General features: G+C 48.7%; 47 protein-coding genes. 20 read left to right on the plus strand and 27 right to left on the minus strand.

All coding sequences use genetic code 11. The annotated features are described in order from the left end of the window. Positions 1 to 366 precede the first annotated feature (366 nt). Positions 367 to 1,551 carry an MFS transporter gene (locus FD07_RS02875; RefSeq protein ID WP_020088890.1) on the minus strand — a complete coding sequence of 395 codons (1,185 nt, stop codon included), beginning with the start codon at positions 1,549 to 1,551 and terminating at the stop codon, positions 367 to 369. Between the two features lie 257 nt (positions 1,552 to 1,808). Between FD07_RS02875 and lysS the strand changes: the two genes are divergently transcribed. Further along, entirely contained in the window at positions 1,809 to 3,320 is a 1,512-nt protein-coding gene (gene lysS / locus FD07_RS02880) for a lysine--tRNA ligase (protein WP_020088889.1), read from the plus strand. Between the two features lie 19 nt (positions 3,321 to 3,339). Beyond that, positions 3,340 to 4,851, plus strand: coding sequence for a UDP-N-acetylmuramoyl-L-alanyl-D-glutamate--2,6-diaminopimelate ligase (locus tag FD07_RS02885; protein ID WP_020088888.1), 1,512 nt, complete (start codon positions 3,340 to 3,342; stop codon positions 4,849 to 4,851). A gap of 69 nt (positions 4,852 to 4,920) precedes the next feature. On the opposite strand, the gene FD07_RS02890 is transcribed toward FD07_RS02885, so the two are convergent. Further along, complete coding sequence (locus tag FD07_RS02890) at positions 4,921 to 5,886, minus strand: hypothetical protein (protein ID WP_020088887.1); 966 nt, start codon at positions 5,884 to 5,886, stop codon at positions 4,921 to 4,923. Between the two features lie 314 nt (positions 5,887 to 6,200). On the opposite strand from FD07_RS02890, the gene FD07_RS02895 reads away from it, so the two are divergent. Together FD07_RS02895 and FD07_RS02900 are read left to right on the plus strand one after the other, a co-directional pair. Beyond that, on the plus strand, positions 6,201 to 7,370 hold the full coding sequence (locus FD07_RS02895; protein ID WP_020088886.1) for a thiolase family protein: 1,170 nt from the start codon (positions 6,201 to 6,203) through the stop codon (positions 7,368 to 7,370). 51 nt (positions 7,371 to 7,421) lie between these two features. Continuing rightward, on the plus strand, positions 7,422 to 7,613 hold the full coding sequence (locus FD07_RS02900) for a hypothetical protein (protein ID WP_020088885.1): 192 nt from the start codon (positions 7,422 to 7,424) through the stop codon (positions 7,611 to 7,613). A 54-nt stretch (positions 7,614 to 7,667) separates the two neighbouring features. Here FD07_RS02900 and addA read toward each other — a convergent pair whose 3' ends face one another. Next, positions 7,668 to 11,471 (minus strand): helicase-exonuclease AddAB subunit AddA, encoded by a 3,804-nt coding sequence (gene addA, locus FD07_RS02905; protein WP_020088884.1) that lies wholly within the window; start codon positions 11,469 to 11,471, stop codon positions 7,668 to 7,670. Next, positions 11,458 to 15,069, minus strand: coding sequence for a PD-(D/E)XK nuclease family protein (locus FD07_RS02910; protein WP_020088883.1), 3,612 nt, complete (start codon positions 15,067 to 15,069; stop codon positions 11,458 to 11,460). The genes addA and FD07_RS02910 overlap by 14 nt, the downstream gene beginning before the upstream one ends. 289 nt (positions 15,070 to 15,358) lie before the next feature. On the opposite strand from FD07_RS02910, the gene FD07_RS02915 reads away from it, so the two are divergent. Next, positions 15,359 to 16,501: an ArgE/DapE family deacylase gene (locus FD07_RS02915; RefSeq protein ID WP_020088882.1), complete on the plus strand. Its 1,143-nt coding sequence runs from the start codon at positions 15,359 to 15,361 to the stop codon at positions 16,499 to 16,501. A 48-nt stretch (positions 16,502 to 16,549) separates the two neighbouring features. Here the strand turns inward: FD07_RS02915 and FD07_RS02920 are convergent, their stop codons facing one another. The 3 genes from FD07_RS02920 to FD07_RS02930 form a co-directional block, all read right to left on the minus strand. Further along, the gene (locus FD07_RS02920; RefSeq protein WP_020088881.1) at positions 16,550 to 17,572 is read right to left on the minus strand and encodes a polysaccharide deacetylase family protein; all 1,023 of its coding nucleotides are present in this window, start codon (positions 17,570 to 17,572) and stop codon (positions 16,550 to 16,552) included. Positions 17,573 to 17,700: 128 nt separating this feature from the next. Continuing rightward, on the minus strand, positions 17,701 to 18,075 hold the full coding sequence (locus FD07_RS02925) for a hypothetical protein (RefSeq protein ID WP_027825923.1): 375 nt from the start codon (positions 18,073 to 18,075) through the stop codon (positions 17,701 to 17,703). A gap of 78 nt (positions 18,076 to 18,153) precedes the next feature. Next, a complete protein-coding gene (locus FD07_RS02930; protein ID WP_020088879.1) occupies positions 18,154 to 18,756 on the minus strand; it encodes an NAD(P)-binding oxidoreductase in 603 nt (200 codons plus the stop codon). Positions 18,757 to 18,915: 159 nt separating this feature from the next. Between FD07_RS02930 and FD07_RS02935 the strand changes: the two genes are divergently transcribed. Continuing rightward, positions 18,916 to 19,899 (plus strand): aldo/keto reductase, encoded by a 984-nt coding sequence (locus FD07_RS02935; protein ID WP_020088878.1) that lies wholly within the window; start codon positions 18,916 to 18,918, stop codon positions 19,897 to 19,899. A gap of 202 nt (positions 19,900 to 20,101) precedes the next feature. Further along, positions 20,102 to 21,412: an NCS2 family permease gene (locus tag FD07_RS02940; RefSeq protein WP_020088877.1), complete on the plus strand. Its 1,311-nt coding sequence runs from the start codon at positions 20,102 to 20,104 to the stop codon at positions 21,410 to 21,412. Between the two features lie 166 nt (positions 21,413 to 21,578). Here the strand turns inward: FD07_RS02940 and FD07_RS02945 are convergent, their stop codons facing one another. The 6 genes from FD07_RS02945 to cls all read right to left on the minus strand — a co-directional run bounded on the left by FD07_RS02945 (position 21,579) and on the right by cls (position 33,405). Continuing rightward, positions 21,579 to 24,674 carry a YfhO family protein gene (locus FD07_RS02945; RefSeq protein WP_020088876.1) on the minus strand — a complete coding sequence of 1,032 codons (3,096 nt, stop codon included), beginning with the start codon at positions 24,672 to 24,674 and terminating at the stop codon, positions 21,579 to 21,581. A gap of 236 nt (positions 24,675 to 24,910) precedes the next feature. Beyond that, positions 24,911 to 26,743, minus strand: a complete 1,833-nt coding sequence (locus FD07_RS02950; protein ID WP_020088875.1) for a DUF2207 domain-containing protein — start codon at positions 26,741 to 26,743, stop codon at positions 24,911 to 24,913. 413 nt (positions 26,744 to 27,156) lie between these two features. After that, positions 27,157 to 28,812, minus strand: coding sequence for a glycoside hydrolase family 43 protein (locus FD07_RS02955; RefSeq protein ID WP_020088874.1), 1,656 nt, complete (start codon positions 28,810 to 28,812; stop codon positions 27,157 to 27,159). 49 nt (positions 28,813 to 28,861) lie between these two features. Next, positions 28,862 to 30,346: an MFS transporter gene (locus FD07_RS02960; protein ID WP_020088873.1), complete on the minus strand. Its 1,485-nt coding sequence runs from the start codon at positions 30,344 to 30,346 to the stop codon at positions 28,862 to 28,864. A gap of 432 nt (positions 30,347 to 30,778) precedes the next feature. Further along, complete coding sequence (locus FD07_RS02965) at positions 30,779 to 31,684, minus strand: helix-turn-helix domain-containing protein (protein ID WP_020088872.1); 906 nt, start codon at positions 31,682 to 31,684, stop codon at positions 30,779 to 30,781. Positions 31,685 to 31,911: 227 nt separating this feature from the next. Continuing rightward, on the minus strand, positions 31,912 to 33,405 hold the full coding sequence (gene cls / locus FD07_RS02970; protein WP_155823038.1) for a cardiolipin synthase: 1,494 nt from the start codon (positions 33,403 to 33,405) through the stop codon (positions 31,912 to 31,914). A gap of 77 nt (positions 33,406 to 33,482) precedes the next feature. On the opposite strand from cls, the gene FD07_RS12475 reads away from it, so the two are divergent. After that, entirely contained in the window at positions 33,483 to 33,638 is a 156-nt protein-coding gene (locus tag FD07_RS12475) for a hypothetical protein (protein WP_020088870.1), read from the plus strand. A gap of 67 nt (positions 33,639 to 33,705) precedes the next feature. Here FD07_RS12475 and FD07_RS02975 read toward each other — a convergent pair whose 3' ends face one another. Continuing rightward, positions 33,706 to 34,533, minus strand: a complete 828-nt coding sequence (locus tag FD07_RS02975; RefSeq protein WP_020088869.1) for a DNA/RNA non-specific endonuclease — start codon at positions 34,531 to 34,533, stop codon at positions 33,706 to 33,708. A gap of 236 nt (positions 34,534 to 34,769) precedes the next feature. Here FD07_RS02975 and FD07_RS02980 point away from each other — a divergent pair, with 236 nt between their 5' ends. The 3 genes from FD07_RS02980 (at position 34,770) to FD07_RS02985 (ending at position 35,927) form a co-directional block, all read left to right on the plus strand. Continuing rightward, positions 34,770 to 35,312 (plus strand): hypothetical protein, encoded by a 543-nt coding sequence (locus tag FD07_RS02980; protein WP_020088868.1) that lies wholly within the window; start codon positions 34,770 to 34,772, stop codon positions 35,310 to 35,312. Positions 35,313 to 35,384: 72 nt separating this feature from the next. Further along, positions 35,385 to 35,552, plus strand: coding sequence for a hypothetical protein (locus FD07_RS12310; RefSeq protein WP_020088867.1), 168 nt, complete (start codon positions 35,385 to 35,387; stop codon positions 35,550 to 35,552). A 78-nt stretch (positions 35,553 to 35,630) separates the two neighbouring features. Next, positions 35,631 to 35,927 carry a hypothetical protein gene (locus FD07_RS02985; protein ID WP_020088866.1) on the plus strand — a complete coding sequence of 99 codons (297 nt, stop codon included), beginning with the start codon at positions 35,631 to 35,633 and terminating at the stop codon, positions 35,925 to 35,927. A 468-nt stretch (positions 35,928 to 36,395) separates the two neighbouring features. Here the strand turns inward: FD07_RS02985 and FD07_RS02990 are convergent, their stop codons facing one another. Together FD07_RS02990 and FD07_RS02995 are read right to left on the minus strand one after the other, a co-directional pair. Beyond that, entirely contained in the window at positions 36,396 to 37,727 is a 1,332-nt protein-coding gene (locus FD07_RS02990; RefSeq protein WP_020088865.1) for a C1 family peptidase, read from the minus strand. Between the two features lie 175 nt (positions 37,728 to 37,902). Then, the gene (locus tag FD07_RS02995) at positions 37,903 to 39,084 is read right to left on the minus strand and encodes an NADH-dependent flavin oxidoreductase (protein ID WP_020088864.1); all 1,182 of its coding nucleotides are present in this window, start codon (positions 39,082 to 39,084) and stop codon (positions 37,903 to 37,905) included. A gap of 136 nt (positions 39,085 to 39,220) precedes the next feature. Between FD07_RS02995 and FD07_RS03000 the strand changes: the two genes are divergently transcribed. Next, entirely contained in the window at positions 39,221 to 40,147 is a 927-nt protein-coding gene (locus tag FD07_RS03000) for a LysR family transcriptional regulator (RefSeq protein ID WP_020088863.1), read from the plus strand. Between the two features lie 33 nt (positions 40,148 to 40,180). Here FD07_RS03000 and FD07_RS03005 read toward each other — a convergent pair whose 3' ends face one another. The 7 genes from FD07_RS03005 to lepB all read right to left on the minus strand — a co-directional run bounded on the left by FD07_RS03005 (position 40,181) and on the right by lepB (position 45,533). Continuing rightward, entirely contained in the window at positions 40,181 to 40,825 is a 645-nt protein-coding gene (locus FD07_RS03005) for a TetR/AcrR family transcriptional regulator (protein ID WP_020088862.1), read from the minus strand. 1 nt (position 40,826) lies between these two features. Then, positions 40,827 to 42,014, minus strand: coding sequence for an ABC transporter permease (locus FD07_RS03010; protein WP_020088861.1), 1,188 nt, complete (start codon positions 42,012 to 42,014; stop codon positions 40,827 to 40,829). Further along, on the minus strand, positions 41,992 to 42,735 hold the full coding sequence (locus FD07_RS03015; RefSeq protein ID WP_020088860.1) for an ABC transporter ATP-binding protein: 744 nt from the start codon (positions 42,733 to 42,735) through the stop codon (positions 41,992 to 41,994). The genes FD07_RS03010 and FD07_RS03015 overlap by 23 nt, the downstream gene beginning before the upstream one ends. 170 nt (positions 42,736 to 42,905) lie before the next feature. After that, on the minus strand, positions 42,906 to 43,364 hold the full coding sequence (locus tag FD07_RS03020) for a MarR family winged helix-turn-helix transcriptional regulator (RefSeq protein ID WP_020088859.1): 459 nt from the start codon (positions 43,362 to 43,364) through the stop codon (positions 42,906 to 42,908). A 65-nt stretch (positions 43,365 to 43,429) separates the two neighbouring features. Then, positions 43,430 to 44,080: a hypothetical protein gene (locus FD07_RS03025; protein WP_020088858.1), complete on the minus strand. Its 651-nt coding sequence runs from the start codon at positions 44,078 to 44,080 to the stop codon at positions 43,430 to 43,432. Between the two features lie 7 nt (positions 44,081 to 44,087). Further along, positions 44,088 to 44,792, minus strand: coding sequence for a hypothetical protein (locus tag FD07_RS03030; protein WP_235804780.1), 705 nt, complete (start codon positions 44,790 to 44,792; stop codon positions 44,088 to 44,090). A gap of 141 nt (positions 44,793 to 44,933) precedes the next feature. Then, positions 44,934 to 45,533, minus strand: a complete 600-nt coding sequence (lepB, locus tag FD07_RS03035; RefSeq protein WP_020088856.1) for a signal peptidase I — start codon at positions 45,531 to 45,533, stop codon at positions 44,934 to 44,936. Between the two features lie 342 nt (positions 45,534 to 45,875). On the opposite strand from lepB, the gene FD07_RS03040 reads away from it, so the two are divergent. Beyond that, positions 45,876 to 47,069 carry a multidrug effflux MFS transporter gene (locus FD07_RS03040; RefSeq protein WP_027825921.1) on the plus strand — a complete coding sequence of 398 codons (1,194 nt, stop codon included), beginning with the start codon at positions 45,876 to 45,878 and terminating at the stop codon, positions 47,067 to 47,069. 942 nt (positions 47,070 to 48,011) lie between these two features. Then, positions 48,012 to 49,157 carry a DUF5776 domain-containing protein gene (locus tag FD07_RS12765; RefSeq protein ID WP_235804781.1) on the plus strand — a complete coding sequence of 382 codons (1,146 nt, stop codon included), beginning with the start codon at positions 48,012 to 48,014 and terminating at the stop codon, positions 49,155 to 49,157. A 51-nt stretch (positions 49,158 to 49,208) separates the two neighbouring features. On the opposite strand, the gene FD07_RS03050 is transcribed toward FD07_RS12765, so the two are convergent. Further along, the gene (locus tag FD07_RS03050) at positions 49,209 to 50,420 is read right to left on the minus strand and encodes a condensation domain-containing protein (protein WP_020088853.1); all 1,212 of its coding nucleotides are present in this window, start codon (positions 50,418 to 50,420) and stop codon (positions 49,209 to 49,211) included. A 156-nt stretch (positions 50,421 to 50,576) separates the two neighbouring features. On the opposite strand from FD07_RS03050, the gene FD07_RS03055 reads away from it, so the two are divergent. Then, the gene (locus FD07_RS03055; protein ID WP_020088852.1) at positions 50,577 to 51,104 is read left to right on the plus strand and encodes an acyl-CoA thioesterase; all 528 of its coding nucleotides are present in this window, start codon (positions 50,577 to 50,579) and stop codon (positions 51,102 to 51,104) included. A 28-nt stretch (positions 51,105 to 51,132) separates the two neighbouring features. Here the strand turns inward: FD07_RS03055 and FD07_RS03060 are convergent, their stop codons facing one another. Continuing rightward, positions 51,133 to 51,714, minus strand: a complete 582-nt coding sequence (locus tag FD07_RS03060; RefSeq protein ID WP_020088851.1) for a GNAT family N-acetyltransferase — start codon at positions 51,712 to 51,714, stop codon at positions 51,133 to 51,135. A gap of 121 nt (positions 51,715 to 51,835) precedes the next feature. On the opposite strand from FD07_RS03060, the gene FD07_RS03065 reads away from it, so the two are divergent. The 5 genes from FD07_RS03065 (at position 51,836) to FD07_RS03085 (ending at position 56,674) form a co-directional block, all read left to right on the plus strand. Next, the gene (locus FD07_RS03065) at positions 51,836 to 52,483 is read left to right on the plus strand and encodes an NAD(P)-dependent oxidoreductase (RefSeq protein ID WP_020088850.1); all 648 of its coding nucleotides are present in this window, start codon (positions 51,836 to 51,838) and stop codon (positions 52,481 to 52,483) included. 99 nt (positions 52,484 to 52,582) lie between these two features. After that, entirely contained in the window at positions 52,583 to 53,926 is a 1,344-nt protein-coding gene (gene brnQ / locus FD07_RS03070; RefSeq protein ID WP_027825920.1) for a branched-chain amino acid transport system II carrier protein, read from the plus strand. A gap of 294 nt (positions 53,927 to 54,220) precedes the next feature. Further along, positions 54,221 to 55,459, plus strand: coding sequence for a Fic family protein (locus tag FD07_RS03075; RefSeq protein ID WP_020088848.1), 1,239 nt, complete (start codon positions 54,221 to 54,223; stop codon positions 55,457 to 55,459). 91 nt (positions 55,460 to 55,550) lie between these two features. Beyond that, complete coding sequence (locus FD07_RS03080) at positions 55,551 to 56,234, plus strand: YjjG family noncanonical pyrimidine nucleotidase (protein WP_020088847.1); 684 nt, start codon at positions 55,551 to 55,553, stop codon at positions 56,232 to 56,234. Between the two features lie 176 nt (positions 56,235 to 56,410). After that, positions 56,411 to 56,674 carry a hypothetical protein gene (locus tag FD07_RS03085; protein ID WP_020088846.1) on the plus strand — a complete coding sequence of 88 codons (264 nt, stop codon included), beginning with the start codon at positions 56,411 to 56,413 and terminating at the stop codon, positions 56,672 to 56,674. A gap of 39 nt (positions 56,675 to 56,713) precedes the next feature. On the opposite strand, the gene FD07_RS03090 is transcribed toward FD07_RS03085, so the two are convergent. Together FD07_RS03090 and FD07_RS03095 are read right to left on the minus strand one after the other, a co-directional pair. Beyond that, entirely contained in the window at positions 56,714 to 56,944 is a 231-nt protein-coding gene (locus FD07_RS03090; protein WP_020088845.1) for a hypothetical protein, read from the minus strand. 83 nt (positions 56,945 to 57,027) lie between these two features. Then, positions 57,028 to 57,408, minus strand: coding sequence for a hypothetical protein (locus FD07_RS03095; RefSeq protein ID WP_020088844.1), 381 nt, complete (start codon positions 57,406 to 57,408; stop codon positions 57,028 to 57,030). Between the last annotated feature and the right edge of the window lie 263 nt (positions 57,409 to 57,671).

The following is a 57,671-nucleotide window of genomic DNA, read 5'->3' on the forward strand; positions in this document are numbered from 1 at the left end:
CAATGTTCAGTTTTCAAAGGTCTACTTAGTTAATTGACGTATCAATCAACTTAATAATCATATCATGTTGCTGATGTGATGTCAACAAGAAGTTTGATTTAACAACGTTTCTCGCTGATTGGCTATCGCAAACGCGACGACTTAGTTATCATACCATGATATCAATTCGTCTGTCAACAAGCAATTTCAATGTTTTAAATTGGTCTAGCTTGTCGTCGTGAATTGGCAACGGATATAACTATACCAAGCAGAGGGACAATCGTCAACAAAAATCGCAAAATAATTGCATCTTTTTCAAAAGCCGAATGACTAACCTTACTGGCATTTTTTTGATAAGCGTAGACCGTGTGTTTCCTAATTTAAAGATCATAATGGTTCGTCCGCTTTTTTCAGTCTTGGCAGGACCCCCACGGCCACGACTAACATAATTAAGCCGTTGACCACAGCACAGATTAAAAATAACTGCGAAAAGCCTTGCGATGAACCGACAATCAGGCCACCCATTACGGGACCGATTGCTTTTCCTAATGAAGAAAATGCATTGACTAATCCTTGGTACTTACCTTCGTTACCAATCGTGTACGCGTTAATTAATGCCGGCACCCCTGGCACGTAGATTGCTTCCCCCAAAGTTAGCAAGGTCATCGCTACAAATAGGACGACCGTACCCGTTGCACTACTTAATAGAAGAAACGAGCTTCCAATTGCCCCCAAACCGATGATGATTTGGGCCGGTAAAGCCTTGACCCGACTGACTTTGGTCATCAAAGACTGCACGACAATCAAGAGGACGCCATTGTACACCCACAGATGGCTGTACAGACGAATCCCCAACCCCTGATTCTGAATATAAACGGAAACGTTACTCATCCACTGCGCATAGGTTAGCCACATCAACGTCAAACTCACGAGAACCAGTCCGATTCGCATAATGCCTAACTGTGCCCGCTTAACCGGCGCTTGTGAGGCAATCGCTGTCTTTCGAATCCCCCGGACGGGTTGCGACAGTCGCCCGGCATATTTAGCCCACAAGCCGGTCGCTAACAAATAACACAGAATTAATAGAAAGAAGATCGGTTTCAGACTGTGGTGAAATAGAATCCCAATGCTTGCTGTCCCCACGACTAAACCTAAGTTAATGAAGATATAGAGAACATTGAAGACGCGGCCACTCCCCCGACTAAGATGTGCTGCCACCGCCGTAATCAGCGTCAGCATGCCTCCCGTCAGCAGGCCAAAGATGATCAGCACAACGGGATACGCCAATCGGCCATTCCAAAAGAAGCCAATCACCGCATCAAGAACTAGCCCACCCAGTAGACCAAGCCCCACTCGTTTGGCATCAAAGCGATCCGTCAAGACCCCACCAAGGTAACCACCTAACACGTTGAATCCCGAATAGGCCGCGAGAATCACCCCGCTGACAACCAGGCTCAGATTAAGATTATTATGTAGATAAATCGTCGTTAACGGCCACATCACACTATAAGCCGTATTGACCAGTAATCCCAGCAGTAACAGTGGCCATAGTGAGCGAATCACCTTGTACATGTCGAACGCCTCCTTACAATAACCATCAGTCTATCACGTTTCCCTGGGGTATCGAAACCACCTAGCCAGAGAAAATATATCGATTAATTTAGTAAAGCGTTTCCATTCCCGAAACTTCCCGAATGCCATTTTCAATTTTCACTTTTTTCCTTATTTAACGGGCGATTAGGCTTGCTTATTAACCTAAAATCAACTAAATTTAAGGGAGGTCTGGATTCACAGAACTTTTGAATCAATACTTAATAGGAGGACACAACATGGGTAACAGCAAAAATAATAATGCCGCACCGACCGATCTGAATGATCAGATGCAGGTTCGTCGGGATAAAATGAACAATTTACAAGAACAGGGCATCGCGCCTTTCGGTCACCGCTTCGATAGAACTGACGACAGTAAGTCGCTCACTGAAAAATACGACAAGTATGACAAAGAAGAGCTGATGGAAGACAAACATTATGTTGCTGTTGCGGGTCGGATTACCGGTAAGCGTGGCAGCGGCAAGGCCGGGTTTATCGATTTGCTCGACAGAACTGGTGTCGTCCAAGGTTACGCCCGTCAAGACGAACTTGGCGAGGACAAATACGCCCTCTACAAGACGTTAGACTTAGGGGACTTTATCGGGGCCAAGGGTTACGTCATCAAGACGAATACTGGCGCCTTAACCTTACGTTTCACTGACTTTGAATTCTTATCCAAGGCTTTACGGCCATTGCCAGACAAGTATCACGGTCTGACGAACCCTGAAACCATCTACCGTCAACGGTACTTGGACCTGATTGCGAACCATGATAGCTTTGATCGGTTTATCAAGGTCACCCAAATCAAGAAGGCTATCCGGGAATACCTCGACAACGAAGGCTACCTGGAAGTTGACACCCCTGTCCTTCAAACTGAAGCCGGTGGTGCTGAAGCGCGGCCATTCGTGACCCACTCCAATGCCTTTGATATTCCATTGTACTTGCGGATTGCAACCGAACTCTACCTCAAGCGTTTGATCGTTGGTGGGATGGAAAAGGTTTACGAACTCGGCAAGGACTTCCGGAACGAAGGAACCGACTTACGGCACAACCCTGAATTCAACATGGTTGAAGTTTATACGGCTTATGCTGACTACACCGACGTTATGGACTTAACGGAAAACATCTTCCGTTACGTGGCCAACAAGGTCAATGGTTCTGGGAAATTGACTTACCAAGGTAAGGATATTGACCTCGATTCCAATTTCAAGCGCGTTCACATGGTTGACGCCGTTAAGGACGCTACCGGTATCGACTTCTGGCAACCAATGTCTGATGAAGACGCCCGGAAGTTAGCCGAAGAAAACGGCATTCACTGCGAACCATACTGGAAGGTTGGCCACATCATCAACGCCATCTTCGAAGAAAAGGTTCAAGACAACTTGATCAACCCTACCTTCATCTACGGTCACCCCGTTGAAATCTCACCACTGGCTAAGAAGAACCCTAAGGACCCTCGGTTTACCGACCGGTTCGAGCTCTACATTAACGGTGATGAATTTGGGAACGCCTTTACGGAATTAAACGACCCAATTGACCAACGTCAACGTTTCGAAGCCCAGGATACTGAACGGGCTGCCGGAAACGAAGAAGCCCATGGGATCGATTCTGACTACATCGAAGCTATGGAATACGGTATGCCGCCTACTGGTGGTCTGGGAATCGGTATCGATCGGATGACGATGTTACTGACCGACTCCGCATCAATTCGCGATGTCATGCTCTTCCCAACCATGCGGCCAAACGACTAATTCGAAAAGAGGCAATCGAATGAGAGTAAACCAGCTGATAGCGCTCCTCCAGGAACACAATCTGTATCGGGGAACAACACTATCCGACGACGTTGCCTTTGACGGGTTAGCTTATGACTCGCGCAAAGTTAGCGCCAATAGCCTCTTTGTTTGCAAAGGATTCAACTTCTCCGTGGACTACCTTCACCAAGCCGTAGCTAACGGTGCCAGTTGCTATTTGGCTGAAAAGGACTACGACATTGCCACCCCTGGAATTTTTGTGACCGACGTGCGCAAGGCCTTATCCTTAGCCGCCCAGCTATACTTCGGTTTCCCACAGAATGACCTCTTCGTGATCGGCTATACCGGGACCAAGGGCAAGACGACTTCTACGTATTTCACCAGAAATATCCTGGAACAGGCTTTCCCGAAACAAGTTGCGATGTTCTCTACGATCAATCACATTTTGGGTCCAAAACCAGAGGACCAATTCAAGGCCCACCTGACCACAGCGGAATCATTCGATATCTTTCGGGAAATGCGCCAGGCCGTGACTAACGGGCAGAAGGTGCTGGTCATGGAAGTTGCCTCGCAGGCCTACCTGTTAGACCGTGTATACGGATTGAAATTCAACGTGGGATTGTTCTTGAACATTTCCCCCGATCACATTGGGGTCAACGAGCACCCGAACTTTGCCAACTATCTTTTCTGCAAAATGCAGCTAATGTTGAACTCGGATAACTGTATCATTGATGCGGATACCGATCACTTCGACGAGGTTTTGGCAGCAGCGACGGTCTCGACGGCGCCCGACCACATCTTCACTTATGGCGTCAACCAGCCCACCGCGACGGTTTCCCTCACCAGTGAGGAAGCCACGTTGACCGCTAGTAAATTCCGGTTGTCCGTCAATCAGGACACTGAACAACTTGCCGACTTGGCAACGACTTACAGTGTTTCGGTTCCCGGCGACTTCAATCAGAGTAACGCCACGGCGGCAATTCTAGCCAGTGCCTTGGCTGGTGCTCACGTGACCGATATGCAAACGGGATTGGCAAACACCACCATTCCGGGACGGATGGAAGTGTTGACCACCAAGCAACACGGAACGGTCTATATTGACTACGCCCACGACTGGGGAAGCATGAACGCCCTCCTGCACTTCTTACACGCCCAATTCCCAGATCACCGAATCACGGCGGTCTTGGGAAGTACTGGCGATAAGGGTGAGGACCGGCGCGAGGGTTTTGCCAAAGCGTTGAACGATTACGCTAACGTCGCCTTCTTAACAACGGATGACCCGGGTCACGAAGACCCCATTGCCATTGCCAAGGAAATCGATAGTCATATCGACCACACCAAGGTTCAGACAACGATTATTCCGCAGCGAGAAGACGCTATCCACCACGCCATTGCGACAGCAACGAATGACGACCTCGTGATTCTTGCCGGCAAAGGCCAGGATGCTTATCAAAAAATCAACGGTGTCGATACCCCCTACGCCACAGATCCAGTTGTGGCCCAGGAAGTCATCGATGAACTTGAAGCTTAACTGCTTATGCGACTAAAAAACGTCTAGGACGAGTTGTCCTGGACGTTTTTTAATCTCATTACTTCGTTACTACCGCTTTTTACGACGGTTACGCCGTTGCTTACGGCTGTATTTTAAATGTTTAGCCGGACGCTTCTTGGTTAGCTGACGGTCCGTGGTGAATAGTTCTCGTCCAGTCACGGGATGCGCATTCAAATAGTCTCGTGTGAAGGCATCCACAGCATCATGATCATTGGCATCGATACCTGCTCGCCGCATAGCCGAAGCCAGTTCTTCATAGAAGCTTTCGAGTTTGGGATTGTACATGGTAACTAGGGCTGTATGATTCTTCGCAACCCACGCCAACAATTCTTGGGACTGCTTCAACTGCTGTTGATCAGCTAAGTAGGTGAACAACGTCGTTAAAGCGAAAGGTACCAGGTTGAACAGTTCTGGTACACGATCCTTTTCATCCAACAAGTGGGTGAAGGGGCCAAACATAATGGATGAAACGGCCTCAGCATCCCAATCGACCGGCTGAAGCTTTTTGCCCGTAATCATCAATTCCGCCGTAGTATGCACGATGGTGACGAACCGTTGCCGATCCGCAGCACTTAAATTGTGAACTTCCGGTTGCGTCCCCATCGCCGCTAACCAGTCCTCAACCAGCGTCACAACCCCTTCGTAAGCTTGTTGTTCCTCGGCAACTTCCGCGTGCTTTTCCACTAAGGCTGGCCGTGCCTGCTTCAATGCTGCCAGTAATTCTGACAGGTTGGTAGCAGCCTGAGCCTTAAAGTAAGCCATCAGCACTGGAATAACTGCGACATAGTAGACGTGTGGTCGATCGACCAACGTTGGCAAAGCTGCCAGCGTGCCGCTGACCTGCTGTGCGGTCCAGGCGCCAGTTCCTAAGTTAACGGTTGCACGGGCTTGCGTGACATCCTGTAGAATATCGGTCGCATACTTTTGCTGATTTGCGGATAACCGCGTTAAGTGCTCCGGGGTCAAGAACTCCGTGGGCGTCATTAGTTCGGCTGTTGCATCTGTCTCTTCCATAACTACAATTCCCCTATCTGTCTTGAATTCCACCCTCTATTATAAGCGATGACTGGCAGAATGGAAAATAACGGCTGTCTTCTATGAAAGAACGACCACCCTATTCCGTACAGAAACTAATTATTAATAATTGTCGAGGACTATTAATAACAGTTTAGCGAGCCTTATCGTCACACTGTCCATTACACCAAGACCCAAAATATTTAAGAAATGGCCAAATCTCACTGTTTCCCCGTCTAAATTCAAGACAAATTGGCCAAAGTCGGTTATATTTAAGGTTCGAAGACTTATCGGAAAAAGGAGCGCTCATTTACATGGCAGAAGAAGTTGTTATTGTTAGTGCGGCACGGACCCCCATCGGCAAATTTGGCCGTGGTCTGCGGTCAGTTTCAGCCGTCACGTTAGGTACCATTGCCGCCCAGGCCGCCGTCACCCGTAGCGGTCTCGACCCCGCCATGATTCAGCAAACCATCTTTGGCACCGTCCTGCAGGCTGGCCTAGGTCAAAATGTGGCCCGTCAGATTGAACTTAGCGTTGGCCTTCCCGTCACAAGCACGGCGATGACCATCAATCAGGTCTGCGGATCAAGTCTAAAGGCTATTCGCCTAGGCCAAACGGCAATCCTCATGGGAGACGCCGATGCCGTTTTAGTCGGTGGTACGGAGAGTATGAGTCAGGCGCCCTATCTCAACCATCAATCCCGTTGGGGCCACAAGTTTGGTGACGTCTCACTCACGGACAGTCTTACCCGCGACGGCCTCACCGACGCTTTTACCAACGTGCCTATGGGCATCACGGCGGAGAACGTTGCGGAACGATTCAACGTTAGTCGCGAGGCCCAAGACGCCTTCGCACTAAATTCGCAACAAAAGGCGGTCGCCGCACAACAACATTTCCAATTCAACGATGAAATCGTTCCGGTACCGGTCGGCGATGAGCTGATCACTCAGGACGAAGCTGTCCGCGCCGACACCTCGTTGGAAAAACTAGCTGCCTTGCGACCGGCATTTCGAGCCGATGGCACTGTGACCGCAGGGAATGCGGCTGGCCTTAACGATGGTGCCGCCGCAATGGTGCTGATGCGCAAATCCGCAGCTCAGGCTGCCAACATCCCTTACCTGGCAACACTGACGGGCTACCACGAAAATGGTATCGATCCCGACATCATGGGGTACGCACCAGTCTACGCCATCCAAGACGTTCTGGACCAACATCACTTACGCGTTAACGATATCGACCGCTATGAAGTCAACGAAGCCTTTGCCTCGCAGTCCGTCGCAATTGCTCGGGACCTTAAACTCCCCAGCGAGAAGCTCAACGTGAATGGTGGCAGCATTGCCCTCGGCCATCCACTCGGCGCCTCCGGAACCCGGATTGTCGTGACCCTCTTGCACGAATTGCTTCACAGTGATCTGCACCGTGGCCTCGCCGCCATGTGTATCGGTGGCGGCATGGGTATCGCGCTCCTATTGGAACGCGATTGACCCGTTCTCTGGTATAATGATGCCAACGACTTAGAGAAAAGGAAGCGCGCCATGTTAACTACGGATTTCGACGTTAAACTCAAATTGATCATTCTAACTGTAGTCGGTTTCTTGGCCTTGGCCGGGGTACTCGGCTACGTCTATCACCTGGACCATCACTTTAATCGCCGCCTAATTGGGGTCATTGCCGTCATGGTCGCCTTGGTTTTCATTCTGATTTCACTGATCTTAATTCATCATTAATTTTCTAAAAAATCTTCACCACAATGGCCTTGGGTCGTTGCGGTGGAGATTTTTTTAGTCTTTCACTTGTTTGCTAGGCACGGAAACCAGGGCTCCCGTAGTCAGCAAGTACAAATACTGAGCTGTAACGGATTGTCCCGTCATCTGTTGGAGCGCCGCCGCGTACAGATTGACCTGACCACTGTAACGGTCGATAATCTTGGTAGTACTCTGTTCAACAGCGTTCGTGTTGACGTGATCCGTCTTGTAATCAAAGAGGATGATGCCGCTCTCCGTTTGTAAATAGCCGTCCACAATCCCGTGGACCAAGACCTGTGAGTCAGCTTCCTTGAAGTCCTGGAAGAGACTCTTAGCCGGCATCAATAGGGAAAATGGGACTTCCCGATGTAATTCCGCAGGGTGGGCAAGGATCTGTTGACCAACCGGCGTGGTGAAGAACTGCAGAATCAACTCTGCCCGTACCTGTGCGGCAACCTCTGACGTCAGGACTTGATCGGCAACTAACTGATCAATCTTAGCCTGAATCGTCGCGACCGTCGGCGTGGTTGTCACATCCAATTGCTGCAAGACCAGGTGGGTCGCCGTCCCAATTTCGGTTGGTAACGGTGCTCGAACGGTCTGTAGGAATTCGGGTCGGGCAAAATCATGCGTCACGAACCGCCGGCCGCGTTGGCCATTACCTACGGGTTGATATTCGCCAATCGTAGCGTTATCGGGATCTTCAAACAATCGCTTCGCCTCTGAGACAGACTGGTAGGCCGTCGTTTGCGTGGCTGCTTCATGGGGATAACTAAAATCCATGACTTGTCGAATCGACTCACTCCCGGATACGGTTTCTGCTGTCTTAGCAGCCACAGTACTAGTTTCTTTGAACCAATCAACCGTTGCCTCATTAACTGCTGGGGCTGGGCCCAAATCGTTGGCTGTTGCGAAGCTTACCTTGAAATTGGTCGGATCTCCAGCGAGAGCAGCTAGCGATTCACCAGCCGGTTGTGAATCATCTTCAAATTTGGTATCCCGAATCAAGCACATCCCAATCCAATCTAAGTAATTCGCTGCGGTGCTTTTCTCCCGTAACGTGGCGTTTAAAACTAGATTGGGACTCTGGAAGGCTTGTTCCCAAACACTCAGTGCCTCTTCCTTCGTCTTATGGGAGCCTACAATATAAATCTGTGATTCCGCACGGGTCAGTGCCACGTAAAGTTTACGCATTTCTTCTGCCAAACTTGCACGCGAAATGGCTTGAGCCGTGACTAGTTTCTGCAAGCTAGGTGCCTTGATTCGACTGACGGGATCTAAGTAGTCGATCCCAATTCCCTGCTTGCCACTCATCACGTAGCTTCCTTGTTGATCCTGCCGATTAAACTGCCGCGATGCATCCATGATGAAGACAACTGGAAATTCCAATCCCTTACTTCCATGAATGGTCATGACTGACACGGCGTTCTCGGCAGCCTGAACAGGCGCCCCCGCCAAGTCATCGTCCCGTTCCTGCAAACGTTCAACGAACCGAACAAACTGGAACAGGCCCTTAAAACTACTGTGTTCATAGCTCTGCGCTCGTTCATACAGGGCATGTAGGTTGGCCTGCCGCTGTTCACCAGCCGGCATCCCTCCGACATAATCCAAGAAGCCAGTATCCTGATAAATCTGCCAGATCAAGGTTACCAGTTGATTCTGCCGAGCCACATCGCGGAAACGCTCTAACTGTTCTAAGAAGTGACTGATCTTTTCATAAAGTGTCTGCTGAAAATCACTCGCACTTGCCGCTGCGTAGGTTTGCTGGTAGTGCAAAACAGCCTGATAGTAATCCCCCGTCCGCTGATTGATCCGTAACGCTGCCAGTTCATTTTCATTGAGCCCAACAATGGGTGAACGTAGAACTGCCGCCAGCGGAATATCCTGATAGGGATTATCAATGATTCTAAGAAGAGCCATCATAATCTGAATTTCAGTGGTCTTAAAATAGTTCTGCGCATCATTAACAACGACTGGAATCCCTAATCGTCGCAACTCATCTGTAATAATCAGATTATTGGTTCGTGTCGGCGTCAACAAGGTAATATCACCGTACTTAATGGGCCGATTTTTGTGAGCATCACGGTCATAAATCGGTGTTTTCGCTGCAATCAGCTCTTGAATCTTCTTTCCGGTCAGGAGCACTTCACCCTGATGCTTATTATCTACCTGAAAGGTGGCATCCATCGGCTCCTGATCTTCCGAGTCGGCAGGACCGGATGCTTTTTCATCCCCATCCGTCAAATACACCAATAGTTCGGCTGTACTTGTCACATCTTCAGGGTAATACGTTGCTCCGAATTTTAACTGTGCGGCTCCCGTATAGTCAATTTCACCCAACTCCCGATCCATCAACTGCTTGAAGATCAGATTCGTAAAATCATCGACGTTTTTCATGGAGCGGAAGTTCTCGGCCAAAACGATTAGTTTACCAGATTGCTGGTCAGCACTGTAACGATCGGTCTTGTCCATAAATAACGTTGGATCTGCCTGCCGGAACCGGTAGATAGACTGTTTGACATCCCCCACCATGAATAAATTACCGGTGGGTGCTGGTTTCGCGATTGCTGTCAGAATCGCTTCCTGTAGACCATTCGTATCCTGATACTCATCCACCATGATTTCGGCATATTGTTGCCGTAATTGTGCAGCGACTTGCCGTGATTGATCCGTATCACGGGTCAAAATTTCAAGTGCGGCGTGCTCCACATCAGCAAAATCCAAAACGTGACGCCGCTGTTTCTCAGCCGCATATGCATTCCGAAAGGCTGTCACAGCACGAGCCAATTCACCTACCAATTCGCCAGATCGCCGAATCGTGGTCATCGCCTGCTCCTCGGGCTGGATCAAATATCCCTTCTTCAGCGTCTCAAGTTGCTTGCGTGCTGGATCATAGTAGGTTGTCTTGAGATGGTTATACACCGCATAGTCTTCGTTAGTCTTGCGGACACTCGGCATCCGGCCCCAATTAAAGTCCCTGACAGCCGCTCTCAGTGCATTCCAACTCCCATGGTCCACTAGTTCCAAAGTAGCCTTAAGACTACTGAGAACGGTTGTCAGATGGTCAAATTGCTTGGTTAGATTTGCTTGCTCAGCTAACTGCTGGGCACTGGTCAAGTCCACCTGAATCTGCTGTAACTGTGCCGTGAACAACGGTTGCAGCTGTTCGCGATAAAAGCTGGTTGCAGACAACTGATCACTATCTAAGTGGTACGGTTCTGGCAAAGCGGTCAGCCATGCCGCGGGATCTGCGGTCGCGTTGGCAAACGTATAGGTCCGCTGCACCAGTTCGGCTAAACCATCATCGTTACGGTCACCAGAAAAGTTCTCCGTCAGCCGGGCAAACAAATTCTGTTCCCCATCTTTTGCCAGTGTCTCGCCCTCAGCATAGAGTTGTTCGCGAACATCGACCCAGACCTCATCGCGTAGCAAGGCATTCTCCGTCTCATCAGCCAACAAACGAAACACGGGATCCATGTCGATCACGTAGTAGTAGTGTTGTAGAACCCGCAGGCAAAAGGCATCTAAGGTACTGATATCTGCGACCGGCAACTGATTCAGCTGACGTAAATAGAATGATTGGCGGTCACTATCACCCTGACTCGTCGCTAACTCTTGACGTAAGGCCGTTTGAATCCGTTCGCGCATCTCGGCTGCAGCTGCCTTCGTAAAGGTTACAATCAGCACCTCATCGATACCGGTCCCGGCCTTGAGTTTTTCAATGACACGCTGAACCAACACTCGTGTCTTACCGGAACCAGCTGAGGCTGATACCAGCAGATTATTCCCATTCTCATGAATTGCTTGGTCTTGACTGGGCGTAAACTCAAATTTTGCCATCAGGGTCCTCCTGTTCTAGCTGTTCCTTGATTCGCGTCATAACGTCATCCTTTTTGAGTGGCTGCAGATCACGATAGTTATTCTCCGTCAGCAAAGGATCGAACTGCATAATCGACTTGTACGGTGAATATTGTAACGCCGTCTTATTTTGCTCCCGCGTTGGTGCCAAATCAACGTGACCATCAAAAATCTCCGTGGCCGCCCGCTTGATTAAGCCCTCAGTGTGCTGTAAGAGTAAATCCAGCTCACTCGGATTGACCAGCATCTTGCTGTAAGATGTGTAATTTCCCTTGACACCCCGCCGTAAACCGCGGAAGAGTAACGAACTGCCATGGTAATCATCCGTTGCAAATAAGGAATCCAAATTCGTCAGTAAATCAGGATCATCTAACAGCAGTCCTTGGTATTGTTCGGCCTTCAATAGCGCCATTAGCGGATCGTCATCCATCACATCCGCCGCCCGCAGAATCGGATTCTGCAAGTGTAAGTAGACCGCCCCAGCCAGCTCCGCGCGCTGCACGTCCCCAGACTCTCCAGCCAACAGTTCTGGCATATTCTTCTTCACAGCATCTAGGTACGTTAACATCTGCATGGCTTGACCGTAGTAGGCGTCTTGGTAACTGAATTTATGCTCGGAACTCTTGTAGTCTACGATACCCAAGAACGTTTTATCCTTGAGTTCTAGTGCATCCAATCGGTCGATTCGACCACGAACTGTCACCTGACGTTTTTTACCGAGATCAAACGACAGAGCCGCCAGCCCATTCTGATCTCCCAAACCAAATTGGACTTCCGTACGCTTCGGCCGCAACTTGGTACGTCCACTCTGCTCCTGTAACGTCTTGGCCATTTGCCGCATCGTTTTGATCAACTGCTGGCGAATATACAGCATCCGGTGTGAACTCTCCAAGATAGCAAATTGCGGATTGGTCGTCGTATCCAATACATCGTGAATAACCACCGTTGTCAGCTCCTGCAACTGCTGCTCATCAAGATCTGCCAGATTTAGCTTTTGTTGTTTGATCTGTTTCATCAAGCCATCCATGGTCGCGTGAAAGAACTCACCGGTGCTAGCTGGCGAAAGTTCAAAGACATCGCGCTCCTGTAGGCGCAGGCCATACTTTAAGAAGTAAGCATATGGATTAGCATAGTACTCTTCCAGTTTAGAAATCGATGTACTGATTTTCTGACCATACAGCTGAGTTACGATGTCCGGCGTCAGATGCTCTGGCACATTACGATAGCTCAAACTCCCGAGTAACTTTGTTGTTAAGTTACCATAATTCGTATCATGACTAAGCTCATTGAGCACATATAGCCATGGCTGCGACAGTGGCTGCTCACGCAACTGACTATCGTGACTCGCCTGCACAAGATGGCGCAGTGTCGTACGTCGCGTTCCTACAAACGGTAAAATATCGGTCATTTCTGCCTTTGGAGCGGCTGGTGCCACAATAATCGGTAGTTTAAAGTGTTGCCGAATACGCTCAACATATGGCGAAATTTGCAAGCCATTGTGATCCTCATCACTCGTAGCCGGATAACTGAAAATTAGCCGATCACTACCACTCAGAAAGGCTAAATAATTGAGATAGGGTTCTCCCGCCAACTGTGTCGCCGCGTCATCTCGTAAATAGCTGTCCTCATCCACCGCCTGTAATTGTTCACTCAGGTCATGACGATCATTATCCGCCAACAGGCTCGTCGGGATTTGATTGTCCGGCATGTCATCGGCCGTCGCGCCCATGAGGAACGTCACCTTCCGATTATTAGCTTGAACGATCCCACTTTCGGTAATCGTCACTTGATCCAATGTTGATGGAATCTGGCTAAATTTAGCCCCCGCAAAGCCGGACTGGAGCAATGCCTGAAAGTCTGTTTGATTGAACGGCAACGGGCCCAAAATACTATGGCACTCGTCCAACATCTGACAGAACGTCGCCCACGTCTGCTCTGGCTGACCAGCACGCATCAAGTCTCCGGCCGCAATCGCTTGATCACGCCAGGTCATCAACTGAGCACTGACTCCCGCACGATCTAGAAATTGATACATCACCGCAGCCGCATCCGTATACGTTTTAGCAGCCTTTAACCGCGTGAAAAAAGGTGGCAGTGTCTGGGCAACAAACTGCCGAATTAGGTTGATCTGTGCTGTAATTTGCTCGTCGTGTGTCGTCTGTACCTGGTCATCCCCCGCTGAGAGTCGCATGTAGACCCAATCCTTTGCCTGCGTCCACCGATGTTGCCCTTCAAGACCATTCTTTAAGACAAAGTTTTCCGTCAACGCGAGTGCGCGCCGATAGGCAGATAACGCCATGGGTTCGCCATCTTCATCTTGGGGTAAGAGCAACTCTGACTTCAAGACCCGAAAAACATCGGCATACCGATAATTACGGCGTTCAACATCGAATAAAGCATTGATCAATTCGACAAAGGGATGATCCGCCATCTGAACATCGGCATCATCGAAGTACGGGATCTCTTGAGCCTTAAATATCGGATCAATCACCGTCTGATAGTGGTCTAAGTGACGCGCCATGACTAGGAAGTCCTGATAGCGATACTGACCGCTGGCGACCATCTGACGAATCTGTGTTGCCACCCGAGAAACCTCCACATAACGATTAGCCGCTTGTACAATCTGAATATGCGTTGGCACCTGGTCAACCGGCTGTGGCTGTGGTGTCATCGCACTCGATGCTTGCCAAAAGCCATCCAATGCTTGTAAATCATTTGAAACCCGTGCCGTTCGGGCATATTGATCATTTCTTACGGGAACTTGGCCGGCGCGTGCCACATTGTAGAGTTGGTGATAGAGTTTTCCGGACTGAAAGAAAAGCGCCGTGGTATCCGGTAAGCCTTGTGGGTAACCCTTGTCCAAGTTCAATGCAACGGTAACACTGGCTGCGCGTTCAACTAGCGCCGCCGTCAACTTACGCTCTTGCGCACTTAACTGCGAGAAACCTTCCAAATAAAAATGCGCATGGCTCAAATCGATTTTAGTGGTCAAGAACTCTGCCAGTTGATTCAGCAGGTCTGTGTTTTCCACATACTTTCCCAACATTTGTTGCTCAAAGGCTTCATAGATGACCATTAAGTCATGGAGCTTCGCCTGTAAATCAGCATTGTTGGTACTTAGCTGATCAATTGCACGCATCAAGTCCGCAGCGGTAACTTGTCCCACCTTGAATTCGGCCAACTGCGCCGTCAGCTGACTGACAAAGCCTGGCCGATCGACTTCTCCACGAAAGATTGTCAGTTCATCCGCATGACTCTGAATGATTTGATAGATCAGCATGTTGAGCCCCGCAGTTGAGATTCGAGGAATCTGATAAACGGGTTCATTTTTCATAAAGAACCAGGCTAACCGCGTAAATGAAAAGACCTGGACCTGCGTCTGCGCAAACAATGCTTGATCTGGTGCCAATTTTTTCTTTAAATCAGTCAGAACATCAACTTCAGTTTCAAACTTAATGTGATTAGGCACAATGTAATAACACTGATCTGCGGGCTTCGTGGTAACCTGTTCGGCCATTGCCGCCACCATGGGTGTCCGATGGTCCTGTCCTGCACTACCTAAAATAAATTGCAAACTCATTTGCCGACCTCCTAATTAATGACGCCTATCAGTACAGCCCCGCCACAATAGCAGGCTTCGTACACCGCTGGTTCTCATGATACACGCGTCAAAAGACACATGCTGACCAACCGCTCTCATTGTCTAACTTGATTATATTCTAGCACAAAGCAACACAAAAGCGAACATATGTTTGCCATAAATTTTGTTGTATTCTTAGCATTGCTTACAGATTAGTCGTCAACGCTAGCTGAGCGTGCTACACTAGGAATTAACATTAAAAATAGATGAGAAAGCAGGCTTTATCCCTATGGAAGATAATGAACAAATAAAAATTTTACAACAGCTGATTCAAATTAATTCTGTCAACGGTAACGAAGCTGAAGTCGCCACTTACATTCAAAAGCTCTTCGCAGCACACGGTATCGCTGCCAAGCAGATTTCTTATACCGACGGGCGCAGTAACCTCGTTGCCGAGATCGGCGATTCGACGAGTGACAAGGTCTTCTCCCTCTCTGGTCACCTGGACACCGTGGCAACCGGCGATCCTGAAGATTGGAAATTCGATCCCTTCAGTGCGCATATCGAAGGTCGGCGTCTCTACGGCCGTGGCGCTGCTGACATGAAGAGTGGTCTGGCCGCCATGGTCATCACCTTCCTTACTCTTGCTGACCAGCAGACGCGGCTGAATGGTCGGCTCCGCTTTATTGGAACCGTTGGTGAAGAGAATGGTGCCATGGGGTCACGGATGCTTACGGAACAGGGCCTGGCGGACGACCTCAGCGCCATGGTTATTGGTGAACCCACCGGCGGTAATATTGTCTACGCTCACAATGGCTCCCTCAATTATCACGTCTATTCGCAAGGGCTAGGCGCACACAGTTCCATGCCAGAGAAGGGCATCAACGCCGTCACGAATTTAGCTAAATTCATCACGGCCGAAGCTACTGCCTTTGACGATGCACCGGTAAGTCCTGAACTCGGGCCGCTGGTTCACAGCGTGACCGTCTTCAACGGTGGTGAGCAGGTCAACAGCATTCCAGCCAAAGCTGAACTCCAAGGTAATATCCGGCCTATTCCCGAATTCGACAACGCCGCTGTTATCCAGCGTTTAAACGAAGTCGTTGACCATCTCAATCAGGAAAAAGACGAACATCTAACGCTTCACGTGGACTACAGTTTTAAGCCAATCATTAGCCGTCAAGATTCACCCCTGGTCCAATTAACGAAGAAGATTGCTGACCAGGAATTTGGCCGCGACACACAGCTACAAGTTATTCACGGTGCAACGGACGCTTCCGAATTTACCAAGTCGACCAACGACTTCCCCGTCATCGTTTATGGTGCTGGTGAATGGAATGAAGCTCACGCAACCAATGAATACGTCGACCTAGACCAGTTCTTACACGTCCAACACGTTTACCAACAACTCGCTCAAGAATTTTTAGCGTAAAATAAAACGATTGGTTCTGCGAAATTCGTGGAATCAATCGTTTTTTTGTTATTTGCCGACCGTGCGGTAATCGTGAGCACCAAAGTACTGTAGCCCTGGTAAAGCTTGATTATTTAACAATTGGCTAACTGTAACCAGCTTATAGCCCTTAGCCTTTAGTCGTTTAATAATCGTCGGTGCCGCTGCGACCGACTGTGAATGAATGTCGTGCATTAAAATAATGTCACCACCACGGGTATCCTTCATCACTTCATTAATATCTTTATTTTTATTCAAGTAAGCCCAGTCACGGGAATCCACTGACCAGCGAATGATGGGCTGTTCAACAGCTCGTCCCTCAGCAGCTGTGATGTTCCCATATGGTGGACGAACATACTGTGGCAGCGTCCCCGTTGCCTGATAGATTGCGCGGTTGGTGCGTGTAATCTGACTAACGGTCTTCGCCGTACCGATACGATTAAAGTCTGGATGGTTCCAGGAATGGTTACCTAATTCATTGCCACCCGCCAACACTGCCCGTGAAATCTGTGGGTATCGGCTGACGTTCTGTCCCGTCTCAAAGAAGGTGGCGTGGACCTTGTACTTCTTCAAGGTCTTCAGCAGGCGTGGCGTGAGCGTCTTGTCGGGGCCATCATCAAAGGTCAACGCGACCATCTTGGTCGTCTTAACTGCCTTCGTACGATTGGCCTTTGGCAGATAACGATTCAGAACTTTTCCTTTTAATTGGGTGTAAGGAATCGTAATCTGCTTAACCTTAAATGAATTGGCCAATAAATTCATTCGCAATCCCTTAGCGGTTAACGTGGCCTTCTTATTCATATGTCTTGGCAACTTGACCTTGTAGACCGCTGCAACCTTGCTGCCTTTGGCGTGCTTCTGCTTCAAGATCTGTTGTCGTGCCGCCTGTCTAATTGCCGCCAGCCGCTTAGGATTCTTATTCGTTAATTGACCGAACGTGACGGTCTTAGTCTTAGCTGCACTCTTTGCCTGAGCGGGAAAAGCGCCCATCCCCGTGACTAACGCAACTATTGCGACCAGTAACCCTAACTGATGCCACTTTTCTTTTTTCATAACGATCCCTCCTCAAAAATTGCTCCCCTGTAGCTACCTTTATCTTACCAGTTTCGATAAAGATTTCGCCGTAAAACGTCTTACAATTTTCGCTATAAAAAAGCAGCCTAACGGAATCGTTAAGCTACTTAATTCTGGTCGTCATCCGGGGGATTAACGGCCTGATGATTTTCCTTTAAAACTTCGTTGGTATAATATTCCAAATCGGTCAGGACACTAGCATCGTTGCTTTGCTGTGCTGCCATATTTTCCGCAATTGCCCACCGCGCCAGTGCATCCGTGATCGGCACGATATCTTGGATAATCGTCATTTCAGAGTCTTCAGCGTGTTGTTCCTGAATTGCCCGAAAACTTTCAATATCCGTGATGAGCCGCAACGGCTTACCCGTCTTTTTCTCAACGGACTGAAAAATAACGAAGTGAGCCCGTTGATTGGCCTCACCCATCCGCTCTCGAATCGCCTGTAATTGCTGACTATCTATATTTAATGCCAATGACTTCACCCCACTGACCCTATTTTAACAAACAATTGCCCGCAACAAACAATAATTTCAGGGGAAACCCAAAACTTTGCGAAAGGTTTAACAAATTGCCAGTGACTGATAGTCATAGCCACCGTTAATCATAATCTGTGTCGCAACTGCTGCCACTGTTTCACGTGAAACATGGCCGGCCGGTACTGCTGCACCTTCCTTAATAATCTTAGGTGTCGTCACTGGGTCGGCTGTCAGCGTAACTGGCCGCAAGATGGTATACGGGAATTCCGCTTCATCAACCAGTTTGGCTGCGTACCGCTGCTGGTTAAGGTACTCCTTGACGTCCGTAATTCCTGGGTAATCCAGCTCACCCGTAACCTCTTGATCAACGCCCGCCGAACTTAACATGACAAAACGCGTCAGTTGTAGACGCTGATGGTATTGGGCATCGAAGAGCGCTTCGAACGCCAAGTCCACGTCCATCCCCGTCAACGCTGAAAAAACAATCGGTTGATCCTTTAAGGCCTCTTGATAGCTCGCTTCCTTCGTCAGATCGCCCGTAAACTCTGTGACTTGGGCGGCTAAATCTGCTGCCAATTGGGACTTGGCAGTGTGAACCATCCGAACAGCACTATCCGCTCGCGCGATTAATTGCCGTGCCACGCTCTGTCCCAGTGCCGTTGCACCTACGATTACATAAGTTGTCATCTGTTATTCGCTCCTTTTTCCTTGCCTCCCAGTGTACCAGAAAGTCCCCAATCACTGATAGTCTCCTGACAAACTTCTTACAGTCGTTGGCCTGAATAATCCGGTATAATGAGCGTGTAATACTGTGTGCAATATCCATTAATCAATAGGAGGTATACAATGACACACGAAATAGTAACGATTGGTAAAAGTGACGTTCAGACAACCCCACTGGGACTGGGAACCAACGCGGTCGGTGGTTACAATCTGTTTCCCAATTTAAAGGATGCTGACGGTCTGAACCTGGTCAAGACTGGTCTCGACAACGGCATTCAACTTCTAGATACAGCGTTTGTCTACGGTCTAGGTCATTCTGAAGAGCTCGTCGGCCAAGCCATGCACGACTTCGATCGCCACAGCTTTGCCCTGGCAACGAAAGGCGCCCAAGATTTCTCCACCGGCGAACAGGTCATTAATAACGATCCTGATTTTCTGACGCAACAGGTCGATGCCAGTCTCAAACGTTTAAAAACGGATTACCTCGATATCTACTACATCCACTTTCCCGACAAGCAAACACCCAAAGCTGAAGCGGTCGGCGCACTGCAACGGCTACGTGAACAGGGGAAGATTCGAGCCATTGGTATTTCAAACTTCAGCCTCGATCAAATCAAAGATGCAAACGCAGACGGTTATGTCGATGTCGTGGAAGACGAATTTAGCCTCCTCCACCGAGACTACGAAGCCGATTTAATGCCCTATCTCAAGGACCATCAGATTAGCTTCGTCCCTTACCTTCCCTTGGCATCTGGCTTGCTAACTGGTAAATACGCTGATGCTGTTTCATTCCCAGCTGACGACATTCGCAGCCAGATCAGTGATTTCCAGCAGCCTCGGTATAGCCAAGCGCTACGGGCTTTAGCTGCGGTCAAACCAATTGCAACTGCCCATCAAGCAACGCTTGCCCAAACAATCCTGGCTTGGTATCTGCAAAATCCATTGGTTAGTGTCGTTATCCCCGGTGCCAAGCATGCTGATCAGGTTGCGGCCAATGCTCAAGCTCTGGCTATAACGCTGACTTCCGCAGAGTATCAGACGATTGACACAGCTTTTGCGGCCTTCAAGACTACCACAAGTGGAAAATCCCTTGCAGACCCCGACTAAATTCAAATCTAGCTATGCTATTCGGCAGCGTCTTCGGTGTTGCCTTTTTATTTACGAACTTTATTCTTATAATTTATTTTCTAATTCGTAATTGCATTCATTTAAAATAAATGTTAAGCTCTTTTAGTAGTGATTAGAGAGAAAAACACGAACGATAGCAATTAACGTTCGTGTTCTACTAAGTTTTAAGGGAGCGCATAAGATGCAGAGAATTGCCAAGTTTTTTCAGTTTGAGGAATTAGGAACCAATTACAAAACAGAAATTTTAGCCGGAATCACGACATTCGTGTCGATGGCTTACATCCTGTTTGTTAACCCCCAAGTTTTAGGGGCTTCTGGAATCAGCCAGGGGGCGGTCTTCACCGCCACGGCCTTCGCTTCCGCATTTGGATGTGCCCTGATGGGTATCCTCGCCAATTATCCCATTGCCATCTCCGCTAGTTTGGGAATCAACGCCTTCTTCGCTTATTCCGTAGTCATTGGGATGAAAGTTCCTTGGGAAACGGCGCTGGCCGGTGTGTTTGTGGCTTCCATTCTATTCATGATTTTAACAGCCTTCAAGCTACGAGAAAAAGTCGTTGACGCTATTCCACGGGACCTCAAGATGGCAATCAGTGCCGGAATTGGGCTATTCATTGCTTTTATTGGCTTGAGCCAGGGGGGACTGGTCGCCCCTGATAAGTCCACGGTCGTTGCGCTGGGTTCCTTACAGGTCGGTAGTACTTGGCTGACCATCTTTGGTCTACTGGTTACGTTAGTCTTAATGAGTGCTAAGGTGCCAGGAGCCATCTTCATTGGAATGGTCGCTAACTCAATTTTAGGTTTAATTACGGGGCTGATTCCCATGCCCGCTCATATCGTTGCCGGTATTCCTAGCATTAGTTCAACTTTTATGGTGGGGCTGACCCACGTTGGTAGTATCAACTCCTTACAGTTAGTTGTCGTCGTTCTGACCTTCCTACTCGTGACCTTCTTTGACACGACGGGAACATTGGTCGGTTTGGCAGAACAAGCTGGCTTGGTTAAAAACAACAAGATTCCTCGTATTGGTAAGGCTCTGATGGCTGACTCCACAACAATGGTTGCCGGCTCCTTACTTGGAACTTCCCCAATGGGGGCCTTCGTTGAGTCCTCCGCCGGAATCGCCGTCGGTGGTCGCTCCGGCTTCACGGCTATCGTAACGGCCATCCTCTTCGTCCTCGGCGCCTTCTTCTCCCCACTACTGGCTGTGGTTACAAACCAAGTTACCGCACCAGCTTTGATTATTGTGGGGGTCTTGATGGCCCAATCCCTGAAGAACATTCACTGGGAGAAGTTCGAGGTCGCTGCACCAGCCTTCCTGATTGTCTTGGGAATGCCCTTGACCTACAGCATCTCAGATGGGATTGCCCTAGGATTCATCACCTACCCACTGACGATGATTGCTGCTAAACGGGGCAAAGAAGTTGGTCCTATGATGTACGGTTTAGCCGTTGTCTTCGTCCTCTTCCTTTGGATCTTAAACGCTGATTAATGCTAAGCACGTGTCCTCATTAAATATGGGGCACGTGCTTTTTCAATAGTTACTCCCATAAACAAAACGCGTTCAGTCCCCCAATGGAATTGAACGCGTTTTGTCTATCTGTAAAAATTATAACCCGGGTTAACTCGCAAATATCTTCAAATTTCCCGGGTTATTTTTAGTGACGATGTTGCGGATAATGCCACCACCGCCAGCCGCTCGCACCAATCAGAACGATGCCACCGACTAAGGTCAACCAACACCCTAGAATAAATCCCGGCGTATGGTAAGTTAGCTGAATGTGGTGTTCCCCTGCCGGCAAACGTGCGCCGACAAAACCATCGTTTACAACTTGCGTTTCCGCTGGCCGCCCATCAATCTTCAATTGCCAACCCTTAGAATATGGAATTGACGTGGTCAGAACGCTAGTCTGTGTCGCTGTCAGATTTCCCGTTACGCGATTAGCACTAACGGTTGCATTCTTCAGTCCCCGTCGCTGAGCGGCATGGACCTGTTGATCGTAAGCATGATCGTAGGGCATCGCAATAAGCTTGACTGATTTAAAATCAATCTGGCGAGTCGCATTAAACGTCACATCAATCGTCTGTCGCCGTTGCTTCGAGTAGCCTAGGTTCAGTAGAACCCGCTGCTTAGGCTCGTAATCCGAAAGATTATCAATTCCAAACTGGGAAAAACTATTCGTCTCATTACGCGTCTTTACCTTGACCCAGTAATCTCCCATATCCGGATTTTTAACGGCATCGCGCCAATCATTTAGTTTCGTCAGATTTGAGCGTGGTGTGTTGCCTAAGACGCTGGTATTATCCTGATCCCGCAACTGCCGAGACGTGGTCAGGCGTTTCGCACTGATCCCATCCAAGGCCAAATACAGCTCCGTTCCCTGCGCCCGTTTAGGCTGCTTCAAGGTCAACGTATACTTGATTTGATTTCCCTGAGCATCACTCGCCAGTTGACGTAACCCATGTTGATTGGCGGTGATTGTATCCTGAAGAATCTGTTGATTAGCCGTCAACACTTGATCTAACTGCGTTCGGTGCTGATTCAATCGAACTTGTTCCGCATATTTCTGTTCATTCCTCTGACTAATCAGCCCGTTCTGGTCAACGGGTAACTTGGGCACGGTCACAGAACTACCAAAGTAATCCAACTGCTTATCATTCAGCCCCTTCTTTTGCCCAGCCAGTGCCTGACTCAACCGATACTGAACGACTTTATTAGGACTATCAATCACCGGTATCGTCTCTGGAGTGACCGTGTAGCCTAAGTTCCGTGCTGAAGAGTGGTACTTGGCTGACCGGACCCCTGCTACTTTCGTCTGCGTCATGGCAGCCTGGGTCAAACTTCGTTCCCGATTGACCGCAGATAATTGACGCCATTGCCTTGCCGTCATTGCCTGTGGCTGACTGTAAACCAACGGAAAGTTCAGTGATGTTGTGAGGCGCTGAGTCCCCACACCATTAGACAAACCATAAACGGCCTGTTCGGGATAAATCCGTTTCTCTGCATGGTAGCCATACGGTAAGGCGGCGTGGTTGGCGACTTGGTCTTCTCGAGCAAAAATCGTTTTGACACCCAACAGGTGATTCAGACTTGAACGATTGTCGCCTCGACCAATGGGAGAATTCATCATATATGCCGAATTTTGAATATCCCGACTGAATTGTCCCACGGCACCATTTTGAACTGAGAAATAGGACATCACGCCGGAGAGATTATGGGCCATCGCCATGTTATTACCCACGGTTCGCAGTAAATTAAAGTTCGGCGTCGTATTACTGCGGGAAAATACTTTCTTTTGCCGAACGGCGCGATCAGCACCATCATAATAATCACGAATATAAGCCGTAGCATCACCCTTACGGAGTTGCTGAGTCGCCTGGGGACTAGCATTGGGATCATAGTAACCCCAAGCATTATTAATCAAATTCATACTCAATACAACGCCGACTAGTGTGAGGGTCAGCCGTGCCGGTTGCTGGGAACTTCCCAGGAGGATTGCCACCGTTGCCAAGAACAGACCATAAGTAATGAGGTTACGCGCCGGATTACTGAAAATCAGGCCGTTACTAAGGTATACGAGAGCGATTAAAACCGCTGCACTCCCGCCAAGCCACCAGCGATCCGCCATCGTTAATTGGGTCACATGATCTAGCAGCACCATCGCTGCCAGTCCCAAAGGAACTGTCACCAGCAACAACCAACGATTAGATGGTGTTGAAAGCACGTTAAAGAAGGCGGCGACCGCCGGAAAAATCAGACCAATCATCACTAGGACTAGGGCCCCCGCTAACGGACGATACCGCCGCCAATGGACGAGCGTGTACACACATCCTAGAAAGGCAATCCCCGTCATGCCAAAGACGGCCCAATAGCTCAGCGGGTTCCCCGTTGTAAGGATCGCATTGCCTAACTTAAGATAATAACTCGCGGGATACAGCCACAGGCCATTAGCAAAGATTGTTCCCGTTCTGGTAGATCCCAGCATCATGATAATTGACGGCACTAACAAAATCCCAGCCAACAACAATCCTGCCACCGCAGCGGCAACTAGTCGACTGACAGCGCGTCGTAACGTCACCCGAAGTTGGCTCTGCTTTTTCAAACTCAAGTACCGAATAACGGCATAAATCAAACTGCCCAGGCCTAATATGTAAGCAAAGTAAAAGTTACTCAAGACAGTCAACCCGGTCATGGCCCCAAGGAACGCCCACCCTTTACCACGCAACACGCGGTCGATTCCTAGAAATAACAGGGGTAACCAAATCATCGGCAGGATAAAGAAGGGATGATGCACGCCAATCATGAGGGAATACCCGGCAAATGCATACATCAGCGATCCCAATAACTGGCTGAACGGTTTAAATGTATAGCAATGGGTAAACGCCAAGAAAGCGAGACCCGATGCATACAATCGTAGAATAACAAACCAGCCATATCCCGCTTCAATCAAGTGAGCCGGTAATAATGCCAACAGATAGGCGAACGGGTCCCCCAACACGTAATAGGCTAAGGTCGTGAGTTTGTCTGCGCCCAAACCAAAGGTCCACGACCAGCCCGTCACACCTGCCAGCCCAGATTTTGTTAGTAAGCGGTGAAGCTCCAGCATTAAGGGATAATGCTGTGTCACGCCATCCATATTCCAAATCAACGTACGATTAGCTACGATAAAGATACCGAAACTAAACGCCGCAATCACCATAAAGGCCGCGGAATATAAAATCCACAACGGCCACCGGTGGTGTGCGATTTCCATGATGAGACCTCCAGTGAATTTCCAAAATACGGGTTCCGATTGAACCACTATGTCTCCAATTTACAAAGCAAGGCGCACAGTGTCAATCTTTCTCGCTAAACGATACGGCATTGTAATGTTTCACATGAAACAGGCTCAGTAACATGCAAAAATTTGCCACTATTCTATCAGATTAGAATGAAAATCCTCTGGGGATTCGCCGCTACTGGTGAATCTTCAGAGGATTCTCGCTGAATTTAAAATGCGCCACCACCAGAACCGCCACCAAATCCGCCGGAACTACCGCCAGAAAAGCCACCAGAGCCACCGGAAATGGAACTGTCACTACTAGTATCGGCTGACTGCAATGCGGAAGATAAGCTGTCACTCAGGGCATCCCCCAATGGTAACCCAACCCCACCGTAGAATAAGGGATAGAAGACCACTAGATCAGTGTCCAACGCCTCTGGGCCAAAGTCTACGGCTAACTTGTCAGCGACTTGTTGCGCTAGTCCGAAGGCTGCCGCATACGGTAAGATTTGCTCCCAAAGAATCAAATCGCCAATCTCGGCCGTATTGAAATGACCAATATCTTTTAACATCCGCCGAAACCCAGTTAACTCATTAACCTGATCTAAACCTTTTGCATTGTTTCGATCAATTCGCCGATAGAAGCGACCCACAAATATCCAGAATACTATCAGGACTATCAGTCCGACTACGGTACCAACTTTACCAACAGTTACTCCCAACAGCCAACTCGCTGCTGCGGTAACGATAATCAAAGCACTCAATCCAAGCCGTGTGCCGATGAGCCGCTCACGTAATTTCAGATTTTTATCATCGTAATAGGTATCTGCTGCATCATCAATCGGCTCTTGCCACTCACTAAACCACTTATTTAGCTCGTCATTTTCATCATGCTTACCAAAGGTTTTCAATTCCTGCAACGTAAAGCTATCGTCACTGCCAACTTGCGCAAAGCATTTCTCCAGAAAGCTATTGGTCTGCTCCCCATTTTTGGTCAGCTTCACTGTTTCCTTACGCCCATCTTTCACTGGTTCTAGCGTAATCTCTTTGCGGGCTGCTGCGGCCAAGATTTCACCAGCTAGAGCATCGGTATTAGGAGACATTCCGTCGGCTAACGATTGCGCTAAGGCCGGGGTAACACCTGGAACATCAAAGGCGTGATTAATCGGCGTTGGATGCGCGTATTTATTCGCCGGATGACGATGGTACCACCACCATGAACGCACGCCACAGCCGACTAATAAAGCGATCAACACCAGGAAAAATCCCCAGCGTAACCACTGCGCCTGCTGACGTTTCTGATTCGCTTGCCGCGCTAACTTAGCTTCCTGTTGCTGGGCCGCCACTAAGCGATTCTTAGCCACTTTGTTGGGATTGGTTGCCGTTACCGTCGTCGGAAACAACAAGTGACTCTCAACAAACGATTCTGCTGGATTCTGGGCGACCGTCATAACTACCCTACCATGCTGACGATCGACCTGTGTGTGACCAGATAATGGCCCATGCGTCCAGGCTTGAAGCTTAGAAACCTTTGTCTGTGGCAATTGAATTGTGACTTTAACGTGGTTTAACTGCACATCCCAGCCGGTTCCAATGACCTTCCAATTCAATTCTGCAGTGTCACGATAATTCTTAACGACCCCTCGTAAATGGAAACGGTACGTTACGGCCATCTGATCGCCGTCACTTACCGTTTGATACAGCTTGACCCTTAAGCGCTGCTTGCTTTGTGTTAATTCATAACTTCCATTTTGGCCATCCGTTGCTGGCACCCCGGTCACCGTACCACCATCGTTGACGCGATACTGCACACCAGTCAACTTACCACCCTGAATGCCGCGTATGTCCTGGACATTAAATACCCCATGATAGCCGTCATCAAACCGATACGTCATCGTCTGAGTGACGTTGGCATCCCCATATTTAAGGACCTGAACATTCACCCGATATGGCGAAATCGTATAATCTGCACTTGCTCGCACGGATTGTCCCTGCACACAGAATAGTAAACCTACCAGTAAGCCTAAAATCAAGCCCCAAAGTCCCCGTCGTTTCAGCATCCAACCACCCCTTCTTACTACCCATATTTTAGCATAGCTAGCAATAAGGCCCAACTCACAATGCTGCCTGGTTATTTTAGCTTACCAGACTTGCTCAACCGACACCTAAACACTCGACTCGCAATCGTTTCACCCACTCATTCATCATTTTTGGTGACTGCTTAACGGGTGAAACGAAAGCGAGGCAACATCCTCGCTATCCCCCTTGAACTCCTGTAGAGTCACAGTTAACCCCGAACAGAAAAAGCCCCTCCGATTACTCGGGGGGGACTTTCTCTACATATTCACATACTTCATCTGTTGCTAGCACCGGTTACGTCCCGGTGAATTGACCAGCAGAGTGGTCTCAATCCAGTTCACCGATTCATTACCTTGGCGCTATCATACACCCAGCTGAGAACTGTGCCAATCAATTAGTCCTCAGAAACCAGGTTTTCGGACGTAACGTTGTCAGGCAATTCCTTGTAATCGAAGTGATCGAACGTAGCAGCTTGGCCGTAACCGGCGTAGTCGACAGCGTATAATCCAACGAAGGCACCGGTGAAGAATCCACCAGAAGTCTGTAAGACGTAGTCGTCAGAGAGAATGGCTGCATCCAGTTCAACTGGAACAGTTTCCCACTTCTTACCGTCAAATGAGTATTCGTAAGTGTAAGACTGCTTGCGAACCTTCGTCCGGAACCAAACGTATTCGGTACCATCAGGAATGGCAATTGCATCGTCTTTCAAGTAAGACGTGTAGTTGTTGTTGTCGTTTTGGGCAACTTCGATAACGTGACCCTTCTTTTCATCCCAAGTGATGAAGATTGAAGAGTAGTGCTTGTCGTTGTAGAAGTTAGCCAAGCCGGCCATCTGTTGATACGTGAATGGATCAAACTTAACTTTGGTTTCAGCATCAAAGTTGAATGCTTGCCAACGCCGTGCAACATAGGAAACATCAAAGTTGCTGGATAAGGATTGGTTACCAACTAACTTCAATTCACCGTTACCAACCGTCCCCAATTTCTTGGTGAATGGTTGACGTAAGGTGTTCCAGTTCAAGTCGAGTTCCGACTTGTCGAATTCATCGTGTTGTGAATGGTCTTTAGGCGCCTTCGTCAAGATAGCATCCTTAGGTGCTTCAACCTCAACTTGACCACCATGACCGCCGACAACACGTGGCCAGCCAGCATCGTCCCATTCAACCTTTTGAATGGAAGTTTCACGACCGAGTGTGCTCCAACCACGTGGGTCATAAGCAGATTCGTTCTTATGGTTCCAAGGACGAGATACCAATGATGCGTAGTACCATTCGCCACCTGGTGTGTTAACTAAGGCACCATGACCTTGCTTTTGTAAGTAGAAGTCTGGCGTATCCATGTTGGTGATGAATGGACCATCTGGTTCGCTTTCGAAGGATAACTTGTCGAGCGTCTTAGAACGGGCAACAACTTCTTGGTGGGTAAAGACAGTCCCACCTTGCGCAGCAAACAGGTAGTAGTAACCGTTGATCTTGTACAGATGTGGACCTTCAACCAATTTAACATCGGTCCCATTGTAAAGGTTCCGTGCCGTTTCTGGCTTCAGTTGCATCGTATCAGTGTCAAATTCAGTCAAGGTAATCCCGTCGAATGGGTGGTGATATTCACGGTGGTCCCAGGTTTGTTGAACCAGGTACTTGCGACCATCATCATCGTGGAACAAGGAAGCATCGAAACCAACACCGTTGACCTTGATAGGGTCAGTCCATGGTCCGCGGATATCCGTAGCCGTGGTTAAGTAGTTGGTCATGTCCTTAAATGGACCGTCGGTGATCTTAACGTCGGTGTAGATCAACCAGAATTTGCCATCAGCATAGCTCAAATCTGGTGCCCAAATCCCACCAGAGGCAGGGTTACCAACCATGTCCAACAGTTTAGTTGTTGACAGTGGTGACGGTAATAAGTTCCAGTGAACCATGTCCTTGGATTCATGCAAACGAACACCAGGGAACCATTCAAACGTCGAGTTAGCAATGTAGTACGTGTCGTCAACCCGAATCATGCTAGGATCCGCGTTAAAACCAGGTAAAACGGGGTTTTGAATCTTCATAAAAGAATCTTCCTTTCCTTAACAAAATTAGTTAACTAAAGTTAGTGACCTAAACCTTGTTAGCCTTACGTTCAGCGTTAAGTTCTTCGTTCATCCGCTTAACGTCAGCGTCAGACAAGGTGTACTTGCTCATGATCCACATAGCGATCAGGGCAAAGATGATTGGTAACCAGATCATTGACCATTGGATACCCATCAAAGCACCAGAACTTTGACTCGTCTTGGTCCCATCAAACTTGAAGAAGGCGTTGATGTAACCAGGGATGATACCACCAAGAGCCAACCCAATCTTGAAGAACAGACCCATGATGGCGTTGATGATACCGGCAACCCGCTTCTTAGACTTGTATTCACCGTAAGAAACAACTTCTGGAACCAATGACCACATGTAACCAGTAGCAGCAGTGATCCCCCATTGTTGTAAGAAACGACCAATGTAACCAAGAGCAGTAGCATCTTTAAAGGCTGGCATAGCCCAAGCCCACAGAACTAATGTCCCGATAATGAACAGAGCTAAGAATGCGTAGAAGAATTGACGCTTCCCAATCTTCTTACGGATGATTGGCCATAAGAATACCAAGAAGATACCAGGAATGGAACCAACCAAGTTAATGGAAGCCATCCATTCGGAGTGACCGATGTTGTATTGCATGTAGAATGGCCATACAGTGTTCCCGAAGAACATGAAAGTAAAGCCAATCAGGAAGAAGGAACCCAATACTTGCAGTGGCTTGTTTTGCTTAAATTCAACCCACAAGTCGGAGTACTTAACGGCAGCAGATTCCTTAGCCGTAGGTAAGACCCGTTCCTTGATACCGAAGTAAGTGCACATCAACATGATAAACCCGATAATCATGTAGATACCCATAACTAAGAAGTAAGCCTTCCCAGCTTTTGGTGAGGTGTAATCCCCTAAGTTCATGTGAATTCCGAAGAACCCAATATCCTTAGATTGTGGATTAGGAGAAGCCATCTGAACAAATAATGGCAAGAATGTGTAAACCAATAAGTTACCAATGTTGGCTTCAGTCATACGGACAGTAGTCAAAGTGGAAACTTCATCGTTATCACGCGTTAATGAAGCGTTCAAAGCCCCATAAGGAATGTTAACGAAGGAGTAGATCAAGGCCGTTGCCAAGTAAGCGATGAAGGCATACATAACACTGCCCCGTACGGCATCGATTGGCAAGAAGAGCATTGCGGCGAAGATCGTCATTGGAATCCCACAGTAGATCAAGTAAGGACGATATTTCCCAGACTTGAAGTTGTGTTTATCAACGAAGGCACCAACCCACGGATCCCAGAAAACGTTGACCCAACGAACAACTAAGAAAATCGTAGCACCAACTGCGGCGGAAATTCCGTAAACAGTGGTTAAGTAGAAAAGTAACATTGACCCAATCGTACCAAAGATTAAGTTTTGAGCTAAATCCCCAGCACCATAACTAATACGCTCACGCCAAGAAAGCTTGGCGAACTCATCGTGCGCATTGTCTTGAGTCTTTGCGGCATCAGCCTGACTATTTGAGGCCATATGCGAAAACTCCTTTCAAAGGAAAATGTTTGTAACGCCATTCGTAAGTCAATTTGATTTACGAAGACGTCCACTAGAATTATGTCATCTGGTTGGTAGATGCAACCAACCAAGGTAGGTAAAAAAATTGCTGAAACTCGCATCATTGATTGAACATCCCGATAAATTTCACGACCAGTGCTAACCGGCTTTCCATTTATCACTCCCTCAAGCCTCATCGCTGAAACTTGAGAACAACGAACTTAGCATGGCCAAACGCTAACCCGCTGTTTTATTTTGTTAGCTAACTACAACTGCATTGTAATCGCTTCCAGAAGAAATGGCTATCTTATTTCATGACTGTTTTTAGTTAAATTGTGACCTAGTTTACAAAATAAAAGCCCGGTAAATTAACCTTTTACCGGGCAAAGCTGTTACTTTGTGCACGTGAAACTACTCGAAGTAGCCACTTTCTTTGACGGTCCGCACCCGCCGTTTTTGCTTCATTTGTCGTTGATATTTGCTTGGCGTCGTGCCCGCCCATTTCTTAAACTGCTTACTAAAGTTGGACACGCTACTTGCTCCCATCAAATCCGCAACGTCTTCAATCGAATACTCTGGTGACCCCAGTAGCATCTTAGCTTTGTTGTATTTCTGACTTTCAATATAGTGCAGTGGCGTGACGCCATAAACCTTTTTAAACGTCCGATGCCCATAACCACTACTAATTCCAATCTTTTGACAGATGTCGCCGAAGGTAAAGTTGACCGCCTCATCCCGCTCGATACGTTCCTTGATCATCGTTGCAATCTGACGGCTGGTCTTGGCTTCACTCTCCGTGTACTTCTTGCCATTTCGAGACTCATAATTCTGCAGATTTTCCGTCAGATCATAGAAGAAATTCAAAACAGCGATTTGAATTTTCAAGTTAGCTTGTTCCTTGCTCAGCTTCTTATTGGCACTGTAGGCCACCATCTTCTTGGCCGTTCGGACCGCTGACTGCGCAATCGGCTGATCGGCCGGGATAACTGTATTCGCAATCTTACCAATAATTTCCGACTTCAACGCCAAATTTTCGATGTTGAAATGGAAACAAATATAAGTCATATCCTGATCTGCACTACTATTTTGATTCGTATGCAACGTCCCAGGAGAAATGATAATGGCATCCCCCGCACCGTAATCGTACGTGACCAAATTTTTAATTTCCGTTGTTTGGCGCCCATCAATCACGCACATCAACTCAAAGGCTTGATGTTTCTGCTCAAAAAACTGCCAGCCCCCGGGAACCGTTCGCATATGACCGCCAAATAAGTAGAGGCTAGAATCTACGACTGGTAATGAAACAAAGCGCTTCATGATAAAACCTCCTCAATCCTCACGCCGTCTCCTCCCAAATTGATCAAGCGACTCATCCGTTTTGTAACCGTTTTATTGTTATAAGCTTATTATAACCGCTAAGTTGGTAAAAATAAACAACCAACCTTGCTTGGCCGCTTCATCTCGGCCTATTTTCCTTATCAGTACGCCATTGACAAGACAAAAAAACTCCCAGTCCAACGACCGGGAGTTCACAATTTAACCTTTTATAAAATTGGTGATAGTAAACGTGACGCTGTTTGCTTAAATTTCAAATAAAGAGACTGCTGATCGAACTTCTCTGGTGTGATCAATTCGCTATGCGCCATATCCTTTTCAAAGATGCCCTCTAGTTCACGCGCAATTCCCTCATCGTAGATAAAGGCATTGATTTCGAAATTCAACTTGAAGCTCCGGTAGTCCATGTTCGCTGACCCCACCGAGGCGATCCGGCCATCCACCACAATCGTCTTAGCGTGAATAAAACCGTTATGGTAATAGTAGATTTTTACCCCATCATCCGCAAGTTGGCGAGCATAGTACTGTGTTGCCCGGTACACGAAGGCGTGATCCGGCTTATCGGGAATCATAATCCGGACATCAATTCCGGCCATCGCCGCGATCCGCAGGGAGTCTAAGACACTGTCATCGGGAATCAAGTAAGGCGTCTGAATCCACAGAGACTTCTCCGCCGTCTGAATTAGGCGCATGTAGCCCATCTTGATCTGCTGGAGGTCAGAATCGGGCCCACTTGAGACAATCTGCAGACTCGTGTTCCCCTTGACCTTACTTAATGGGAAGTAACGCGTATCAATCTTCCGATCATTGAAGGGATGGTCCTTATCCGTGGCGTTCCAGTCCAACATAAAGCGGGCTTGCAGTGAAAACACCCCTGAGCCGACAATCCGCAGGTGCGTATCGCGCCAGTAACCGAACTTTTCCTTACGCCCTAGGTATTGATCGCCAATATTAAAACCACCAACGTACCCGACCTGACCATCAATCGTCACAATTTTACGGTGATCACGGAAGTTCAGTCGGAAGTCAATGACGGCTGAACGAGTTCCCAGGAAGGGTTCCACGTGGCCGCCAACATCCATTAATGGCTTGAAGAACCGTTTCCACGTCCCCATCGACCCCCATGGATCATAGATGACGCGGACCTCAACACCGGCAGCGGCCTTTTTGACCAGTAAATTTAGAATCTCATTTCCAATCTTATCGTTATAAAAGGTGTAAAATTCAATGTGAATACTGGAGTGGGCGCGCTCGATGTCTTCCATCATGGTGTGAAAGAGATCGTGTCCGTCCGTAAAGATCTTTACCCGATTCTGCCGGGCTAAAAACGCTTGATCGGTCTCCATAAACATGTTGACCATGTTGATGACCGAGTGGCTAATTTTATCGGCCGGCATAATCTCCGTGCCCAACTGCTCACGTTGCTGACTCAACCGTTCATTCAGTTGAACCGCCACTTGGTGTTGTAGTCGAAACATCCGGCCCTTTGGTAACTTCCGTCCAATGAAGGCGTAAGCAACGAATCCCACCACCGGCAGTAAGACGAGCACCAACATCCAGGCCCAAGTTGCGGCGATATCCCGCTTTTCTCGAAACACCGTCACAAGGGCTAACGCCGCGTTAATCACGACGACAATTTCAAAGATAAGCATATAATTCACGCTCACGGGTAAACCCTCCTCTGTTCTCTGTCTTTTTATCATACGCCAAAACGTCAAAAAGTCTTTAGTTTTTTTAAAATTTCCACTTATAATTGCTATAAATCATTAGGAGGTCTCCCATGTTTACACAGTTTTATACTTTAATCGGCGGCCTGCATGGGCTCCACTCCGTGCGCGTCTTCCACTGGATATTCCGCGAAAACCCCATGATTGGAACAATTCTGATCGTCGGTTTGGTCCTGTACCTCATCTATCGCTACATGAATCGCCGATAAGTAAGTTTACAAAAAGCGCGTAACTTCCCAGCTGAGAAGTTACGCGTTTTGCTGACAGTCGCTAAATTTAGAAAGCAGCCGCCGGATTACCATATTGACTCGTCCCGGTACTGTAGTTAATCTTGACGCCTGCTTGAATGTTAAAGATGTAGACGTTATACGAAACGCCCTTGCTACCAACCGATTGGGCCTGCATATGCACCCCTCGCGCAACTAATTCATTGCCTCGAAAGACCGGTTCAACCTGATAGCGGACGTAATTACTAGGATGACTCTTCAAATAACTTGCCACTGGATTCTCGTAAGCTGTCATACCCGGATCGTTGAGTGACCGGGTCCCGGTCATCAAATTTTTCAGGTTATTATTCTGACCCGTCAGTTGATAGCCGATCAAGTGACTCCGATTATACAAGTAACCGCGCTTGCCGTTGACCGTATACGGCTTATTCTTCCAGCCGGTTGGGCTAACGTACAGCGGTTCTCGCTTGGCCGTTGGCATTAGTTTTTTACTCAATAAGGCGTTGGCCGTCGTGACCCGGTTCAGATTATCTAACGTTCCGTAAGTGGCCCAACCACCCTTCTTGGTAGACAACTGGGACTGACTAAACGTGGGCTTATTGTGGTTCACCGCAACAATCTGGGTTCCCTGATACTTTTGCTCCGCTAACGCCTGACTTGCGACCGATTGCTTCGGCGCGCTGGTGGCCGCACTGCTAGTTGAATGGCTGCTAGATGATGTCCCGACGACCTTGTTGACAGCAGACGTGAGATTCCGAGCTGTCGAATTGCCCTGACTACCCATGCTCCCGATAGCCCCAATCGCGATCAGCAGAATTGCCGCATAAATAGAAATGCGACTCCCCCGGCGACCCCGGCGATAGTGCCGTTTACTCATGATCAAATTCCCCTCTCAAATACCATAACCCGTTTAATTTATATTCTATCAGAAAAACATGTGTTCGTCTTTAGTTTTCCAAATTCCACCGATTTTGTTACGGGAACTTAACGCTTTTTTAACGGGGCGTTCCGGTTTTTCTGGAAGCCACCATGCTATACTATTGAGGAACGGGGAGCACGCGATTTGTACGCGGACGCTAAAACTGTTATCATTTTTGATGAGGTGATTGGATTATGAAGAAGACCCGGACACTGGCCGCCGTCTTTAGCTTATTGGCCATCTTGACCATTGGCTTAGCCGGCTGCAGCAGCAAGAGTAGTAAATCGGGGAGTACCCAACAAGCAAGTTTCAAAAACAAAACGACGAAGAAGGCCGACGTGAAGTCCACGTTGACTAAATCAACCAAACTTTGGTATGTGACCGGTGCGGTCAACGCCAAGAGTAATTCTGGGATGGAAGCCTACCGTTTTAACAAGAACGGTAAGGTAACGGTCTACAACGTCAACAAGTTCTACAAGACGTATGCCGCCGCTAAGAAGGCCAACGCCTTGAACAAGTCTGGTGTGCTGAAAGCAACCTTTAAGACTAAGGGTGACGATACTGTCATCAACTTTAAGGGTAAGCTGTCCGACATTCCGATGACACAAAAGTTCACCGTTAAGAAGACGCTGACTGGCACCAACAAGGCCACCAAGCTGAAAGTCGCCGGTTACCACATCTCGCGCGACATTGACAACGATGTCACCCAAGCCGTTATGGTCAAGGTTGGCAACTAATTAATTGGGTAGTCATGTAATTCGAAACGGTGCCACATCTGTGGTGCCGTTTTTAATTTGGAGGAAGTCGTTATGAACAAACTATTATCTGGATTGGGCGGCCTACTTCTAGTCGGTGCCGTCCTACTCTACCAACAATTTCGTCACGTCAGCGGGATTGCCATGCTAGAAACGGGCGTCTTAGGCATTGCCGCAATTTTAGGGGTGCTGCACCTCATCAGTCACTGGCGTAACCGATAGTTTGTTTCACGTGGAACACAACGGCTGACAGCGCTCACACTTTGGGTTATGATAGGGCCTAACGGAGTGTGATGACAGATGTTAAAACACAAATGTTTACCGCTTGTTGCCCCACTGGACCAAGAGGATCTTCATCGGTTCACCGACCTAATCAGTGACAAGAACTGGATTATTCCAGTCACGGTTCTCTTGCAAGTCATCCCGGTAACGGTAGCGGCTCATGGCTTTTGGAAGACGCGTCAGTTGAAGACACAGTTACGAATTGAACGCGAACACACGAAACAAATGCAGATCGACCGCTTCCGTCCGGGCTACCACGCCGGTCAACCACAATCACTTGCTGACCACCCCCACCACGGACTCTTACATCATTAGTCCGCAAACTGACAAACACGACACTTACAGAGAAAAAATCACCAACTTAAATTTAAGTGGTGATTTTTTAATTTAATCAATTAGCTATTTAATATACGATTAATAAGATTTTTCAATTATTCTCAAATATTATCCTCTAGCACCGCCATAATTCACCCAAAACTATGCGTAAGCAATTAGAAAAATGTAATCCAACGCCTGAATTGGTCGCATTCGACCTCAATTCATCCTAAATCTAATTGTTTGTATCACTAATTCATAAATTGTCTTCACAATTTCTTCACATTTTCGTTTTAAGATGAATCTAATTCAGAAACCGATTTAACCAACTCAATTTTTGTCATTAACGATGACACGTCATTGCCCCAACCAAGCAATGATTGCCGCCTCCTAACCAGGGGCGGCTTTTTCTATCCCGTAGCAACCAAAAAGCATCTCAACACAACTGTCAAGATGCTCTCAATTACTTTACTGTAAAGAATCCCAAGCTGGTAAAGCCTTAGGTGTTGTAGCCAACACAGCCCGTTGCTCCGGTGTTAAGAATCGTTTGTGAACAACCACCTCATAGACAAAATCATCCATCCAGTCATCCGTCATCACAAAGTAACCTTTATCACCATTCTTCTCGCCCCAGCTGTTTTCAACCTTCCAGCGGGTTGGATCACTGTCAACCAAGTCGACCCCGGTCAACGTCATCGCGTGGGTCACTTCAGCCTCACCCGTGGCCAACCGTTGTGCCTTGGTCAGGCTCAGGTCGACGCCAAATAAGTCGGCCGTCTTAAACAATTGACTATCGAGGAAGCCCCGTTCGCGGCTCATCTGCTGCAAGACATCGTTCCCAAACCAAACGGCTTCGCCACTCTGTAGCTGCGCAATTGCAGTCCGCTTTAACTCTGCCATTGGTAAATTCAAGAAGGTAATGTGCTTACCACCTACGATATTATCCTGACTGGGTAAGCTGTACAACTGATCAAATGGCTTGTCTGGTGAATTAGAAATCACCACGTAGTCATCCAAATCAATATCGAAATACTTTTCAAAGAAACCTTGGGGAGTTAGACCCGCATCACGATGGTACTGGTGCTTATCGTCCTTGTATTCGAGGTCAAACGTGGTTGGTGGCTCGCCAAATGAGTAAGCTGCCATCCGATAAACTTCCTTCAAGGCCTGCGCCCGGGTCGTCGCAATCTGATCCTCGCTGGCACCATCTGCCACCAACTGGCGTAAGGCCAAAGCATCCTTGCGAAGTTTTAAGTTCAGCGTGGTAGCGAAGCCGGTCGTATCATTGGTATTAAAGGATTCCGGCATCGCACTGGCTGGAACCACCCCATACTTTTGGACAAGTGCCGCCCCCATGGCCCATTGGCCACCGTCATCGCCGGGGCGGCTCAGATAGAACGCTACTTCTCGGTCATCGAGAGGCTTGTCCGCCGTCCGTAAAATGTTGTCGTAGAAGATATTGGCCCGCTCTACCTTATCCCAGAAGAACAGGTAACTCTGTGATAGCTCAAAATCTTTCACGTTATACTTCGCCGCGAATTGGTGGCGAATCGTGTTCAACGTGGAAAATAGCCAGCAACGACCAGAGTGCTTTTGATTAGAGACTTTCCCCGTATCAAGTTCTACGGAAAAGGTTCGGTTCAACCGTACGGCGGCTTGTGGATCCTCGGCAGCAGCGAGCACCCCATTCTTAATGACCGCGCGACTCACGACATCGTGCGCCGGCTGTTGCTGGAGATCAGCGTGTAGGTCTGCGGTCTCAGCAGCGGTTAATTCATGATCAGTCTTAGTTCCTGACATAAAATGACTCCTCTCTCAAATGGCTTACAATAAATCTCATTGAAATCTCATAATTTAATCTGAGTTTATTCTAACCCTTTCCCGGGATGGACGCAATTAATCTCGGCCGGCCATGTAAAACGGCATGACAAAGGGGCCTGAGTTTTTATCCCAGGCCCTTACATCAAGTCAGTCTCTAAGCACCTTCGTGTGGTGCTAATTTATGATCAAATTGATCCTTATCATAATCGGGTTGATTTGAGATATGCATCGCTGACTTCAAGCGGACAATCAAGAAATTCCACATGGCCGGAGTAATTCCCAGTTCGTCCAGGTCTTGTTCGGAAATGGTGTAGCGAATCCCAGCCTCGTCGTCGGCCGCAACCTTCTGGACCCAATTAGGCTCCCGCAACATTTCGCGACCCAACGCAACAAAGTCAATGCCGGCAGCCATGACCTTCTCCGCATCGGCCGGTTTCTCTACAGAGCCGACCGCAATCAATGGCAGTCGACCAGCGACTTGCCGCTTGATCTTTAGAATTAACGGCTCCGTATCAGCCTGGTCATTAAGCGACGTCCGCCAAGCGTATCCCATTGAGATATGCAGGTAATCCAACGGTTGACCACACAACACATCCACCAGATGTAGCGTATCGGCCAGTCGAATCCCTGGGGTTTCAATTTCTTCCGGTGATAGCCGGTAGCCGAGGATAAATGGGTGATCAGCATACTGTTGGATCACCTCGTGACAGCGCTTGATTACGGCTAACGCAAAACTCATCCGACCGTCAACGTCGCCACCCCACTTATCGGTCCGCCGATTGGAGTGGGGGGAGAAGAACTGTTGGAGCAGGTAAGTATTCGCTCCGTGGAGTTCAACGCCATCAAATCCGGCCTGGATGGCCCGCCGCGTGCCTTCACCAAAGTCCGTGATAATTTGATCGATTTCATCACCAGTCAATTCACGGGGTACTTCGGCGTTTGGCCGTTCAGCAGCAACAGAACTTGCGCTAACGGGCCGCTCGCCACGTAAAATCTTAGAGTTCGACATGCGTCCCGCATGGAAAATTTGCAGAATGGCCTTCGTCCCATTCTGTTTCATAGCACTGGCCATCTTCGTTAAGCCGGGAAGGTAGCGATCATCGGTAATGGCCAGTTCACCTTCGAATCCCTTACCACTCACGGAAACATTGGCGACGGGAGAAATGAACAGTCCAACCCCACCACTATGCATCCGAAAGTACCGGAGTTCGTCGGACGTAATCGACCCTTCCTCAAAGCCCGAGGCTTCAGTCATTGGGGGAATGACCACTCGATTTTTTACTTTGACACCATTCGCAAATGTATAGGGTTCAAGAAACTTGTATTTTTTACTCATCTGAACTCACCTTTCTCAACTATCTGGAGAAACTCGACTGAATAGTTTTAGTATAGTTCGATAAATCACAAAGTCTAATGCTTTTATGATACCGTTTTCAGAACCAAATGGTTATACTAATAGTGAGGTGATTACCATGGCATTCAGTACCACGCGGCTCGCCGAAATCCTAACGGCGGTTAAAAATCTAGGGAGTATCACGGCCGCCTCCCAGCATTTATTTGTCTCTCAACCCTATATCAGTCGGACGATTAAGGAAGCCGAACAACAGTTAGGCATTCTCCTAATCGACCGTACAACTAAACCGACCCGACTCACCTATGCCGGTACGGAATATCTCACTGGCTTACAAAAAATCCAGCAACAACTCAGTGATCTCGACCAGACTATGCACGAACTTGCACAATCCAAATCTGGTCACCTTTCGATTGCTCTATCCGAAAGCATGGCCGCCCAGATTCTTCCTGACCTAGGCAGTCAGTTTCTCCAAGAATATCCTCAATACCACCTCGACATTCACGAGATGCCCTCACTCGCTGCGGAAAAGGCCGTGACTGACAATCAAAGTGACATTTACATCGGCCCTAAATCGGCGCATCACAGTGCGTTTTTCTACCGCATCATGCGCAATCAAGTCTTTAGTGTTCTAGTGCCAACGACGTACCCCTTTTCATTATCGCAAGTTACCAATCCTCAGCAGTTAACCGCACTCCTCCACCAGCCCTTCATTGGCTGCAACCTCCAGATGGTGTTGGGTGAAATCACGCGGCGCTTCATGGCGGACCATCACCTCTTCTTACAGCCCATTCTGACACTGAATAGTCTCTCAACGATTCAACAATTGGTCGAACGTGGCTGTGGCTGGACCATCCTGCCAACGCCGGTAGCGACGGCCCCGACCGTCAGAGCCATTCCCCTTGACCCCCACCTACTGACCTACCAGCTCATTATGGCCCACCGGACCAGTAAGGAAAATACACCGGAAATGACCGCCTTTCTACGCGTTGCCCAACACGTTTTCGACATCGACCCCGCGACTCAAATTAAACACCGTGACGACTAAAAAGGCGGCAATCACGCCACCTTTTTAACGTCACTATTTGGGCGCCAAACCCTTTTCTATAAATTCAATAATAAACGGTGCCGCGTGCGTCACGTCTTCTGGAAGTAAAACGACCCGTACCAATTCCGTGAGCATCGTCCCAATCATAAACTGGGCAATCCGTGAATCAGGCCAGTCAACCAGTTCACCACTGGCCTTCAGTCGATCCAACACTGGAAATAAATTATCCTGTAGTAGCGGTGCCGCGTGCGTAATAAATTGACTTCTCAAGTCATTTCTTACCGAAATCTCGCGAATCAGGACTCGCAAGATTGCCCCATTTTCCTTAATAAAAGCGAGCCGGTCTTCCACGATCGCACTGATCATTTCGTGGAGCGTTAGGTATGGCCGCGCAACAACCTTCTGAGCAAACTCCTTGATCAGGCTAGGTAAGACCTGCGTCATAAAGGGCGCCAGCACCCCAGCTAGCAGCTCATCCTTGTTCTTATATCGCCGATACACGGTCCCTTCGGCAACCCCTGCCTTTTCGGCAATCTGCTTAGTCGTTGTGCTGTCAAATCCCTGCTGGGCAAAGAGCTCTAGGCTTGCCGCCAAGACCTGTTGTTGCTTAGGTGGAATATCACCATTCGCCGCCATGACGGCCTGAAAGGCTTCACTAATACTCGTGTCTTTTTCCATTTTAAACCCTCCGATAGCGTTTCATTCCTACAACATTCAAAACGGTAAAGAGTACCGCAAACAGTACCAGAATGCCTAACTCAACGGCAATGCCAGCGAAGCCCACACCCCGCGTAGCTACGTTCATCAGGGCATTCCCGCCGTAATATAGTGGGAAGATGTGCGCGATCCACTGTAACCAATTGGCCATCTGGTCGACCGGAATCAAGCCCGAGAAGAAGACTTGCGGAATCACGAGAATTGGAATGAACTGCATCATCTGGAATTCTGAATTGGCAAAGGTTGACACGAAGATTCCCATGGACAATGCCACCAGCGCCAAGAGGAAGTTAATCAAGAGAATCAGCCAGACACTCCCGATCATGTGAATCTGGAAGACCGTCAGCGCAAAGGTCACGGTGATCACAGTCTGAACCAGCGCGAACAATCCGTACCCCATCAAATAACCGGTAATGATTTCTCCACGACGTATCGGGGTCGCCAGTAAACGCGTCAATGTTCCCGTTGTCCGTTCGTTTAACAACGAAATTCCTGAGATTAAGAAGACGAAGAAGAACACGAAGAACCCCAACAAGATTGGCAGGAACGTATCAAAGAAGGTTGAATCCGAACTACCATAGAGATAGTGACTCGTGATGCTGTAAGTTGTTGGCGCCTTGAGTTTTGTCTGTTGCGACTGAATCGGCATCGTGCCAGCCTTTGCTCCCTGGGCGACCGCCATCTTCTGTTGTTGTGCGACCAACGTCTTCAGTACCTTGGCCTGTTGTTGCAAAGCTTTTTTCTGCGCTTGTGTAGCGGCGGCTAGGGCCTGGACCTTAATCTTAGTCAGACCACCCTGTAACGCCTGTCGTACCAAGGCTGAGTCGCTAGGCTGACTATTCTGATACGTCACCGTTAGTTTGCCATCCCGTTGCTTGATGAAGGCGGCCAGGTTGTCCTCTCGCACTTTATCCTTTGCCGTTGCATTGGCGTTATAGTGCGTTATTTTAACATGCTTGTTTTTAATGGCCTTGACCACTGTCGTATCTACCCGACTGACCCCAATCTTCGCCACGGTATCCGAACTCGTATTGAAGAGAAAATACATCAACGTCAAGATAAACAGGGGCGCGAGGAACATCAGTGCCAGCGTCCGCTTGTCCCGGATCATTTCACGTAAAACACGTTTAAAGATTGCGATGACTCTCATCTTGTAGCCGCCCCGCTTTCAAAAAGACTTGTTCGATTGTTGCCACATCATAATCCTTTTCCAACTGCGCCGGTGTCCCTTGCGCTAATGCGATTCCCTCACGAATCAACATGAGGTAATCACAGTGCTCGGCCTCATCCATCACGTGCGTCGTAACCAGGATCGACTTCCCTTGAGACTTGAGTTGGTAGAGTTCCGCCCAAATTTGCTGCCGTAGTTCGGGATCAATACCGACAGTCGGTTCATCTAAAATCAACAACTCTGGGTCTTGGACCAACGCAATGGCCAAAGACAACCGGCGTTTCATCCCACCAGAATACGCTGATACACGGCGGTCCAGAGCATCATTTAAATTCACGACCTGGGCTGCATGCGCGATTGCTTCCGTCAGCTCTGACTTGGGAACACTCATCAGTTCGGCAAAAAAGCGAATATTTTCGCGCGCCGTTAAGTCCTCATAAAGGGCGTCACTCTGAGCCATGTAGCCAATCCGCTGCATGACTTTGCGGTTGGGCATCGCCGTTCCCAATACTGTCGTCGTTCCGGCGTCCACTTTTTCCATGCCAAGAATGGCTTTGACCAGCGTGGTCTTACCGGCACCCGAGGGACCAATCAGCCCCATGATCTGGCCCACTGGCAATTGCAAACTAATTTTTTTGAGTACGGGATTACTGCCGAACTTCTTCGCCACATCCCGCACGTCAATCGTGTTGGTTACCATGTAAACTCCTCCTGACCTGTTTCCTTTAGTGAGTGTGTACTCACTCATTTACAATCTAAGCATAAGACCGTTAACGATCTCTGTCAACCCTTTCTTGTAACCGATTTCAGATGGGCGCAGTAAAAATGGCGCCCCGCCTAGCAGTGCGCCACCCTCTTATCTAAATTAACTTAATCTTGCGCTGGTCCCGGTGTCTCGTTGGCCACCGCTGTCAGTGCTAACTGACGAATCTGATCGACTAAAGCATCGTGGTCCGCCGCCGGAATTTCCGTAAGCAGACTGTTCGCGACCTCTTGGCGGATCTTAACAATCTCCGGATAAAGTCGTTCACCACGTTTAGTCAGCGACAGCTCATAGACTCGGCGATCCAGCTTGGACTGGCGCTTACGCACGTAACCCAAGTTGACCAGCTGATTGACTGCTCGCGTCACGTTACTGGGATTGAGATAGGTCAAACTGATCAACTTATCCTGCGTGAGCCGGGGTTGTTCGTGAAGCCGAAGAATATAGTAATACATACTGGCATTCAGGCGATACGGCTGTAGCCGCCGATCCAGGGCAATCCGTGTATAACGATTGGCAATCGAGAGCCACTTTACAATGTCCGAGTCATTTCCTGTGGTAGGCATGAGCCGCCTCCTTCCCTAAACTACGTGCGCAAGCATATTCTAAATTCAGCTAAAAGTCAAGCTGATCAGTGAGCCGCATTCGCCCGGAAATTATGGTGCAACTGCGGCCAAATGAAACGATCCGCTAGACCAATCAACGTCCCGTTAAAGAGGAGCGTAAACAGTGTCCCCCAGTTGACCGCATACAGCTGATGCGTATTGAACCAGCACACCAGAATAATGATAACCGGCGGCGTAAACGTCAAGAGCTGGGCAACCACCACGTTATTGTGGCAATAGAGAAAGCGGAGGATGTTCGTCGTGTCATCGTTGGGGTGCATGACCAGATTAGCCCGCTGATACAGCGAAATCGCCGCACAGAAAATCATGATCCCGGTAATTGCCAGCAGAAGGCGCCCCCACGCCGGTACTCGCATAATTCCCATTTTGGTAAAGGTCCCCGAGAAAATATCAACGAAGTAGCTGAAGAAAAAGACGAAACTGATTTCACCTAACAGTCGTGGCAAGTCCCAGTGACGCAGGAGCAGCTGGTTAACGATTGCAGCTAGACAACTGACCACAAAGATGGCCAGGCCCACACTTGTGCCCAGCCAATGACTCAGGTTGACCTCTGAGGCCGTCCAGGGACTGGTGCCCATGTTGGAGGCCACCGACAGCCCATTACCAAACGCATTGACGACTAACCCCAACACCAACGCCAGCCAGCGCTGTGGCATTGAATTCTTAATCGTTCGTCGCCTCCTCAACCGGGCGCACCGCAAAGTTATGCTTGAGGCCCGGCCAAATAAACCGATCCGTCAGGTTAATGATGGTTCCGGTGAAGATCAACGCGAAGACCGTCCCTAAATTAATCGCAAAGAGGTTGTGGGTCACGATCCAACTCACTACGATAATGGTGACCGGTGGAATGAAATTCAACAGTTGCGCATGAAGTACGTTACCGTGACAATACATGAACCGCAAAATATTCGTGGTATCGTCGTTAGGATGCATCACCAGGTTGGCCCGCTGATACAGTGATATCGCGATACAAAAGATAGTGACGCCAGCCACCGCGAGGAAGCCGCGCGTAAACATCGACAATTTGAGGATGCCCATGCGATAGAACATCGCCGTAAAAAAGTTGACGAAGAAACTCACGAAAAACATGAATCCAATCTCGCCGAAGAAGCGCCGCGGTTCCCACCGCCGCAATAAGAATTGATTGGCAACTGCGGCCAAACAACTGACCACAAAAACCGGCCAGCCAATACCAATCTTAAACCACTCGCTCAGATTGACTTCGGACGCCATCCACGGACTGGCTCCCATGTTGGCCGCCACTGTAAGTCCACTGCCAAATGCGTTGATGACCAAACCCAGAATCAAGGCCGTCCACCGCTGTTTTAATGTATTCTTGATGAGATTCATCTCCTCAATTCTTTTCATATAACCTCTACGATACTACGATTCTTACGAAATGTAAGCGTATCCTTCAAATTAATCTGACGACCACTACTAAAAAGCGTCGGCAGTCCCAACCCCAATGGCTGTGACTGCCGACGCTCTACTTATCCTGTTTAATTTCATTTAGTAAGCTAATGAGTTGATGTTGACCCGCTTGGTCTTGCTAGAAGCCCAGAATGGCACCTTGACGACACCTAAGACCTTATCCTTATCGACGAAGCCCCAGTAACGACTATCGTTGGATACGCTCCGATGGTCCCCTAAGACAAAGTACTTGCCCTTAGGTACGACCGTGGCAATCTTCCCATTGTTTCCACCTTGCCAGTCATTTTGGCGTTGGAGACCGGCTAACGTCCAATTCCCAGTTCCGGAAGTCCGTTCGCTGGTGCTGATGAAGCTCTGGTCGATTCGCTTATTATTTACGTAGACGTAACCATTCTTGCTCTTCACCGAATCTCCGGGCAACCCAATAACTCGCTTGACGTAGTTAGTATTGGGCTTGGCGGCGGGGTCTTCACCGTGTGCATCGAAAACGATGACACTCAGGTGCTTGACCTTCGACATCTTCCAAGCAAAGACCTTTTCATTATTATTCAGGTTAGGCTCCATGGATGGCCCATCGACCCGCACACGCGTGAACACGAACTGTTTGAGGGCTAAGGCAATCGCTAGCCCAATGACGACTGGCACAATCCAACTCAAAATTTCCTTTAAGTTTTTCATGATGGCACTCCTTATTCTCGGGAATCACTAATTATGTTATTATCATACACCACCCGCCGCACTACGAACATTTATTTTGGTCGACAGGGACGCTTTTAATCATATCATTAACCTTCTCAAAGTCCCAAGCTTTACGCAAAATTTACAAGATTGAGACGCAATTGCAAGGTTCCTGTCACTTTTCGGCTTGCAAATTCAATCGTTTCCAGCAATAATAATACAATACGCTTTGCCTTACATAATGACCGTACTGGACCGCCATTCTGCTAGTAGAGTGGCGGTCCAGCGTCGTCATCCCTGGTTATTGCGAAATTTATAATACGTTGAAAGGGCTGACTGCTTTTGAATCCTATCCTTACACGGCGCCGGCAAATCTGGTTGACACTTTTGCTGGGGACCGTCAGTGCCACTGGACCACTGGCCATTGATCTGTATCTGCCAGCCTTACCGCAAATGCGAACCCAGTTTGCCACGAGCGCTTCGCTGATGCAACTAAGTATCACGGCTTGCCTGATTGGACTGGCCCTCGGTCAGCTGATTGCTGGGCCACTATCGGACCAGTATGGCCGCCGCAAGCCACTCATCGCGGGATTTGTCATCTTTGGCCTGGTCTCACTCGCGATGGCCTTTATTCATTCGATTACTTTATTAATCATTCTCCGATTCATTCAAGGGTTAGCCGGGGCAACCGGCCAAGTCATGGCCCGAGCCGTTGCTCGCGACCTCTTCTCCGGGAAGAAACTGACGCGCTTCTATGCGTTGCTCAACACCGTCAACGGCGTCTTTCCAATTATTGCGCCAATCATTGGGGGCTTCATGATCCACTATGTCGACTGGGAAGCCATCTTCATTCTGCTGGCCGTCATCGGCTGGGCAATCGCTCTTGCGGTAGCGCTGGGCTTGCCGGAATCACTTCCCGTTGGCGAACGCCAAACTGGGGGCTTCCAAAGCTCGCTGGGGGCCATGGGTCGACTGGTCGTTCAACCCGCCTTCTGGCCTCTGATTATGGCCACGGGACTGGTTTACGGTGGCTTATTCAGCTACATCTCGGCCTCGACTTTCGTCTTCCAGACGGGATTCGGGATGGCGCCTCAGACATTTAGTCTGCTCTACGCCTTTAACGGCCTGGGGATTGTGGTCGGCAGTAACCTACCGGGACAACTCTCGCGATGGTACTCCAACAGACAACAGGTCACGAGCTTGCTGGCGATAGCGGCGGGTGTGAGTCTGGTCTTATTGGCCACGCTCCTCTTCCCAGCCAACGTCTGGGTCGTCAGTGGCTTGGTCCTCGCAATGGTTATCCTAATCGGCGCGCTATTCACGCTGACAGTGACGATCATCATGGACCAAGCGACGAAAAATGCTGGGGGCGCTTCCGCCGTCATTGGTCTGGCCCAGAACGCCTGTGGGGGCCTAGCCTCCCCATTAGTCGGTCTGACCGGCCAATCCTACGCCGCCATGGCAGTCATGTTGTTTGTCTGCAATGCGGGTGCACTGGGACTGGTGAAGCATCAAGGTAATACGGCTAAGGCTTAATTTAATTTGTAGCGTAGGACATCTAGACGCATTTTCTGGATGTCCTTTTTTGATAGATAAATTTGCTCAATTCAACACGATATGTGTCATTTCTTACATTTTCCCTGTCATGAAGGGTTGCTTCAGTCGGCAGCTTATATCCCCGATTATAAGCATAAAGATGTAATTTCAGTTCGATATTAGCAAGTCAAAATTTCAACTTTTATTCTTGTGAAATGTTAATCTAATCATATAGTCCATCAATTGTTTTAAATCGTTAATCATTCGTTTTCAAGGGAGGGGCCGTTCAGTATGAAATGGAAGTTTGGTTTAATTGCTTTGGGTGTTGCGGTTGGATTGAGTCCTCTATTTGGATATGGAAATAGTTGCAACAATTCTGAGGCTGGTCACAATTTCACCGTGGCACTGGCGGACGAAACCACGTCTGATGAAACTTATTCAGGAATTATCGGATCTGGAGAAAACAGCGTTCCTTGGACTTTAGAGGACGGCACCCTGACGCTTAAAGGTGGAACTTTGCCACCATTTTCTGGTAGACCCATAGATAAATATGGTGGGCAACTATTACATGATTTACAATTAGGAAACACCGCCGGCCTTACTGTAACCGACTTTAAGAATAAAGTCTCCACCATAAATATTTCAAATACACTTACACTTAGTCCTGATTCATCCTATCTGTTTGCTGGTTTTCCAAATGTAACGAACTACTTAAACTTAAAGAATATCGACGCTAGTCAAGTTACCGACATGTCCTCTATGTTCTACGCTAATTCTGCCCTACGAACATTCACAGCTCCTAAGTTTCTCGACGCAAACAATCATAGCCTTGCTACTATGTTCGGAATGGACCAGAAGCTCGTTTATCTAGATCTATCAGAAATTGATTCGAGCCACATTACTAGTATTAACAATTTAACCCAAAAATGTGCAATTTTACTGGTGATCAACCTAGCAAACTTTTCATCACAAAATATGAATAGCACCGATGGCTTTTCCAACATATTTGATGCCGACGATGTTGTTACGGACATCACGCTGAGTCCCTCAATTATTCTTAATCAGACAACCGTTAAGGAACCCAATCTATCAATTGGCAGTTTTACCGGTAATTGGGTGGATGTTGGCAATGGCAATGTTACTTTACTCAGCAAAACACCATCCCTCTTATATCACAACTTATCTGACAATTATCTCTATTACGATCCCAAAGGAAGTACCAGCTTCGATTCAACAGCTGCTCTATTTGCCGCGTACGATGGATCAGATTCTACACCGAGTGGAAATGTTCACTACGTGCTAGAACCTTCAGATACATCGCGAATTCCGGGGTCCCCTCCAGTTACACCGATACCAACACCTAACAACCCAGCTCCAACCGAACCCGACACTGCGACCTTTCAGCCCTTTGCCGTCACAGCCACCAAGAAAATTGGGCTTTACAGTAGCAAGGACTTTTCGGCTGCTAGTCGCCTTGCCTGGTTCGTCCAAAAACCACAGCTGAAACAGCCGACCTTTACCGTCATCGGCACGACTAAATCCACGGCCGGCAACGCCCGCTATCAAGTCCGCGACACCACTCGTGGTTCCGCGACTTATGGTCAGACTGGCTACATCACGACCCAATCAGCTTACGTCACCCGCACTTACTATGAGAGTGCCCCTGAAGTCGTGACGGTCATCAATCCGGGTGGCATCAACGGCTACAACTCCGCCGCGCTCAAGCAACCGCAGAAAGCCTATAAGCAAGGTACCCGACTCACCGTCAAAAAAGTCGTTACGCATAACGCCACGACGCGCTTCCTACTCACCAATGGCAAGTACGTCTCCGCTAACAAGCACTTTGTCACCGCTGGCCAGTATAAAGTGCCAACCAAGGTTCAGGCCAAGACTGCCGTTAATCGCTACGCCACAGTCAATCTGACAAAGAAGAATAAGCACTATCCGAAAAAGGCCCACGCTGTCTTTAAAGTCCTCGGCTGGGACTACTCCCGGGGAACCAGCACCACGACTGCCGGCACTCTGCGTTACCGGGTCGCTGGCGGCTACATTACCGCTAATCCCAAGTACGTTAAGGCCCTCAATTAACACGATTCACCAAAAATGCGCGTCTCACCCAAAGCGGTAAGGCTCGCATTTTTACTTGCCGTGATCCCATTGATTCAGCTGAGCCACGACATTCTTCAAAATTTTAATCCCTAATTGATAATCTGGTTCTGACCCCAGCATCCGAAATGCCAGCGTCCACGCCTCATGATAGGCGCTCACCGTCAGTTGGAAGCTCGGCATGGCCCGGTAGGTTCCCGCAAAGTAGATCTGCGTGACCCGGGTATCCCCAAACTTCAGCCGCGTGTGGTCGACGTGACCGAAGTTGGCAAAGGAAACCAGTGCCTGTTCCCGGTGTTTACCGGCCAAACGCCGGACAATTTCTGGTGGCAAAGCCCGACTCATCCGGTTGATTTCGACCAATGGTGCCAGATAAGCCAGACTATCACGCAACTGACTGATCGTTTCCTGCGTTCGTACCACCACGTCCTGAAGCGTATCTCCCTCCTGGACCATGATTGGGACTGGCATTTCGCTGGTCAAATTGGCCACTTGCACAACATTGGTCGCCGCCACTGGCCCTTGCAATCGCAGATCAACCTGATACGGAATCACCAACTGCCGTTCACCGGTCAAGGAGAACAGGGACAGCGCATAGGCTGATAGGAGGACGGCATTCATGGTGACGCCCTGTTGCCGTGCCCGCTGTTGCAGGCGCCGACTCTCTACACGGGGAATCAAGGCCTCGCCCTTATGTGAGTGGACATCCCCTCGTAATTGCGGAAAGCCCTCCACTACTGGGGTATCGGCCATTTGTGGAATAGGTCGGTGAGGGTGCCGCAAGTAGTTCAAGATGCGTCGAACGCTTCGCTCATTCACAAAGTCTGCCAAGTCTTGCCCATCATAGGCGGCTGCTAGTAGGTACAAGTAGTGCTTGAAGCCCTCGCCATCGGTCAACAGGCGGCTCATGATCAATCGTAATTGATCGTAATCAGCGTAATGAATTACTTGAATCTTTAGCTGCGGTCCTTGTAAAACGTCTAGCCGTCCACGACCCGGATCGTGACTGGCACTGTACTCCGTGATTACGTGGTCAATGCTTGCCGGCTGTTCTTCAAATCGATTGCGTCGCAGGTTATAGCGACTAAGGACTTGCGGAACCACGGTCTGCGTTGTCTTTACCGCCGCTGTCAGTCGTTTGACATCAATGGGGTGCATCAGGCTCAACGTGCATTCCAACAACGGATACGTCTGTGCCAAGTCTAGTGTTGGAATCAGATCCAACGGTTCGCCACGATAATTCACACGATCACCCCTCCTGCTTAATTTAGGTTCAGTATAGCAAAGCCAGCGACTGAACCTCTATGATTCCGCCAAGAAATAGCGAAAAGTTAATAATACTGTAACCTAATTTGCAGTCTGTTAGAATGAAGGTAACTGTTAACGAATGGAGTGACACCTGTGACAACTCAACCTAAGCCCGTATCCTGCAACGCCACCCTTATTGTGACCACCCACCGGGTCTTTCAACCAGATTTAAATGAACACCAGACCGTCTTTGGCGGTAAGATTCTCTCGCTGGTAGACGACAGTGCCTCCGTGGCAGCCGTTCGCCTCACACACAAGACGGTCGTCACCGCTTCGTTCGACCACGTAAGCTTTCTGCGGCCCTTTCACCTCGACGACTCGATGATTCTGGAAGCCTACGTCAGTGGCACCGGGACGCGCTCCCTGGAGGTCTTCGTCAAAATCATTGGCGAAAACCTCACGACTGGCGACCGCTTCGTCGGGTTTACTTGCTTTATTACCTACGTCATCGACGATAAATCCGTCACGAGCCCGCTACCTAGTGTCACACCAATCACTGACGAGCAACGTTACTTATGCGCCGGCTATCCTCAACGAACCGCACAGCGCAAGGAGCGTCGTCAGGAACAGGCTGGCTTAAATGCGCACGTCACGACCGATTCACCCTGGCCCATCGACTAAATGTTTCATGTGAAACACCACCGTGTCTCTAATTATCGCCGGTGGTGTTTTCGTCTGGGATTGTTCCACGTGAAACAGTCCACCACTCTTTGGCTAAAATCCCAAATTGATACAGGTCGAGCCATTGGCCGTCCTGATAAACGGCCTCACGATTGATCCCCTCACGAACAAATCCGACGGCCGCATACGCCCGCAGTGCCGCTTGATTATTGGCATTAACGTCCAGCGTCACCTTATGCAGTCCCAATTCGTTGAAGGCAAACGACAGAATCGTATTGAGGGTATCCACCCCATAGCCCTGGCCGCGATCACTCGCGACTGGCAACGCAATTCCTAACTCCGCGCGCCGATTCTTCAACTGAATTTCATCAAGAATCACCCAGCCCAATAAGCCATCATCAGCATTGGCCCGCACCATAAAGAAGAACTTGTCGTCGCTGTCCGGATCTGCCGCCAGCTCGGTGTACTCGGCTGCCGTCCACGGATGCAAGGCATCGGCCGACAAATTCCGCAGGAGTCCGGGCTCCCACTGCGTGTCTTGAAGCCATTCTGCATCCCCGTCACGCATTTCTGTTAGATGAACCAACTGTCCCTGAACCACACTTTTCATGATAGTGCCTCCTCGGCGTTTTCTCTTACTCTACCACACCCGCAACCACGTTGAGCCATAATTGTTGGCGGGCTTCGCTAAAACCGGTATACTAATCGCAGCAAATATAGGAGGTCCTTTCATGAAAATCACAATTATTGGTGCTACCGGGATGGCCGGTTCAGCACTTGTCGCGGAAGCATTAAAGCGCGGTCACAGCGTCACGGCACTGGCGCGTTCTGCGGAAAAACTCGCTCAGCTGCCCGCCAGTCCTAACCTGACGACTAAGGTCCAGGATGCCTTTGCTTTAACTTCGGCCGATTTCGCAACGGCTGACGTCATTATCGATGCGTTTGCAACCGCACCGAGCTTGGCCTTCCAACACATTGATCTCGCAACGAGCCTGATCGCCAAGTTCCGGGAAACGACCCACCCACGTCTCGTCTTCATTCTAGGCGCTGGTAGCCTCCAAACCGGAGATGATCATCACTTGTTCGTTAACGACATTGCCAAAGATCCTAACGCCGCAAGCTTCCTGCGCATCCCCCAGAGCCAGCTGAAGGAACTCAACTTCCTGCGCGACGTGGACAACGTCAACTGGGTTGGTATATCACCGTCAGCGAACTTCCATCCCGGCGCCGCTACGCCATTCTTGCTGGGTGACGATGAACTCTTAGTCAACGCCAACCAGGAATCAGGGACCTCCACGGGTACCATGGCCGTTGCCATCTTAGATGAGATTGAACAGCCACAACACCATCAAACGCGCTTTACCGTCGCTGATAAATAAATTTATAGAGGGTTCCCGTTCCCACGGGGGCCCTTTTTTGATATGCTTACCTATGGTCTGCACGACCGTACTTTATGCTTATAGAAAGTTGCGATTACTTTGAAAACTCGATTATCTTGGCGGGAACTCCTATTTATCGGCATGATGCTCTTTGGGCTCTTCTTCGGTGCCGGTAACCTGATTTTCCCCGTTTTTCTGGGCCAACAAGCCGGCCATAACGTTGGTTTGGCGGTCATTGGTCTTCTCCTGACTGGGATTGGCCTACCCTTATTAGGGGTCACCGGGATCGGTCTAACCCGCAGTGAGGGCGTCTTCGACCTGGCGACCAACGTCAACCGGCCCTTCGCTTACATCTTTACGGTGTTGCTCTACCTGACTGTGGGCCCGTTCTTTGCGCTCCCCCGGCTAGCCACAACGTCCTATCAGATCGGGCTCGCCCCTTTTGTGAGTCGCGGCCATCAGGGCTTGGTCCTAGCCAGTTTCTCCATTTTATTTTTCGTTGTCGCGTGGCTACTAGCTCGCAACCCCGGAAAATTGATGACTTACATTGGTAAATGGCTAACACCGATTTTTCTAATTCTGCTTGGGCTCCTGATTCTAGCCACCTTCGTCAAACCGATGGGTGGCTTCTCAGCGACTGCACGTGGCGCCTACGCAACCAGTCCACTAGCAACCGGTTTTACCGAAGGGTATAACACGTTAGATGCCTTGGCCTCACTGGCATTTGGAATCGTCGTCATCGACAGTATCCGGGCACTAGGCGTCACCGAACCCGGTCAAATCGCTAAAGACGTGATCAAGTCCGGAACCATCAGTGTCGTTCTGATGGGCCTGATCTACACATTACTGGCCCTGATGGGCACCATGAGTCTGGGCAAGTTCGCGCCCGCTGCTAATGGCGGTATCACGTTGGCACAGATTGCCAACCAGTACTTTGGCACGTTTGGAAATATTCTATTGGCGTTAATTGTCATTATTGCCTGCCTGAAGACGGCGATCGGTCTGATCTCAGCGTTTGGGGATACCTTCCACGAGATGTTCCCCCGGTTGTCTTACACCTGGTTAATTGTCTTTGCCAGCGTGTTGCCATGCCTCTTCGCAAACGTGGGCCTGACGAAACTGATCAGCTACTCCTCACCCGTGCTCATGTTCCTGTATCCGCTAGCCATCGTCTTAATCGTGTTAGCGGTACTGTCACCCCTGCTGGGCACAAGTCGCTGGTTGTTCGGCCTAGCAATGCTGTTCACGCTGATCCCAGCCATCTTCTCGGCCGTCGCAGCACTCCCCAGCAGCCTACAACAAGCTGGCTGGAGCCGTGCAATTCTCACCCTCAATAACCAACTGCCACTGGCTGCACAAGGCTTTAGCTGGGTCGTTCCAGCATTGATTGGTGTGGTTCTGGGGTGGATTATGGGACAGGTATTCCGATCAAAAACTGCTTGATTTTACAGAACCGCGTTGCCTCTAGACAACGCGGCTTTTATATTGCCAAACTTCCACCTTTAAAAAAGTACGTTATTTTGATTATTCAGGCAAAGTCCAGCAAGCAACATTCAAAAAAGTGCCATTTTTTGAATGTTCACGAGATTTTTGACCCGCAACATTAAAGAAATCGCGTTTTTTTGAATGTTGCGGGTAATTTTATGTGCCAACATTCAAAAATTCGTTGTTTTTTGAATGTTGAGCTTGTATTATTAAGCCAACATTCAAAAATATATCAAGATTAGGAGGTTGCTTATGACTACCCAAGAATATCCCAGTCTAAAATCCATGTATTACCAAAACCAAGCTGGCTATCAAGACGCCGTAAATCAGCGTCGGGATAACCTCCTAACGATAAAGACCGGCTTGTTAATTTCACCATTTAAACGTGGATTTAGAACAAGTGATCATTTTGAGATTTTTTATCTGCCCGTTTTAAAAATTAGCCAACTTGAGGAACAGATTACTAAATTTTCTAGTGAAATTGAAAAGAAGATGTCTGCACTCCCCCCAGTCGCACGCGACCAAGTATTTATTAGCAACCTTATTGATGAACTACAGAGCACCAATGAAATTGAAAACGTCCGCAGCTCTCGGGAAGAATTGGGTACCGTTATCGATCGTATTAAACAAAATAAAGGTGACAAAGGTCGTTTCTCTGGACTGGTCAACCAATATATCAAGTTTCAAGATAACAAATATAACAAGATTCACGATGTCCAAGACTTCCGAACAATCTGGGACGAACTCGTTAGTCAAGAAATTAAGTCCGATGATCTCCCTGACGGCGAACAGTTTCGAAAGGATGGCGAAGTCATTCGTTCCGGTGACCGCGTTGTCCATCGCGGCGATGAATCCGAAGAACAAATTATAGCGGACCTAGGGAAACTGGTTATTGAAATGAATGATGATGACATTCCCTCGCTCCCCAAATGTTTTATTGCTCACTATTTCTACGAATATGTTCATCCCTTCTACGATGGAAATGGACGAACGGGACGTTTCATTGTCTGCTCCTATCTCTCACGTAAACTAGACATGATGTCCGCCATCACCTTCTCTTCTGCAATCGTTAAGAATAAGGATACTTACTACAAAGCATTTACAGAAATGGCGAATCCCTATAATGCCGGCGAGGCTACATTCTTTATTATTACCATGATGCAACTCTTACTATCTGGTCAACAGCAGGTTATTGAAAAGCTAGACGATGACATTGACCTTCTTCAAAAAGCGAACAGCTTGACTGATGATGCTCAGCTTGAGCAACCGGCCAAAAACATTCTGTTTATTCTGTGTCAAGCCACTATCTTCGGGAAATACGTTAAACCCCTGACAGACAAGGCTCTATCTGAATATGCCGGTCTTAGTCGCTTCCGCTTAAATAAAGCCTTAGCCAGTTTGATTCAATCTGGCTATATTGAAACAACACAGGCCAACCCAAAGACTCACAGATTAACGCTCAAGACACAGCAAGCCTTGTTTTCTAACTAATGGTTCTTCCAAACCTGGAGAGCCATTTTTTCTTTATCATCCCCAGAATCTATGCTAAAATCGACAAAACCAATTCGAAAGGCGCGCTCTCATGAAAAAATATGCAATTATTGACCTAGATGACACCCTCCTTGACTTTACCCGTGGCGAAAACGAAGGCGTTACCCGCTTGCTACAAAAATATGGCGTGACCGACGTGCAACGCGGGCTAGCCACCTATGTCAAGATCAATCAGGACGTCTGGCATCAAATCGAGCTGGGTGCAGACCGCGCGCCCCTGTTAGATACTCGCTTTGCCAAAGCGTTTGATGCGATGGGAATCACCGTGGATGGCCCCGCCGTTGAAAAACAATACAAAAGTATGCTCGATCACAATTACTACACCCTGCCGGGGGCCACAACCTTTCTGACAGAGCTCATTCACGCTGGTGTGACGGTGATTGCGGGAACCAATGGTACCAAGTCCATCCAGCTCAATCGGCTCGCGGGCTCCCAGCTGACCCGCTACTTCGACAGCGTCTTCATTTCCGAGGACGTGGGCTACGACAAGCCGGACGAACGGTTCTTCGCGCCTATTTTCACGCAATATCCAATGATGACTTCCGAAAACACCGTCATGGTTGGCGACAGTCTTCATTCCGATATCCTTGGTGCAACCAACGCCCACCTCGACAGCGTCTGGTTCAACCCGCAACATACTGCGAAATCTACTGATTACCATCCCACCTACGAAGCGGATTCCTATGTCGCCCTCAAACAGCTTCTTCTCGCTTAGATAGTCGAATCGCCCGTTAGCAATCAATGATGCTAGCGGGCGATTTGTTTGAAGATTGGAAACTATTTTAACTTTTAGGTATTAATTTACCCCTTTAACCAGATTTTCTGGTATGATGGTAACAAGTTATAACCGAAATCTCATATTCTCATTTAAGCGAAACGAGGTGAAGACCCATGACCGAAGCCCACTTCTCAGCAACCCCCGCTAAAATCGGTGTCATCCTTTTAACGCTGGTTCTACTGTTTGCCATGCTGTTCCTTCAGGATCCCAAAATCGTTGCTTTTCTCTGCTTTAGTTCGTTAATCACTGCAATGCTGCATTTTAACGTTTTCGAGAGTACGACCGATGCCAACCCGTTGAATCGGATTGACCTGACGCTTCAAATTATTTTCTTAGTTACCTCCATTGGTAGAGCATTTATCCTTGGTGGAAATTAACAACCGGCCACGCTATCCCCCACGGAAGCGCGGCTTTTTTTAGCCCCATTCAATCTTATCAAGATCCAAGTACCCCGTATCTTGCATGGGCTGTTGGGCCGCTTCTAAAGCAGCCTTCAGCGCTTCCCACTCATGCTTTGCGACAATGACGACCGAACTGGCATCGTTGCCGTCCGTGGGTGTCACGACAACCATCTCCTGTTGCTGATTCACCTCATCTAGTATCTGCAGTAATGCTTGCTGCGCGGCAGCCGGTGAATAACGTTTCATATTGTGTCCCCCAATGACTTAAAAATCCCGTCAGCGTTGATTTTCAGCGTTAACGGGTTCTCCGAATGACCATCTATGCTTCTCTACGCTGGTAAAGTCACCAACGTCCCCAGTAAGACAACTGCCAGCAAGATCTGACTGCTGACTAAATACCACGCCTGTCGTCGCCACAACGCCCGCGTACCAGCCGGATATTGCCGGTGACGGTGCTGACAATAGCTCATGACAAGCGCCACGCTATCCACCAATAATAGCAGACCAATGACTCGTGGATTCAGCCACGTCGGTCGCCACAGCCCCACCGCAACGTACGCCAAGCCAAGATACAAGAAACCATGATACACCGCGACGCTCCGCCGCGATTGGCGCACAGCACCTTGCTGAAGCCGATGCAACGTATGGTGGTGTAAGCCATGACTGATCAACACCAAGATAATCCCCAGGCCCAACAGACTCATCCGCATATGTAAAAACTCCCCAGTGGCTTTAATTTGATTACCCAGAGTTCAATCCTACCGAAATTTGTCCGCGATTCCCAGCCAACCATCGTCCGTCCACCAATATCACATCCCCGTGACAGACGACCTTTTCGCTCCCACGTGACAGTAACCACCCTAAGCGGTGAAGTTAGCCTGCCATCAAACCGATTAAGCGGTGCCCAGTTATCTCACTACATCATTTAGCTTAGCAAGCCTGTGTGTGGTTTATGCAAAGAACATGTAAAGGT

The organism is Levilactobacillus parabrevis ATCC 53295, from assembly GCF_001434055.1.
Lineage (GTDB): Bacteria > Bacillota > Bacilli > Lactobacillales > Lactobacillaceae > Levilactobacillus > Levilactobacillus parabrevis.

Coding starts and splice junctions, on each gene's coding strand:
- FD07_RS02990 (WP_020088865.1), bottom strand. CDS start 37,727: ATGTCAGGAACTAAGACTGATCATGAATTAACCGCTGCTGAGACCGCA.
- FD07_RS02950 (WP_020088875.1), bottom strand. CDS start 26,743: ATGCTGAAACGACGGGGACTTTGGGGCTTGATTTTAGGCTTACTGGTA.
- FD07_RS02985 (WP_020088866.1), top strand. CDS start 35,631: ATGTTAAAACACAAATGTTTACCGCTTGTTGCCCCACTGGACCAAGAG.
- FD07_RS02900 (WP_020088885.1), top strand. CDS start 7,422: ATGTTAACTACGGATTTCGACGTTAAACTCAAATTGATCATTCTAACT.
- FD07_RS02955 (WP_020088874.1), bottom strand. CDS start 28,812: ATGAAGATTCAAAACCCCGTTTTACCTGGTTTTAACGCGGATCCTAGC.
- FD07_RS02940 (WP_020088877.1), top strand. CDS start 20,102: ATGCAGAGAATTGCCAAGTTTTTTCAGTTTGAGGAATTAGGAACCAAT.
- lepB (WP_020088856.1), bottom strand. CDS start 45,533: ATGAAAAACTTAAAGGAAATTTTGAGTTGGATTGTGCCAGTCGTCATT.
- FD07_RS03075 (WP_020088848.1), top strand. CDS start 54,221: ATGACTACCCAAGAATATCCCAGTCTAAAATCCATGTATTACCAAAAC.
- FD07_RS02885 (WP_020088888.1), top strand. CDS start 3,340: ATGAGAGTAAACCAGCTGATAGCGCTCCTCCAGGAACACAATCTGTAT.
- FD07_RS03010 (WP_020088861.1), bottom strand. CDS start 42,014: ATGAGAGTCATCGCAATCTTTAAACGTGTTTTACGTGAAATGATCCGG.
- FD07_RS02965 (WP_020088872.1), bottom strand. CDS start 31,684: ATGAAGCGCTTTGTTTCATTACCAGTCGTAGATTCTAGCCTCTACTTA.
- FD07_RS03030 (WP_235804780.1), bottom strand. CDS start 44,792: ATGAAAAGAATTGAGGAGATGAATCTCATCAAGAATACATTAAAACAG.
- addA (WP_020088884.1), bottom strand. CDS start 11,471: ATGGCAAAATTTGAGTTTACGCCCAGTCAAGACCAAGCAATTCATGAG.
- FD07_RS03090 (WP_020088845.1), bottom strand. CDS start 56,944: ATGAAACGTTATTCACCGGCTGCCGCGCAGCAAGCATTACTGCAGATA.
- FD07_RS02960 (WP_020088873.1), bottom strand. CDS start 30,346: ATGGCCTCAAATAGTCAGGCTGATGCCGCAAAGACTCAAGACAATGCG.
- FD07_RS02875 (WP_020088890.1), bottom strand. CDS start 1,551: ATGTACAAGGTGATTCGCTCACTATGGCCACTGTTACTGCTGGGATTA.
- FD07_RS03005 (WP_020088862.1), bottom strand. CDS start 40,825: ATGGAAAAAGACACGAGTATTAGTGAAGCCTTTCAGGCCGTCATGGCG.
- FD07_RS02895 (WP_020088886.1), top strand. CDS start 6,201: ATGGCAGAAGAAGTTGTTATTGTTAGTGCGGCACGGACCCCCATCGGC.
- FD07_RS03095 (WP_020088844.1), bottom strand. CDS start 57,408: ATGCGGATGAGTCTGTTGGGCCTGGGGATTATCTTGGTGTTGATCAGT.
- FD07_RS03020 (WP_020088859.1), bottom strand. CDS start 43,364: ATGCCTACCACAGGAAATGACTCGGACATTGTAAAGTGGCTCTCGATT.
- FD07_RS02945 (WP_020088876.1), bottom strand. CDS start 24,674: ATGGAAATCGCACACCACCGGTGGCCGTTGTGGATTTTATATTCCGCG.
- FD07_RS03080 (WP_020088847.1), top strand. CDS start 55,551: ATGAAAAAATATGCAATTATTGACCTAGATGACACCCTCCTTGACTTT.
- FD07_RS03065 (WP_020088850.1), top strand. CDS start 51,836: ATGAAAATCACAATTATTGGTGCTACCGGGATGGCCGGTTCAGCACTT.
- FD07_RS02915 (WP_020088882.1), top strand. CDS start 15,359: ATGGAAGATAATGAACAAATAAAAATTTTACAACAGCTGATTCAAATT.
- cls (WP_155823038.1), bottom strand. CDS start 33,405: ATGATAAAAAGACAGAGAACAGAGGAGGGTTTACCCGTGAGCGTGAAT.
- FD07_RS02980 (WP_020088868.1), top strand. CDS start 34,770: ATGAAGAAGACCCGGACACTGGCCGCCGTCTTTAGCTTATTGGCCATC.
- FD07_RS02920 (WP_020088881.1), bottom strand. CDS start 17,572: ATGAAAAAAGAAAAGTGGCATCAGTTAGGGTTACTGGTCGCAATAGTT.
- FD07_RS02995 (WP_020088864.1), bottom strand. CDS start 39,084: ATGAGTAAAAAATACAAGTTTCTTGAACCCTATACATTTGCGAATGGT.
- FD07_RS02910 (WP_020088883.1), bottom strand. CDS start 15,069: ATGAGTTTGCAATTTATTTTAGGTAGTGCAGGACAGGACCATCGGACA.
- FD07_RS12475 (WP_020088870.1), top strand. CDS start 33,483: ATGTTTACACAGTTTTATACTTTAATCGGCGGCCTGCATGGGCTCCAC.
- FD07_RS03000 (WP_020088863.1), top strand. CDS start 39,221: ATGGCATTCAGTACCACGCGGCTCGCCGAAATCCTAACGGCGGTTAAA.
- FD07_RS03025 (WP_020088858.1), bottom strand. CDS start 44,080: ATGCCACAGCGCTGGCTGGCGTTGGTGTTGGGGTTAGTCGTCAATGCG.
- FD07_RS02935 (WP_020088878.1), top strand. CDS start 18,916: ATGACACACGAAATAGTAACGATTGGTAAAAGTGACGTTCAGACAACC.
- FD07_RS03085 (WP_020088846.1), top strand. CDS start 56,411: ATGACCGAAGCCCACTTCTCAGCAACCCCCGCTAAAATCGGTGTCATC.
- FD07_RS02890 (WP_020088887.1), bottom strand. CDS start 5,886: ATGGAAGAGACAGATGCAACAGCCGAACTAATGACGCCCACGGAGTTC.
- FD07_RS03015 (WP_020088860.1), bottom strand. CDS start 42,735: ATGGTAACCAACACGATTGACGTGCGGGATGTGGCGAAGAAGTTCGGC.
- FD07_RS03060 (WP_020088851.1), bottom strand. CDS start 51,714: ATGAAAAGTGTGGTTCAGGGACAGTTGGTTCATCTAACAGAAATGCGT.
- FD07_RS02975 (WP_020088869.1), bottom strand. CDS start 34,533: ATGAGTAAACGGCACTATCGCCGGGGTCGCCGGGGGAGTCGCATTTCT.
- lysS (WP_020088889.1), top strand. CDS start 1,809: ATGGGTAACAGCAAAAATAATAATGCCGCACCGACCGATCTGAATGAT.
- FD07_RS02930 (WP_020088879.1), bottom strand. CDS start 18,756: ATGACAACTTATGTAATCGTAGGTGCAACGGCACTGGGACAGAGCGTG.
- FD07_RS12310 (WP_020088867.1), top strand. CDS start 35,385: ATGAACAAACTATTATCTGGATTGGGCGGCCTACTTCTAGTCGGTGCC.